Below are 46267 nucleotides of genomic sequence, written 5' to 3'. Positions count from 1 at the left end.
AAAGGTGGTAAAATTGGATTGTTTGGTGGTGCCGGTGTAGGTAAAACGGTATTGATTCAGGAATTGATCAACAATATAGCAAAAGGTCATGGTGGTCTTTCTGTATTCGCAGGTGTTGGTGAAAGAACCCGTGAAGGAAATGATTTACTTCGTGAGATGTTGGAATCTGGTATTATAAAATATGGTGATGACTTCATGCACTCTATGGAAGATGGAGGATGGGATCTTGCCAAAGTAGATAAAGAGGCATTGAAAGGTTCAAAAGCGACTTTCGTTTTTGGTCAAATGAACGAGCCACCTGGAGCACGTGCTAGAGTTGCACTTTCAGGTTTAACGATTGCAGAGTATTTCCGTGATGGGGCAGGTGAAGGTCAAGGTAAAGATGTTCTTTTCTTCGTAGATAACATTTTCCGTTTTACGCAAGCAGGTTCTGAGGTATCGGCATTATTAGGTCGTATGCCGTCAGCGGTAGGTTACCAACCAACTTTGGCAACGGAGATGGGTGCTATGCAAGAACGTATTACATCAACAAAAAGAGGTTCTATTACATCTGTACAGGCGGTTTACGTACCTGCGGATGATTTAACGGATCCGGCACCGGCAACAACGTTTGCCCACTTAGATGCAACAACGGTATTGTCTCGTAAAATTGCCGAGCTAGGTATTTACCCAGCGGTAGATCCTTTAGATTCTACATCAAGAATTTTAACTGCCGATATTTTAGGGGATGAGCATTATGCTTGTGCACAAAGGGTAAAAGAGCTATTACAACGTTATAAAGAACTTCAAGATATTATTGCCATTTTAGGTATGGAAGAATTATCTGAAGAAGATAAATCTGCTGTAGGTAGAGCAAGACGTGTACAACGTTTCTTATCTCAGCCTTTCCATGTTGCAGAGCAGTTTACAGGTATACCAGGTGTCTTGGTAGATATAAAAGAGACTATCAAAGGATTTAACATGATTATGGATGGTGAATTAGATCACTTGCCAGAATCTGCTTTTAACCTTAAAGGTACTATCGAAGAGGCTATAGAAGCTGGTGAAAAAATGTTGACGGAAGCTTAAATCTAGTAAACGGTTTTCGGTAGCAGTTTGCAGTTTTGCATTCGATTATTGAACACTGATTACTGAATACTGAAAAAATATGTATTTAGAAATTGTATCACCAGAAGCAACATTATTTGCAGGCGAAGTAACTTCGGTAACGGTACCAGGTATAAATGGCGAGTTTCAAATGTTAAAAGACCACGCCCCAATTGTATCCTTATTACAAGAAGGTAAAGTAAAGGTTGCAGGTAATATTACTTTAGATGAAGAATATGCCTCTAAGTTCACTAAAGATGCCAGTGGAAATACCGTCTTACAAATTTCTAGCGGTACTATTGAACTTAAGAATAACAGAGTAATTGTACTAGCAGATTAATTAGTACATTTTATTATAATTTAAAAAGGCTACACTTTTAAGTGTAGCTTTTTTTATTCCTTTTCGTAAGCAAGAATATCGGCAGGTTGGCAGTCTAATGCTTTACAAATAGCGTCAAGGGTAGAAAAACGAATGGCTTTAGCTTTGCCCGATTTTAGAATAGAAAGGTTGGCTTCCGTTATACCTATCATTTCAGCGAGTTCTTTGCTCTTTAGGTTACGGTCCGCTAATACGGTATTTAAGTTAACGACGATGCTCATAGTTATATGGTTAAGTCGTTTTCTTGTTTGAGTATTTCACCTTGGTTAAATAAGAAACTAATTATAATAATAGATAATCCCAGTATAAAGCCATATAAATTAAAATCTAAACGAGGTGTAATATTTACATAGAGACCCCGGTCGAAAAACTCGTTGTTTAATAGGCTATCTACTTTTATTACAGTAAAATATTTACTTAATACTAAAATTAAAAAAGTATTGACAAATTGATAGCTAAGAATTATAATTCCAATTGCTCTCGTTTCAATTGCAAGTCTTTTACTGAAATTTAAATCAATTCTCAATTTCCTAAATATTTTAATCATAATAAACAGAATAGGTAACAAAATAACCGCTAAATAAGTTCTTAAGGCTAATAGTAATTTTATCCATAAAATATTTGAATTCAATCTTACATAGCCATCAGAATTTACATTATTTGCAGTAATGGTAATTGGAAAGGAATTTTTTAATTCTTTGGTTACTAAATGAAAGTTTTCTTCAAGAGTGGGCCTTACTGATACTTCATTTGAAATTTTTTTTATCGATTCCTTATTCTCATAAGAAATAGGTTGGTCCTTTTGTAATTCTTTATAATAGCGATAACTACTTTGAGAATCCTTCGATAAATAGGTGATTACAGAGTCAGGGATAGAAGTCTGTAGGGTAATTGGAAAATTATATCCAACGGAGTGGTGATTGCTACTTGTAAAAGTACCAACCTGTGATGATTTAGAAAACAATTCAAAACTGATAATGAAAGAAAATATAGAACAAACTACTATAAATACAATTAGAGATAGGTAATATAAAAATGAAAGTAATGCTCTACTATGTTTCATATAATTATTGTTTAACGATAATAAAAATATAAAAATTATCGAAAAACAATAATTAAAATAAATTGTATTTCTTTTTTATTAATAAAACTAATGAGCGATTTAAGCTAAAATTAATTCTTTACTACGTATTTATAATGATAATGTTATAGATGTGAACGTCACGCTTGTCCTAGCGGCGAGAGTCAATATCTCATATCTCACACATTTTTATAATACGGGTAAAGATGCTCTATCGTGTTAAGGCGCTCTTTTAACTTATTGTAATATGGAATCCAATCTTTTAGTTGGGGCACCTTATAGAAAACCTCATCACGAGAGGCTACCTTTTCTTCAAAATTAGGGTCGGAACAAAGTTTGGAAATAATCAAGCCTCTAAATCTTCGATCTGCCAACCCTACTAAAATTTCATTCGTGTTTTTTCCTTCTGCCTCTAAGCGGTCCATTTCTTTGAGTACGTTGGGCAGGTAGGAGTAGGTGTCTATAAAAGCCTTGCCAGGGCCTTGTGCATAATCCACAATTGCATGGCCCCATTGGCGGAATGAATCTAACTTCTTGAAATTCAATTTTGTTATAGCATCCACATAATCTTTAGCATGTATATCATGAATTGTTAAAAGTATATTATCCCCTTTCTTTATGTGTTCAAATGAATTTGTGGGAATACCTATTTCAAGAATTATTTTTTCAACCTCCTTAAAAGAAATACGGAAAGGTCCGGATAAATGATTACCGAGTTTAATTGCGAACTGTAGGTACAATTGCACATAAAAATTTTCAAATTCTTTTCTATATAAAACAGGTCTTTTGGACTGAAACCTATATCCTTCCCCTTTAAAAAATGGATGAGTTACAGCAAATAATTCCTTTTTTCCTTCCGTTAGTTTTATTTCCATAGTTTATAACTTACTTGAATCTTTTATAAATTCAACATCTGATATCCCAACAGTACCCACATCATTAGTGCCATGATCATTGAATTTTATTACTTTGGATTGTTCTACATTAAAACTTGTATTTGAATTTAAACTAATTGGTCTACCATCAATTATTATTTCTTTATCAAACTTCACCTTGAACTCCACCGCACCGCCAGAGGCTTCTTTTACCTGTTTAAACTGGGCCGTTTGTGCGGGAGTAAAACGGGTACCGGGGCTTAGTTTGTTCTCGATTACGATGATGGCTGTAATAAACTGAGTTATTAAGTTAATATTTTTCGTTTTGATTAGGTAAGGATTTCAAGCTTCAATTTTCTTTTTTAACGATAACCTCATAATCCAAATCATAAAAGAAAACATCTGTCATGCCGGCTTCTTCTATAGCGTTTTTTAATCGTTCTACTGTAATATAGTTATAAGCCAAATTATGAAATCATGTACGATTTGAAAACTTAAAGATGAGAGGGTAAGCTTATTTTCTTGTTAATTTAATTGTAAGTATATAAGATGAAAAAAAAGCTAGAGGATGATAAGGTATACTTATTTCGCACTTTACTGTAATTAATTCATTTATAATCAAAGAATATATAAATACTCCTCGTAAAGTAAAGAATGTTAATATAAATTTTTCTAAAAAAATGCGGAAACAGCAAGGTGTGTTTCCGCATTAAATAAAATTTTATTAATTGTTTACCAAGCATATCCTAGTGCTAAACCTAACCTTGGTAGAATGCCTTCAATAGAAGTGCCGGTGATATCTCCGCTCGTGCTTGCAGAAATATACTGTGCACCTAAATTTAGGTCCAAAGCAAAGCCTGAATCTCCGCCGCCAAAAACCCATTGGTAACCAGCAACTCCTCCAACTCCTAGGTAACTAAGTTTACCGTCACTTGATCCTGAAGATGCTTTTGTACTTGAGTAGGTTGCTACTGGAGCTCCATACCAACCCCTAACAGCATCTTTGGTTGAAGAGAAGTAGAATTTGTATTTACCTTCTGCTCCAAACCCATTAGCTTTTGCATCACTATCAGAACCTATGGTAGCTGAAATACTTGAATAAGCTAAAGATACTTCAATGGCAGATTTATCGTTAAAGGCTTTTTCGTAACCAAACTGTGCAGAACCGAAAAGTAAACCTAATGGATTAACTTTAACTACGTTCTCTTGTGCTTGAACGACAAAACTGAATAAGGCAATTGTAACTAGTAAGCATACTTTTTTCATAATTATAAATATTTGGTTGTATTTAGGGCTAATGTAGTTTTAAGTTGAAAAGTATGACTTAAATAGTTGTAAAAACGTTAAAAGTGGTTGTGTACTTCATTGTTTTGTAAGTTTATTAATACTAAATAAGTAGATAAGTTGTATTAATGCATAATTAGATTGTTTATTATACATCGTAACGATACAAGTCAATTGCTTTTAAATATTTAAAATTAGGCAGTATTATCTATTAAGGGATATAGCTTGTTTATCTTATTAAAAAAATTTATGAGCTGTATGGTCTTTAACGCAATCAATTCCCAATCTTTACATAAAGAATTGTAAGTGAAAATTTTCTGAAATCCTAAAACGTAATGTGTCCAGGATTGTTATGCCTATATTTTTCCGTTCGATTTGGCAGGGATTTCAAGCTTCAATTTTCTTTTTTAACGATAACCTCATAATCCAAATCATAAAAGAAAACATCTGACATGTCAGCTTCTTCTATAGCGTTTTTTAATCGTTCTGATACTATGTAGTTATAGCGGTCAAAGAAAAAGTCAAAAGGTTCGTTTATGCACCAAATATGCGGTTTGAATTCATGAGTCATCATATATGGCTCTGATTTATCAAAATATTCTTCCAAATTATTATACACTACAATTTCTACATCTGATTTGTCTTTGATTCCAATTTTTTTAAATTCAGATTTTTTAATTTCTATAAATCTGTAGTTAACTATTGGATAGAATAACCAATAGTTATGCGTTGTTTGTTTTTGATAATTCTTAATCTCTAATTCTAAAAACTGTTCGTTAGTTAAATTGAAATTCTTAAATATTTTATATAGTTCATCACTAATACACATTCCTGTAATAAATGGTATAAAAGCAGCTTTATGCCATTTCTGACTTCCACCACCGCTAGACCATAACATGGCATTACGCAAAATGGGTTCATTAAAGTCTAATTGTTCATGATCTGGTACATTAGTGTCTGCATACAATTGAATAGGTTTAGGGTTTTCCCATCTTTCTCTATTTCTTAATAAATGTACATCTAATTGCAAACGAGCAGTTTCTTTTTCGCTACAGTAAAGTTGCCAACCTAACGAACCTTCTCCTATTCCAAAATACTTCATTATACATCTTAATTTAAGAATCTGTTAATAGCGTCAATTGCATTTTGCTTTTCCAAGTCATTTGCATTTGCATTAATTTTTACACCAAACAAATCATTTACATTGGAATTACCTTTTACAGATTAATCTAACAATGCATTAAGTTATTAATTTACATTATAAATTATAAGTCATAGCCTTAAACTTATATTGATCAACCAGTTTTCAAAGAAATCAATTCCCAATCTTGGCCCAAGGAATGATAAGTACAAATTTTCTCAAAACCAACGGCGTAATGAGCTCCTAGTGATCGGCTATTAGTGGCATCTACTTCGGTAATTATGGCATCGTATTTAGGGTAAGAGGCTATTTTCATAGCGCTATAAAGTCCGCGAAAAATACCCATTTTTCTATGGGTCTTGGCTACACAGATTTGCCCCATGGTAATGAAATTTTGAATGTTTACGTTTTCTAATTCGGTAAACATGGGTCTTAGAACAGAGATTTCATCTTTAAAATCTTCGGTCATTGACAGCGCATAACCTACAACCTTATCACCATCTTTCGCAATGATATGTGGGCAGGCGTTGTTCATTCTTGTAAGAACATCTAATGTATGGTGAACGGTAACGAAACCTTCTTGTTTCATTTCTAGATCGGAAACAGAAGATTTTAAGTTCATCTGCTGTAAAGAAAGAATCTGTATTAATTCTTCATTTGTTGTGGCGGTGGTATATATCAAATTCATTACTCAACATTTAACCAAGCTTGGCGGGCTTTTAGTATTTTTTTAGAGGGAGCTTTTTCATTTTTCTCAACTAAGTTGATAGCATAGTTTGGGTCAGAAGTTAAAGTGACTTCTGTTTTTCTTTCTAAACCATCCCTTAAAAAGGTTATTGTAAGAACATCATTTGGTTGAAATCCTTCTTTAATAAACGTATTAAATTGAATTCCGTTAGGGAATGGTTCGCTATTTATTGAAGTAATGATATCGTCTTTATCTAAGCCGGCGATGTAAGCGGGACTACCAATTTTAGTATTGCTTTTAATTTTACCATTTAAATCGTCTGTTATAGATACAGCAGCGCCAAAATAAGCCGCTTCTGTGTCTTGAGACAAACTAACACCTACTGTTTTAAATAGTTCGTTATATAGCGGCATTTCACTTTTGTGAATAAAGCTGTTAAAGAAGTTATTACCGAATGCTTCGCCAGCATACGTGTTCAACGTTTCGTTCAAATTTTCAATGGTGTATGGGATTTCCTTTTTACCGTAGGTAGTCCAGACCAGCTTCATAAAATCATCTAGATTAAGACCTTCATTACGTAGTTGTAGATCCAAAGCTAGACCAATAACACTGCCGTAAGAGTAATATGAAATAAAGGTGTTTTCTCTGTTAACGGGGTCTACGGAAGTTGCCGCATCTACAAAAGGAGCTTGGTAACTCATTTCTATAGGGTTAAAGAATTGTCTTGCAGGTGAATTCCATACATAGTTAAACGTACCGGTTAATCCTTCTACATATTTTTTAGCTGTAATCAATCCTGCTCTGCAAAGTATTAAATTGGTGTAGTAGCTGGTAAAACCTTCTGCAAACCAAAGTTCACCACTCATGTTCGCTTCTTCAAAATTAAACGGTTCCAAAGATTTTGGTCTAATACGTTCCACATTCCAACTATGAAAAAACTCATGTGAAACGGTGCCAATATTACCCTCCATGCCACCATTTGCCAAAGTTCTGGTACTGGTTAAAATGGTGGAGTTTCTATGTTCCATACCATCACTGGACACATTTGGCATATAGCAAGCTAAAAAGGTATAAGAATCATAGTCAAACTTTGGCAATTCTCCGAAAACCTCTTTTTCGGCAAGAACAACTTTCTTTACTTTTTCAAAGTAGGCATCGGCTTCTTCTTCGGTACCAGGATCATGTAAGGCTAATTTTATGGTTTGCCCGTCTAAACTGAATTCGCGCACTTTATGGTTGCTCAACTCCGTTGGACTATCCATAAAATAGTAAAGATTAGGGGCACTGTAGGTATTGTCTTTTACATGAAGTAGTTGCGTGGCTATCTTCCAATTAAGATCATCTCTTGTTTTGAAATCAACTTCAATTTCTCTCTCACTAAGAGAAGGTGCATACATAAATGTTGCCGGAATATTTAAATGCGCATGTGTTTCATCTATTTGAGAATAGGTACCATCACCTCTGTTGGCAAAAAGGGTGTATGAAATGTTTACCGTACCATCATGACCAAATATTTTCCATTCATATGGGTTGGTTCTTAAGACGTGTAGAGAGTTTCCTGTACTATCAACTGCATTAAAATTATAGACATTTTTAGCAAATTCATGAAGTGCGTACCTTCCCGGAGATGTCCTGCTCATTCTTAGGGATAAGGTATCTGATATGACCTTTGGAAATGTTACCGAAACATGGGCCTCATGATGCGCGGCATTTTCAAAAGAGATAGTGTAAGAATTTGTTTGAGCTTGAAGCCGAACGGATTGTAGACCAAAAAATAAAATTAGTAAAAGGTAGCGCATACGTGGAATTTTAGCTAAAGATAATGAAGCTAATTCTTGTATGTACTCAAAATAATAACAGAAAAAGTGTTTTTATATGGTTTGATTTTGTTCAAACTTAGCTTCTATACTGTCTTTTATTCCTTTTAATAGAAACTCGGTAATTGGTTTGGTAACAAAATCGGCAACTAAAGGTTTTTTCTTAAGTCTATCTATATCTTGTTGGTATGCTGAGGAAGTGAGAACAAAAACCATACAATTGTTTGTAGAGGCAAACGTTTCTAGTTGATCCATAAATTCCCAACCGTTCATTACAGGCATATTAAGGTCTAGAAAAATAATGTAGTTTTTGTCATTGGAATATTCATTGTTCAAATACTCTATAGCAGGTTTTCCATTGGTGAAATTAATGGTCTCCCCTTTTAACTGGGCATGCTTAATGCCTTTTTCAAGTAAAAAAGTAAATATGGGGTCGTCCTCAATTAGTAATATTTGGTAATTCATTTTATATCTTCTATATCAATCGCATTAATAGTATTTTCAACAATATCTTTTATAACATGATCAATTTCATCTGCCGAAGTGATTATAAAGTTAAGAATTTGTTCTCTTTCTTCGGGTTTTAATTTCTCTTTATCATCTCTTAATAAATCTACCAAGCCCATTAATCTAGCAACAGGTGCCCTTACAATATGAGACTGGGTCCAAGCAATTTTTTTGAGTTGGGCATTTTGTTCTTCTATGGCATTTAAGTGTTGCACCTTTGTAGTAACGTCTTTAGAATTAATTACGATACCTTTTATGGTAGGTTCATCGAACTTGTTCGTAATGGCGGTTTCTAGCCAAACGTAGTGACCGGCGCCATGTCTAAATCTAAATGGTTTAATATTTACCTGTGATACCTCTAAGATTTTCATGAATTCATTGTAAACGGTATCATAATCATCTGGATGAATATAATCGAATGCACTAGTGCCAACAAACTCTTCTGGTGTAATCTCCAATACTCTTGTAGAAGTTGGGCTTGCATAGGAGAAAATAGCATTTTTATCAGCAATACAGATCATATCACTGCCTTCCTGTACTAAAGTTTTATATCTACGTTCACTTTGTATTAATTGCTCTTTCGCATTTTTAGTTTCATTGATATCTCTAGAGGTTATAATGACACCTTGTATTGAAGGTTCGTGTAATTGGTTGGATACATTGGCTACAAACCACCGCCATTCGCCAAATTTATTTTTAAATCTAAACGGTTCGATCTTTATAGAATCAATTTGGGTAATTTGGTAGAACTTTGATTTTACACGCTCTAAATCATCTGGATGTATGTAGTCTAAAGCGTTTTGTCCTTCAAATTCTTCAGGGCTTATTTGAATGACCTTCGTAGAACTTGGGCTTACATATTTAAAGTTGGCTTCTGCATCTAGTATACTAATGATATCACTACTCTCTTGTACCAGAGTTTTAAATCTGCGTTCACTGTTTTCTAATTGAAGTTCGGCTTTTTTCTTTTCGGTATTATCTCTAGAAATACAATAGTAAACACGATCTTTCTCGTCCCAATTAGATGACCACAACATGGGTACGGTATGACCGTCTTTATGAACGTATCTATTTTCAAAATTTACTACTTTGTTTCCTGACAATACAGATTCGGCATTTTTTTCTGTAGAAATTATGTCTTCTTCATAGATTAGTTCAGTATATCTGGTACCTATTATATCTTTTGGTGCATATCCCCAAATATCTTCAACGGCCTTGTTTATGCTTATAAAGTACCCTTCCTCATCAAGGGTGCAGATAATATCTAAAGAAGTATCCATAATTTTTTGCATCTCTTCCTTTGCACTTAACAGTACTTGTTGAGATAAAATTTCTGAAGTTATGTCTTTAGAAAAACAGGTTATACCAATTGCTTCACCATCTTTATTATACATTAGGTCAAAGGAAGTTAGGCCATATGTGGTCCAAAATTTACTTGGGTCTTGTATTTTCTGTTTTACGGAAAATCTTCCAGTGCTAAGTGCTCTTTTGTAATATTCTTTCCATTTATCGGTTACTTGTTGTGGCACGGCATCAGAAAATACAGGGTCGCCTTCCTTAAAGGGTTGTCCTTGAATTTTCTCAACTAAATCGTGAAAGGCAGTATTGGCGGTAATTAGATTAAAATCCAGATCAATGGACCACATTAAGTCGCGTGAACTATTGATCATTGCATCTAGATTGTTTTTTACCCTTTGAAGCTCTGTGGCAAAAGTTTTCTTTTCGGTAACATCTTGTATGGTTCCATACATTAACAAAGGTTGCTTGTCTTCACTCCATTCTAGTACCTTGCCCTCTTCATAAATCCATTTGTACTTGCCATTTTTAAGTAGTAATCTGTACTGTACATTACAACCATTTGAAGGGTAGTTTAGGCAATCATGCATTTTTTTCTTTACCTCGGGCAGATCATCTGGGTGAATACGGCTAAACCAATCTTCGGTCTTAAAACCTTTTAGCGCATTCTTGTCCAAATCAAAGATTTGCAGACCTTGTTCGTTCAAGGTAAGGCTGTCATTGGCAAGATTTCGTTCCCAAATACCAATACCGGTCGCAGAAACGATATTATCCAATAATTTACCTTTTCTTTCTAGGTCTAACTTTTGGTCTAATTCTAATTTTTTTGCTTTTCGTAATTCAAATAAATGTACCACTTGCTTGGCCAAAGTCTTAAGCCCATCAATTTGTGTGTCATCTAATTGTCTCACTTTTGTATCAAGAACACATAAGGTGCCTAGACGGTGACCGTCTGGAGAGGTTAGCGAAGCACCGGTATAAAATCTAATACCTGGATCATTTTTAACTATAGAGAAATTTTTAAATCGATCGTCATTTTCGGCATTTTCTACTGTTAAAAGGTCTACGTCATCATTAATGATATATTTACAAAAAGAATTACTTAACGGAGTTTCGTTATAGTCTACACCAAAATGAGATTTAAAAAATTGTCTTTTATCGTCAACCAAGGAAATTAGGCTAATAGGTACATTGCAGATGCTGGCCGCCAATGACGTAATTTCATCATAGATAGCCTCATGGTTAGTATCCATAACATCAAATGACATTAGTGCCTTTAATCTATTCGTATCTAAAATATTACTCCCTTTCATCTTATCCCTATAAAAAGATATTCACTTAATCTAATACTTTAATATTAAAGTAAGAAATTTCTTCAAAAAAAAGTGGCAAAAATAAGGTGTAAGTTTGAATTATACTTACAAAAACCTCTTTTTTTAATGCTTTTTAAGATATTTTTTGTTCTATAACTGCTTATTTTTCAGGTTAATAAATTATTATTTTTCATAAACTGTTAAGAATTTATGAAGTTACCATAATTTATACGGTAAACCGATAGCAAAAATTTTAGGAAATCGTTAAATAGATTAGAATCGTTTCATAGAAAAGCTATTTTTGTTCCATGAACCAATTCCCTGAAAAATTACAACGTGCTTTGGCTGCTCGTAAAAGAGAAAAGACCTTTCGTTCCCTACAAACTTTAGAAGGTTTAATTGATTTTCTTTCTAATGATTATTTAGGTTTTGCAACAAATGAAATTTTATTTTCAAAAACTTTTCAATTACTACTTACGGAGAATGTTGCATCAAACGGATCTGGGGGTTCAAGGCTTCTGTCCGGCAATCACAAATTGTATAATACGCTAGAGCCATTGTTGTGTGATTTTTATAAATCTGAAGCAGCTTTGGTCTTTAATTCCGGCTATGATGCCAACATGGGGTTGTTCAGTGCCTTGCCGCAAAGAGGAGACTTGGTATTTTATGATGAATATGTACATGCCAGTATAAGAGAGGGTATACGAATGAGTCATGCAAAGTCTTATAGTTTTTCTCATAACGATTTAGCAAGTTTAGAAAAGAAAGTAGCATTAAATGTATCTAGAAATGAACATGCTGAAAGTTCCGTATATATTGTAACTGAAAGTGTTTTTTCAATGGATGGCGATACGCCACCTTTAAAAGCTTTTGCAAAGTTTGCCAAAACTAACGGCTACCACCTAATTGTAGATGAAGCCCATGCCGTTGGTGTATTGGGAAAAAACGGCGCAGGATTAATACCGGAATTAAAACTAGAGAAAGAGGTTTTTGCAAGAACGGTAACTTTTGGGAAGGCATTTGGTTGCCATGGGGCGGCAGTACTTGGTTCCAAAAATTTAAAAGATTACTTGGTAAATTTTGCCAAGCCGTTAATTTATACTACCGCATTAACACCACATACACTGGCAACGATAATTACGGCCCATGAATATATTGGCGAACTAGGAAAAGAACCCAACGCGTCGTTAAAAAGAAACATAGATTTTTTTAAAAAACAATTGAGCATACATAAAATAAAAGAACATTTTATACCTAGCGATACGGCTATACAGGGTTGCATTATACCAGGTTCAAAAATGGCAAAAGAAGTTTCTAAAAAACTGATCGATAAAGGCTTTAATATTAAGGCTATTCTTTCGCCTACGGTACCGGATGGTCAAGAGCGCTTAAGGATATGTCTACATAGTTTTAATTCTACAGAAGAAATAGGATTATTGGTAAAATTATTAGCTAGTTTTATTTAAACAAGTATGGAAGATAAATTTTATCAGTTGGCTTCATTTGAATATGTTGCCGATGTACAGATCGTAAAAGGAAAATTGGAGTCTGAAGGCATACCAGTGTTTCTTAGGGATGAAAACACCCTAAACTCTGACCCTTTAATTAGTAATGCCATTGGCGGGGTAAAATTGCAGGTGTATACTAAAGATAAAGAAAGAGCCATTGCCATTTATAACGAGATCAGGGCTTATGCAGTAGATGATAATGGAAATGCCGTTGTTTGTCCTAATTGTAAGGCTCAAAAATCAGAGCCATATTATAACAGCACAGGATTATTTTATAAACTTTTTCCATTTTTTGAAAAAAGAAAATATAAGTGCCTAAATTGTGGTATGATCACTAATTCAAAGATAGAATAGCATGCAAAAGATATTTGTGACCGGAATTTCAACAGAGGTAGGTAAAACAATTGCCTCGGCAATTTTTACAGAAGCTTTACAAGCAGATTATTGGAAGCCTGTACAAGCGGGTGATTTGGATAATACCGATACCGATAAGGTAAAAAGGTTGATCTCTAATGATAAATCTAAATTTCACGACAGTAGTTATAATCTTAAAGCGGCTATGAGTCCGCATGCTGCGGCTGAAATAGAAGGTATTAAAATTGACAGATTTCATATCAATGAGCCACAAACAGATAATCATTTAATTATTGAAGGTTCCGGTGGTATTTTGGTTCCCTTAAACGATGAAGATACCATGTTCGATATTATTATGCCCGATTATAAAGTAGTTGTCGTTTCTAGAAATTATTTAGGGAGTATAAATCATTCACTTCTTACTATTAAATGGTTGTTGCAAAAGGGGTATGAAGTTTCGGTTTTGTTCAGTGGAGAGGCCAACCCGCATACCGAGAACATAATACTCCACAAAACGGGAGTATCCTTAATCGGGAGAATAGACGAAGAGAAAGAATTTACCAAAGAGGTGATTAAAAAATATGCCGATAAGTTTCAGGGAATATTGAAAACTTTATAGGCGTTGTAGAATATCGGCATTATCTACCGTAGTAATTACCTTGTAATATTTAGCTAAATAGGCGTCAATGTATTCATTTTCGTTAATTTCCTTTTTATCGAAAATTCGTTTTCCTTTTCTAATAACAACTGTTTGGGGCCGTAATTCATGCATGATATACTTAATTTCTTCAACAGAGTTTTTTCTAGGGTTGCCGTAGAAAGTAAATAGTTCATCTCTACAAATGTTACTTGGGTGTGTAGAAGCGGTAGTAGGTGGTAAGGTATCTAAATTCCAATACCCAATATGGTACTCAAAAAACACAATGTTTTTAGTGTCTAGCCCATGGTCCAATATATATTGCGGTACGGTAAAACCTTCACCATTGAAAAAGGTACCTTTTTTGTAGATGTTCTTTGCAACGTTTATATATTCCAAATAGCTTTCAGCAGGAATCAATACTACAATAAAAGCCAAGTACATAGGTAGTTTTGGTTTGTACTGTTGTATTATGCTATAGATGACTATACCAACAAGAATAAGTAACATTGGGTGTAATTGAATAAGGTAATGACCGTTTATTCTACCACCTTTTGCGAAAGAGAATAATACCCCAATTATAGCTGTTACCAACAATTGAACGGTTTTATTCTTAAAATCTAGCCTTTTGCTTTTATAGGCATATACCAGAAAGAGTGCCGTAATTACAAAAATAGGAGCTAACTTAAATATAGAATACCTTCTTGCTCCTGTATATTCCAGTGGTGCCAATACTACGGAATTCCACCAAATATAGGTTTGGTCGGTCAAGTAGTATGGTATAATGGTCGCTATAATTACTGCTATTACTCCTACGGCAAATACAGTAACATGAAGGAGTGATATGTTTTCTTTTTTAAAAATAGACGCATAGGTCAAGAACATGCCCATAAATAGAATTGGGAAGGCCATGTTCAATTTTACCATAACCGTAGCGCCCATTAAAAGTCCGGCCAATAAAAAGTAACCTAGAGAGTTTTTAGTTTGTAAAAGATAAATGGCCGGCACAAAAAGCGCAATACAAATATGTTCTGACATTACCCCTTGTAGGCTACCAAATAAGCTTAGTAGAAAAATACAGCATATGCCTACCGCAATAGAAGCATTTTTAGAAATTATGCTTACTGCAATCCTATAAGTAAAATATGCGGTAATGCCCACAAGTAAAACACCTGCAAATCTAATGGCGATAAAACTTTTACCGAAAATAGAGATGATAGAGGCAAAGAATGCAAAGGTCAACGGTGGTTTTAAGTCCCATAATTGTGTGTACGGTAGAAAACCATTTGCCCAAGATTGACCTAAAAGAATAAAGGTACTTTCATCGCGATCAATGTAGTCTCTAAAGAAAAATGGAAAACGTATAAAAAAGGTAAGCATCGATAAAACGATAAATACCGTAGTATTTTTCATTTCGGAGAAATTTAAAAATGCTTTTTCGTTTCTTTTTGGGGGCATCTAATTATTGAAGTTTATTTCCCGATCTTTGCAAGATAGATAAAATGAAGAATTATAAATTCTATGAAAGAGGAAAATCTATCTAGTCGCGATAAAAAATTTTTATGGCATCCATTGACCCAACATAAGTTGGGTAAGCCGCAGTTACCCATAACCAGGGCAAAAGGTGCTTTGTTGTTTGATGAGGAAGGAAAAGAATATATTGACGGTATAGCATCTTGGTATACCGTAATGTACGGTCATGCAAATGAAACCATTATTTCTGCATTGACCCAACAGATGCAAACCTTAGATTTCGTTATGTTCAGCGGTCTTACGCACAAACCTGCAATAGCGTTGTCAGAGAAATTAATGGAAATACTACCAAGTAACCAGGCTAAGATTTTCTTTAATGATAACGGTTCAACGGCTATAGAAGCGGCAATAAAAATGGCCTTACAGTATTTTCATAATAACGGAGAAAAGAGAAATACCTTAATAGCTTTTGAAGATGGTTTTCATGGCGATACCTTTGGGGCTATGAGTGCATCTGGCTTGTCATCTTACAATGGTCCGTTTGAAGATTTCTTGTTAAAGGTGGTGCGAATTCCTGTTCCACAAGAAGATAATTTAAAGGAGGTTAAAAGTAGGCTTTCTCAAATTTTGGATGAAAACGAGTGCGCAGCTTTTGTATTTGAACCTTTAGTACAAGGTGCTGCCGGAATGAAATTTCATTCTGCAAAAGGATTAGATGCTTTAATAGGTCTTTGTCAAGAACATGAGGTTTTATGTATTGCCGATGAAATAATGACAGGTTTTGGTAAAACAGGAAAGAATTTTGCTTCTGATAATTTAATGAACAAGCCAGACATAATGTGTTTGAGCAAGGCGTTGACGGCAGGTATGTTTCCTTTGAGCATTACCAGTTGTTCGCAAAAAATATATGATCGTTTTCTTAGTGATGAGATTCATAAAGGCTTTTTTCATGCCCATACGTTCAGCGCCCATCCTTTAGGTTGTGCTGCGGCTTTGACAGGTATTGAGTTATTGAATTCTCCGGAAATTTTAGAAAGAAGAGATTATATAGCAAAAGCTCATTGTTCATTTTTAGATAAAATCAAAAATCATGTAAAAGTGAAAGAGGCTAGAACAATTGGTGTCATTTTGGCCATTGATCTACAAATAGAAATGGAACGTTATGGTAGTTTACGTGATGAGCTTTATAATTTCTTTTTGCAAAGAGGAGTTTTGTTAAGGCCATTGGGCAATACGGTGTATGTATTACCGCCATACGTTATTTCAAATCAAGAATTACAAAAAGTTTACGACACCATTACAGAGGCGTTAAATACATTTTAGTCAAGAAATTGAAAAATAAAATATCAATAACATCCATAGCTTCACTTTCACCGCTAGGAAGTACATTAGAAGAAACCTGGAAAGCATATCAAGATAAAGATCATTACTTTTCCTTAAAAGAAATAAATGGTTCTGAAACTTGGATAGCACCCTTGTCTGTATCTGCAAAGGAATTGGTAGATAAACTTAGAAAATCTGATAGCAAGTACAAAAAACTAGATAATAGTGTACTATTCGCAATGGTTGCATCTAGAATGGCGGTAGCAAAATCTGGCTGGGAGAACTCTTCTGAATTCGGAATAAATATGGGGTCTTCTAGGGGGGCTACAAAATTGTTTGAAGAATACCATGCCGAATATTTAGAAACGGGAGTTTCTTCAACATTAAGTTCGCCAACTACTACATTAGGTAATATTTCGTCATGGGTATCTCATGATTTGGGCGCTTCAGGACCAGAAATATCGCATTCCATTACCTGTTCTACGGGTTTACATTCGGTATTGAACGGAGTAGCATGGCTTAATAGCGGAATGTCAAATAGGTTTTTGGTAGGAGCCAGTGAAGCTCCGCTGACCAATTTTACCATTGCCCAAATGAAGGCCTTGAAAATATATGCAAAAGCACCGGTGTCAAACTCGGGTTCTGTAGTCGATATCTCAACGGTAGTTGAGCGTAGCCGAAACTACCCGTGCCAGGCCTTGAACATGAAAAAGGAATACAATACCATGATATTGGGCGAAGCGGCATCAGTTGCGTGTTTAGAAACAGGGATTGTAAAAAATGCATTAGCAGTGATCGAAGGTGTAGGCTTTGCTACAGAAATTTTAAAGCATAATACTTCCATTTCAGCTAATGCCGTATGCTTTCAAAAATCCATGAAAATGGCTTTGGGAAATATGAATTCTGCTGAGGTAGATGCAATAGTTATGCATGCACCGGGAACTATAAAAGGTGATTCATCAGAATATAATGCCATAAAAGAAGTATTTGGTGATGTTATGCCTCAATTGACCACCAATAAATGGAAGATTGGTCACACATTTGCGACGTCAGGTATGCTAAATTTGGAACTGGCAATATTAATGTTGCAGAACAATAAGATGGTTTCGGTTCCTTTTTTAGAGAAGAAATCCAAAGAAAGAAACCTTAGAAAAATAATGGTAAATGCCGTTGGTTTTGGAGGTAATGCAGTAAGTATTTTGATAAGTAAAAGCGAATAGCCTATTTTAGATAACGATTGAATTGGACGGTAAGTCATTATTTTAAAAACATCCAATTATTTTTTCAATTTAAATTCCGTTATTTTTGAACTCTGGTAACAACCTAAGATTATATGAGCATAGCAAGACATAATTGGTCAAAAGAAGAAATCCTAGAAATATATAACAAGCCTTTAATGGAGCTACTTTATGAAGCTGCCACTGTACACAGGAAAAATCATGATCCTAATACGGTACAGGTTTCAACGCTGCTTTCAATTAAAACGGGCGGTTGTCCAGAAGATTGCGGTTATTGTCCGCAAGCTGCACGTTACCATACGGATATTGAAGGTAATGACCTTATGGCCGTTTCTCAAGTAAAAGCTCAAGCGCTAAGAGCAAAAGCATCCGGTAGTTCTCGAGTATGCATGGGTGCTGCGTGGAGAAATGTAAAAGATGGTCCAGAGTTTGATCAGGTATTAGAAATGGTGCGTACCATTAATAAGCTTGATATGGAGGTGTGTTGTACCTTGGGTATGATTACCGAGAATCAGGCAAAACGTTTGGCAGAAGCTGGCTTATACGCTTACAATCACAATTTAGATACTTCAGAAGATTACTATAAAGACGTTATTTCTACACGTGCCTTTGAGGATCGTTTAGATACTATTGAAAATGTACGTAAAAGTAATGTTACCGTTTGTAGCGGTGGTATTATTGGTATGGGTGAAGCGTTAGAAGATAGAGCAGGTATGCTGGTAGCTTTAACGTCATTAAATCCGCAACCAGAATCAGTTCCTATTAATGCATTGGTTGCCGTAGAAGGTACACCAATGGAAGATATAGAACCGGTTTCAATTTGGGATATGATTCGCATGGTAGCTACAACAAGAATTGTAATGCCAGAAACTCAAGTGCGTTTATCTGCAGGTCGTACAGAAATGAGTAGAGAAGGGCAGGCAATGTGTTTCTTTGCTGGTGCCAATTCTATTTTTGCAGGAGATAAGTTATTGACGACTCCAAATCCTGATGTAAATGAAGATATGGAAATGTTCAAGATGTTAGGTCTTAATCCGCAAAAACCGTTTACAAAAATATCTCAGCCCAAAACGGTAGAAGCAGAGGACTCTCAAATAGAAGCTTTAGGGGAGAAGCCGAAATGGTCTAGACCGGGTCACGCTATTGAGCGTAATGAAAAGGCAAAACAAAAGGCTAAAATTGTTGAATAATACTACATTAATACATTTTTAAGAAATTATTTTCTTAACGTTAATTACCTTTGGCATCCCTATAAAACCATTAGTAATTGAAGTTAACAGATATCCCCAGGGTAAAGCATATTGCCAAGGAAACTTTTCTTAACGACTACTTTAAGCCTCAAAAACCTGTTGTTTTAGAACAGGCAATTGAAGATTGGCCTGCTTTTAAAAAGTGGAATCTAGATTATATTAAGGAAATCGCTGGTGATATCACGGTGCCTTTATATGACGATAGACCAGTACAGCATAAAGATGGTTTCAATGAACCACATGCCAAAATGAAAATGGCGGCATATGTGGATTTATTGAAGAAAGAGCCTACCAAGTATAGAATATTTCTGTGGAATATTTTGAAGGAAGTGCCTGCGCTACAAAAAGACTATAAGTTCCCAGACTTCGGGTTAAGGCTTTTGAAAGGAGTGCCAATGATGTTTTTTGGTGGGCGTGATTCGTACACTTTTATGCATTATGACATTGATCTTGCCAATATTTTTCACTTTCATTTTGATGGAGAAAAAGAGGTGATACTTTTTCCACAGTCAGAAACAGAAAAACTTTATAAAGTCCCACATTCTCTAATTACGCATGAGAGCATAGATTTCTCTAATCCTGATTATGGCAAATGGCCAGCTTTGAAAAAGGCAAACGGATTTAAAACAACGCTCTCCCATGGTGAAGTACTTTATATGCCCGAAGGTTATTGGCATTATATGAAATACAATACACCTGGTTTTTCAATGAGTTTACGGGCATTGGCGCGTAATCCTAAAAATTTAGGTAAGGCATTTTATAATATATTGATCATGCGCCATTATGATGTATTAATGCGAAAAATTAAAGGTCAAGATTGGATAGACGCTAAAAATAAAAAGGCAATTGCCAACACCAATAAAAATGTTGAATCTTTAATTAAAAGCTAAAAAAAGATTTTAGGGAATAAGCTCTTGCAATTTTTCATACACCAAGTGACTTTCCCACCCCCTGTATAATAGGTAATCTGCAAGTTTTTTTCTGCGCTTTTGAATATTGGTTTCGGTAATCTGTTCTAGTCTTTTATGAGCTAAATCATCTAAGGTAGTCAAGTATGCTTCGGGTTCAATTTCTTTTAAGGCAGTAGTAATATTGTATTTAGAGATGTTTCTAAATTTCAGTTCTCTAACAATTCTATTTTTTCCCCATTTTTTAATATTGAATTTGCCACGGGCAAAGCTCTTTGCAAAACGCTCTTCGTTTAAGAATCGGTCTTCAATAAGTTGGGCAATAATAGTATCTATCGCTAATGGAATCATACCCATGTCTTTCAATTTCGCAACTACTTCTTTATGGCAGCGATCTTGGTAAGCACAGTAGCTTTCTATCTTTTTAGTAGCTTCTTGAACAGTGTAGCCTTTAGTTTTTTGGTTCAAATTAGAAATTTAGATAGTATTTGAAATTAAGACGATAATGCTGCAAGAATATATCCAAAAGCAATGGACAAAATAAAAAATATAATTAAAGTCCCTGCAAGAATAGACATAAATAGTAAAACTTTAAGAATTGATTCTGCAACGCTTAAATTGTAAAGTTTTCCATAAGCGTACGTATAATAAAAAACTAAAAAGAATACTGTTATAAGATAAACAGATGGCGATGTGAAAACTGAAATTGTAAAGATTATTGATGTAACTATAAAAGAAATGCTTTGTATGTAAGAGTTAATTATCAAATGTTCCGCATAATTATAGGGTTTTCGATAAACAAGAAAAGCCATATAGGTGTAAAGTGGCATTAATAAAATTACTAAGAAGTTGAAATACTTGAGCATGAATGAGCTTGCATTAGTATTAATTTCTAGAACTTCTTTTTCATATGCTACTTTGTCAAAATTTTCTCCTATTTGTTTCTCCATCATATTTGACATTATGGAAATTGATTGCTTACTTGATTCGAGGTTGAGAGCTAGGTATTGGTCCGCGAAAAAATTGAATAAAAATATTGCTATTGCAGTTGTTAATCCTAGAATGGTAAAAGGATTCATATAGCGCTTTCTTGTGCCGCCAAGATATTCTCTGAAGACAACATGAGGTCTTAATAATAAGTTTTTTATGGTAAAGAAAAATTTATTGTCCCAGCCAAGAAGATTATTCGATAGGTCGGTGGCTAGTCCTTTTATAGTTAATCTGTCATTGACAATTTTAGCACCACATTGATTACAAAATAAAGAATAGTTTGCTAGAGCAGAAGAACAATTTTTGCAGGACATTTACTTTGGTTGGTTAGGAAATTAATGGTTAAAATACATAAAAACCTACAACAAAAAAAGCGACTCTTTTGGGAGTCGCTTTTTTCGTTAATATATTGTTTTGCCGTCTTTATTCTTAAAACGGTATTCAAGATACGTATACGCATCGCGCGGTTGAATTTTAATCCATTTTTTATACTCTAAGAACCATTTTGTCCTCAAAGATGGAAAACCTTTTGTAATATAGGCTGCAATAAAAGGGTGTATATTTAAAGTTATACTGCTATCCTTTTTAGGGCCTTTAAGAAGTTTTTCAAGGTCCGCTGTAATTTTATCTATTAAAACAATAGGTGCTTCCACCTGTTTCCCTGCATTGTTAGGGTCCTCTTCAGTTGTTTTAATATTCATTTCAGGTCGTACCCTTTGTCGGGTAATCTGAATTAAACCAAATTTACTAGGAGGTAGTATTTTGTGTTTGGCACGATCGTCTTTCATCTCATCTCTAAGATGTTCAAAAAGCTTTTTTCTATGCTGAGGTTTTACCATATCGATAAAATCTACAACTATAATTCCGCCCATATCACGAAGGCGAAGTTGCCTTGCAATTTCTGATGCGGACAGGAGGTTTACCTCTAGGGCAGTATCTTCCTGGTTTTTAGCTTTGTTTGATCTGTTGCCACTGTTAACGTCTATAACATGAAGTGCTTCGGTATGCTCTATAATTAAATAGGCGCCTTTGCTCATAGCTGCAGTACGGCCAAAAGACGTTTTAATTTGTCTTTCAATACCAAACTTTTCAAAAATAGGTACGTTGGTGTTATAGTGCTTAACGATGCTCTCTTTTTCTGGAGCGATCTCTGCCACGTAATCCTTGATTTCATTAAATAAGGTGGCGTCATCTACATGTATACCTGTAAAACTATCATTAAATACATCTCTTAGAATAGAAGATGCCCTGTTTAGTTCTACGAATACTTTTGATGGTGTTTGAGCACGATGTAATTTTTTGCACATTGCTGTCCATTTGTTCAGCAAGTTTTCTAGATCTTTGTCCAGTTCTGCGACTTTTTGTCCTTCTGCGACCGTTCTTATAATAACACCAAACCCTTTAGGTTTAATACTTTTAACGAGTCTTTTTAACCTGTCTTTCTCTTCTTTGCTACCTATCTTTTGAGATACGGATACGCGATCGGAGAAAGGAACCATTACCAAGTAACGCCCGGCTATTGATAACTCAGAACTAATTCTTGGTCCTTTAGTAGATATAGGTTCTTTTACAATTTGAACCAATAATGATTGGTTCGCTTTAATGACATCGGTAATAACACCGTTTTTGTCAATATCGGTTTCAAACGGGAAATTTTCTAAAGTGTAATCCTTTAGTTTTCCGGTGCTCACTTGTTTAATGAACTTAAGCATTGAGGATAACTGCGGTCCAAGGTCATGGTAATGCAAGAATGCATCCTTTTCATAACCAACGTTTACGAACGCTGCGTTAAGACCGGTTACGGGCTTTCTTATTTTGGCAAGAAAAATATCGCCAACAGAAAAGTCGTTACTGTTCTCCTCTTTATGTAGTTCAGTGAGTTTTCCGTCCTTTAGCAAGGCAAAGTCAACAGATTGGGAACTAGATCTTACGATTAATTCTCTATTCACCTGAATATATTTTTAGTCGTTTACCTAAAAAAAAGGTAACGAACTGATTAAACAATACCATAGACAAATACAAATGTATCTGCCGAAATCCAAACTCTGGATCTCTATGTCAATGAACGTATTTTAAAAAGAAAAAGTAGTTATAAAACTACTTTTTCTTGTGTCGGTTAGCTCTTCTACGCTTCTTGCGCTTGTGTGTAGCTACCTTATGTCTCTTTCTTTTCTTACCACTTGGCATAAAGTTCTTTTTTTAAGTTAATTATTTTACGTGTACGTTGCTCTTAACCCCTTCAACAAAAACCTTTGCAGGCTTAAATGCTGGGATGTTGTGAGCGGGTATTTTAATAGTTGTGTTCTTGGAAATGTTTCTACCGGTTTTTTCGGCTCTAGTTTTAATGATAAAACTACCGAAACCTCTTAGGTAAACATTATCACCACTTTCTAATGATGTTTTTACCTCTTCCATAAAAGATTCAACAGTTGCCTGTACATCTCCTTTTTCAATTCCCAGCTTATCTGAGATCTTCGATACAATTTCCGCTTTCGTCATCTTTCAATATTAGATTTTCTGTATGTTTTTTCGGGTTGCAAATATATAAATTAAATTCAATCTTTCTTTCTAATGGGTTAATTTTAAGTGTATAAACTGCTACTTTTATGACTTAGTATTTAAGAGCATGTCATTTTCGGGTAAAATTTTAGATTGGTATCATAAAAATAAGCGCGTTTTACCATGGCGTAAAACCACTGATCCATACAAAATATGGCTATCGGAAATTATACTTCAGCAAACGCGGGTTGCCCAAGGAACCCCGTATTACCTTAGGTTTGTAGAAAATTTCCCCACTGTAAAAGATCTTGCAGATGCAGATGAGGAACAGGTTTTAAAACTTTGGCAAGGTTTGGGCTATTATTCTAGGGCAAGAAATCTGCACGCTTCCGCTAAAATGGTAGTAGAAATGTACAATGGTGAATTTCCTGACAATTATAAGGGTCTTTTAACTCTGAAAGGTGTAGGTGATTACACGGCAAGTGCCATTTCTTCTATATGTTTTAATGAACCTCAGGCCGTAGTAGATGGAAATGTATACAGGGTGCTTGCAAGATATTATGGTATAGATAAACCTATTAATAGTACTGAAGGTATCAAATATTTTAAGTCTCTGGCTGAAAAAGTCATGGATGAAAAAGAAATAAGAGACTATAATCAAGGTATTATGGAGTTTGGTGCCATACAGTGCTCACCTAAAAAGCCGCTTTGCTTACTTTGTCCTTTAAATGATAGTTGTGTGGCCTTGGAAAAAAACTTGGTAGATACTTTACCGGTAAAATTAAAGAAGACAAAAGTGCGTACCAGGTACTTCAATTATCTTATACCTATATATAAGGATATAAATGGTAAGCAGTTTACTAGGCTCGATCAGCGAAAAGGAAAGGGTATTTGGCAAAACCTCTGGGAGTTTCCACTTTTAGAGTCCAAAGATCATATGGAAATAGATAGCATTACTATAAGGTATAAAGAGGTGCTAAATAATATAAAGGCTGAAGAAATCCTTTCTTTCAATGAGAATGCAATAGTTCATAAATTATCTCATCAGCATTTAAACACCAAGTTTTGGCTGGTTTACGTAAATGAAGAATTTGATGATATGATTCCGGTTGAAAGAATAATCGATTTTCCCGTACCTGTTTTAGTCGCAGATTTTATCAAAGCATTTAAATTTTAGTACTTTTGATTTTTATATCTTTAAGTTATGAGCGGTACATTAAATAAGGTTATGTTAATTGGGCATTTAGGTGATGAAGTTAAAATGCATTATTTTGAGGGAGGCGGTAGTATTGGTAGATTTCCAATAGCTACAAATGAGACATATACCAATAAATCTACCGGAGAACGTGTTACAAATACAGATTGGCACAATGTAGTGGTTAGAAACAAAGCTGCCGAAATCTGTGAAAAATATTTGAGCAAGGGAGATAAGGTATATGTTGAGGGAAGATTGAAAAATCGTCAATGGCAAGGTGAAGATGGTAATACCAGATATTCTACCGAGGTGCATGTGCAAGAATTTACATTTTTGAATACAAAGAAAGAAGGTATGCAGAATAATAGTGGTTCTGCCCCCGTTGCCCAAAAACCCGCAAGTACTGAAAATAAAGCATCATCGTCTGCGCCTGCACCTGCAAGTTCAGAAGAGGATGATGATTTACCGTTCTAACAATAATTAAATAGTAACTATTGGACCCAGACCCCTTACCGTTATTGATGACAACGTTGGTTGTAAACGGTGTTTTTGCAATGAACATAGTTGTACTATTTGTACTGCTTATTTGCTCTGCACTCATTTCTGGTGCCGAAGTGGCTATGTTTGGCTTGTCCACGACCGAAATTAAAGAGTTGCAGGATGAGAAAACGGCCAAAAGCGCTATCCTTATTAAACTTCTAGAACGGCCTAAGAAATTGTTGGCTACTATATTGATAGCAAACAATGCTATAAATATTGGTGTAGTTTTATTGTTCAGTGTTATAGGCGATACTCTTTTTGAAAATATTGATCGAATATGGTTTGGTGTTCTGTCTGAGCGATTTTTGTTAGAAGTAGTAGTGGCAACCTTTCTGATTCTAATGTTCGGTGAAATTCTACCAAAGGTATATGCCAATAGAAATAGAATGAGTTTTGCGCATTTTATGGCTTATCCGTTAAGAGTGTTAGATTTCATTTTTTCACCATTAAGTTTACCAATGCGTTCAGGTACCTTGTTTTTATATAACAAGCTTGGCAAGCAAAAATCAAGTTTAAGTGTAGATCAGCTGTCACAGGCGCTAGATTTAACCTCTCAAGGCGATACTACCAAAGAGGAAAAGAAAATTTTGGAAGGTATTGTAACATTTGGTAATACCGATACCAAACAGGTAATGAGGCCTCGTATAGATATTTTTGCGCTAAATGACCAAATGAAATTTCCTGAAGTTTTAGGAGAGATCAAAAAGCATGGATATTCACGAATTCCTGTGTTTGGTGAGAATATAGATACGGTTAAAGGCGTACTTTATGTAAAAGATTTATTACCGTATTTAGACCGAAAGACTTTTAATTGGATGACCTTGATAAGGGAGCCTTATTTTGTTCCTGAGAATAAGAAGTTAGATGACCTATTGGGAGAGTTTCAAGAAAAGAAGAACCATCTGGCCATTGTGGTAGATGAATATGGCGGCACCTCTGGGTTGGTTTCTTTAGAGGATATTATTGAAGAAATCGTAGGTGATATCAGTGATGAGTTTGATGATGAAGATTTAATTTATTCCAAGTTAGATGACTTCAATTATGTTTTTGAAGGCAAAACTCCGCTTAAAGATTTTTATAGGGTCATTAAATTAGAGGATAATGAATTCTTTGAGGATAACAAAGGTGAGTCTGAAACCCTGGCTGGCTTTGTTCTGGAAAAAGCAGGCAGTTTTCCAAGGCGAGGAGAGAAAATAGTGTTTGGCTCTTATACCTTTGTTGTAGAGGCTATGGATAAGAAAAGATTAAAACAAATAAAAGTAACCTTACCACATGAAGAGTAAGTCATTCGTTAAGTTTTTAGCAGTTTTCCTTTTGGTAATAAGCTGTAAAAATGAGCAAGTGCTACCCAAGCCAAAAGCGAAAATGAGATTGGAATATCCGCAAGGGAAACTGGCAGATTTAGAAACAGAAAATTTTAAATTTAAGTATAACGAACTGGCAAGAGCAGAGCCAAATGGCGATCAGGCCTATACTATTTCATACCCAGAAATGAAAGGAGCTATTTTTTTAAGCTATAAGGAGATAGACGGTAATTTATCTCAGTTGATTAATGATTCAAAAAGATTAAGTTATGAGCATGCCGCAAAGGCAGATAATATTGTAGAGCAACCTTATGTAAATCCTGAGGAGAAAGTTTACGGCGCCCTATTTGAAGTTCAAGGTAATGCAGCTTCGCAATCTCAATTTTTTGTTACGGATAGTACTAAGCATTTTCTTACCGGGTCGGTTTATTTTTATACCAAACCTAATTATGATTCCATTCTTCCGGCGGCATCATATCTTCAGAATGATATCAGGGGAATTATTGAAACCTTACGTTGGAAAAAATAGCTGTGTATGTTGACAAAACAAGACCTATTAGATTGTCATAAACGAATAGCTCCATTTGTTCACAATACACCTGTATTAACATCTAGATTAATTGACGAAAAGGTCAATGCACAAGTTTTTTTCAAGTGCGAGAATTTTCAAAGGGCAGGAGCTTATAAAATTCGAGGTGCTACCAATGCTATTCTACAATTATCAGAAGAACAAAAGAAAAGCGGAGTAGTAACCCATTCATCAGGTAATTTTGCCCAAGCCTTATCTCTTGCCGCACAGAATGTAGGGGTAACGGCACATATTGTGATGCCGAATACCGCCCCTGAGGTTAAGAAAATAGCCGTTAGGGAATATGGTGGTAAGATATACGAGTGCGAACCAACAGTAGAAGCTAGACAGTCATTGGCAGATGATATCGCCGCTAGAACTGGTGCAACTTTTGTACACCCTTCAAATGATAATAATGTAATATTAGGTCAAGGTACTGCGGCTCTAGAGTTGTTGGAAAACCTACCCGACCTAGATTTTATATTCTGCCCGGTTGGTGGTGGCGGTCTAATTGCCGGTTCTGCATTGTCGGTAAAATATTTTACCCATAATTGTAAAGTTTATGGTGCCGAACCTTTTGAGGCAGATGATGCCTACCGTTCTTTGCAAAGCGGTGCAATAGAAAGTAATGAAAGCACTAATACTATTGCAGACGGATTAAAAACCATGTTGGGCGACAAGAATTTTCCAATAATATTAAAGTTGGTCAGTGGTATTGTTAGAATTACCGAAGACGAAATAGTGGCCGCTATGAAACTGGTTTGGGAACGTATGAAGATTATAATAGAACCTTCTAGTGCGGTAACGGTAGCTGCAGTTTTAAAATGCTCAAAAGCACAGCCAAGAGTTTTTCAGAATAAAAAAATTGGAATTATCATTTCAGGTGGTAATGTAGATCTGTCTAAATTACCCTTTTAGCAAAAATAATTATTGTTACTTGTCAAGAATAGCTTCTGCACGTTCAATGCTAGAATTAATATTTTCTTTTACTTGTTTAACTTTTGCTTCCTCCTCTTTTAGCCACTCTTTCTTTTCGTCAGAAAGTGCTTTGCCGTTCATAATCTCTTCGGAATCAAAACGGTCTCCAAAACCTTGCATCCAATCCATCATAGATTTATTGGCATCTTGAAGGTCTTTCATTGCCTTTGCTTCGACTGATTCTGCTCCAAGCGAATCTGCCATTGGTTTTAATTGACCTACTAATTTTCCTATAGTACCCATTTTTGGCATCACTTCATCATGAATGCTCATTACGTGCTCCATTTTAGAAGGTTCTTCTGTTTTCTTGGTTTCTTGGCAGGCTACAAAAACAAAAAAAGCTGCTATGGTAAGTATGTGAAGTATTTTTTTCATTCTAATTGCTTTGCGGGTTAATGGCCGTTATTGTTTTGGTAGACGTAATACTATAACTGTAATCTTTGACCTTGGTGTCCGTAATTATTTTTTTTACTTCTTCTGTAGTAATTATTGAAGGGTCAAAAGTTATTAATCCGCTTTTGTTTTTAAAATTAATATCAGAAGAAACCACACCTTCGGTTTCCATTAAATTTGATGAGATTTTATCCGCGCAACCTTCTTGACAGGCCATCCCTTCAATTGTAAGTAATATTGTAGTGCTATTGCCTACCAAAATTTCATTAGGTAAAGTTTCTCCCTCTTGGGCAAAAGATGCACTTGTAGATATCGTAAATATGGTAATAAAAAGAATTAATATTTTAAATTTCATATCTGTAGATTTAGCAGATGCCTTTTAAAAGCAATTATAGTTACAATGTAAAGATACCAAATATGTAAAACGCTTTGGTAATAGCGGTATAAAAATTACAGGAAATGAGGCTGGTTTATTTAGAAAAAAGCCCACTTTTGTTTTAAAATTATGAGCATTGAAGAATATAGATCAAAAATGGATTTACCTAATACTTCTATCATTTATATGGGGTTCTTCCTTTATATTGATTAAAAGGTCTTTGGTTGGCTATTCGCCTTTACAAGTTGGCGGATTACGAATTGTATTTGCTTCGGTATTATTATTTGTTTTGGGTTTTAGATCTTTGAAAACACTTTCTAAAACAGATTGGAAATGGGTAGCCATTGCGGGGTTGTGCAGTTCATTTTTTCCTCCCTTTTTCTTTGCCCTGGCACAAACGGAAATAAGTAGTGGTATTACTTCAATTTTAAATTCTGTAGCACCTTTGTTTACCACGTTGGTGGGGTTGGCGCTCTTTGGGCTATCCTTAAAGGGCAGGCAAGTTCTTGGGGTTTTAATTGGTTTGTTCGGTACTGTTGTGTTGATTGCGGCAGGCATGGAGAATAATGACGACCAGAATTATTGGTATTCGTTGTTCATTATCTTCTCGGCCTTGGGATACGCATTTAACATTAATATTATAAAAAAGTATTTAGCACATTTGACTCCCCTTGCAGTAACCACGGCAAGTTTTGGGGTTGCGGTTCTTCCGGCATTTGCGGTTTTGTTGTATACGGGGGTTTTTGTGCAATTTTTGGATAATAGTGCTATGCATGAAGCGGTTTGGTATATAATGGCATTGGCTTTTTTGGGTACGGCTTTGGCAAATATTCTATTCAACAAATTAATAAAATTGTCCAGCCCTGTATTTGCTGCTTCTGTTACCTATTTAATACCTCTGGTAGCGGTGTTGTGGGGCTTTTTAGATGGGGAGAATATAAGTGTTCTGCAATTGCTTGGCGGATTTATTATTTTGTTTGGAGTTTGGCTTGTAAATAAGAAGAAAAGGATTGTTCAGCAGAAATAGCAAATTGAGTGTAACAAAATTGATATTGGCTTGTCTTTGTATAGAACTAATCAAAAAAAACGAAAATCATGAAAAAAATACTATTTGTACTTCTTGCGGTAACTCTTGTTGTAGGCGTGACCAATGGGCAAGAAAAAACGTTTAACGTAAAATCTTTTGATAAGCTGATTGTAAGTCCCCATATAGCGGTAAATCTGGTAGAAGGGGAAGAAGAGGGTGTGGTCATAGAAAATGCCAAAGTGTCTTTAGATAAAATAAATGTAGAAGTAGAGGGCAGAACGCTGCGTTTGTATTTAGACGGTGCCAAAGTGGTAACAAAATCTGAACGCATTTCAACTGATCAATGGCGTGGTAGTAAGTCACTATATAATGGTACAATGGCAACTGCAACAGTTACTTATAGAAAATTAGAAAATTTATCCATAAGAGGAGAAGAGGTCGTTAGATGTAAAGATCTTTTTAATGCCGATGATTTTAAAATGTCCTTATACGGTGAGGCAAAAGTATATTTCGATTCGGTTTCTATAGATGAACTTACAGTTGCTATTTATGGTAGCAGCTATTTGGAAATTGGTGAAGGTGCTGTGGCTCGTCAGGTATTTAGGGCCTATGGCGAAAGCGAAGTAAATACGGTGGGTATGATGGCAGATGAGACAAAAATTACCGCTTACGGCGAAAGTAATTTTAGGGTCAATGTAAAAGACCGGTTGAAAGTTACATGTTACGGAGAAACAAATGTGAATTACACCGGCAGCCCGGAGGTGGATAAAGGATTAATTTTTGGAGAAGCAAGAATTAGAAAAATAGGTTAGGAGTTAAACTTAAAAATTAAAAAACAAAAAACCCGCTAATTAGCGGGTTTTCTTTATTTACATAAATATATGTTATTCAAAATCTGTAGGTGATACACCCTCATTTACTTTAATTTCAGAAACTATGAATTCAAATGATTGTGGACCTACGGTCTGTATAATTTTATAAGGGAACAATATGCCCGAGACTTCTTTGTAATCTTCAAAATTAGAAGTACTGGCAATTTTTTGGCCTTGCATTTCGGTTACGGTAACCTCCTGTAGTTTTAGTCCGGTTTCGGCGTCAAAGAATGCAGATTTGTTTTCTCCAACCTTTAATTTGTACGCATTTTTATCGCCAATCATTTCCATGCCCTCTATAACTACAGAGTCATCGTTCAGTAATTGAAGCTCAGTAAATGGAGCAGATTCTTTTTTAATGGCATCCAGTTCTTTTTCTTCTAGATCTTTACGTTGTCCTTGCATAATCATATAACCGGTATCTCCGTTAAGAACTTGTTTGCTTACAGAGTTACCCATCATTTGTACGTCTTGCATAAGTTGGCTGCTAGATGTTTTTTTAATGTTTAAGTCTAATTTCATTCCTTGCATTTCTGCTGCTGCCATCATGGCTAAGGTATTTACGCTCTCAAGTTTGTCTTTGCCGCCAATAGCTGTAATATACTTTTCAATTACGGATTTTGCGGAAATATCGGTTGGTACGGCAGCATTGTAATCTGGAGTTTCAACTCTGTCGGCAGTTTTGGAATATGCAAGTACCGGAAGTTTTTTGCCCTTATAGTCAATATTTTGGAGACCGGAAAGAATATCACTTCCTTTGCCTACGACGATTACCCTGGCATTGTTAACGTTAAAATATTTTTTTGCGGCAGCTTCTACCTCTTCTTTACTGACCTTGTCTAGCTTCTCTAGGAATGTTTTATAAAAATCTTTGGGCAGGTTTTCTTTTTCGATATTCAAGGCATATCGGGCAATTGTTTCTGGATCTTCTAGCGCCATAATAAAACTACCGGCATAAAGTGCTTTTGTATTATTTAATTCCTCATCGGTAACAGGTGCGGTGACAATGAGATCAAGTTCTTTTAACATTTCTACTACAGAACTGTCTGTCACCATATTTCTAACTTCTGCAGTTGCACTAAATCTAGATGGACCATATTTGTCGTTGCCAATAGAAGAATAGGCACCGTAAGTATAACCTTTGTCTTCTCTAAGATTTGAGTATAATCTGCTGTCCGCTCCCCCGCCCAAAATTTCATTGGCCAAAAGTGCGGCGATATAATCATTGTCTTTCATTTTAAGGTTCACGATATTCTGAACTGTAATTTCAGACTGTACCGCATTTGGCATATCAACAAAGTTGATTTGCGTATTTGGTACATTTTTAGGTTGAGAATAAGAGAAACTTGGTGGTACGGCTTTTGTCCAAGAGGTAAAGTATTTCTCGGTCAATGACTTTACTTCTTCAAGGTTCACATCACCAATAACAATTAGGTATGCATTAGCCGGTACAAAATAATCTCTGTAAAATTCTTCAACATCACTTAGAGTTACATTATTTACGGTTTCTTCTGTAGTGAATTCACCATAAGGGTGGTTTTTACCGTAAGCTAAAGCACGTTGTACTCTACTGGAAATTGAGGAAACTACTTTCTCTTCGGTTTTTAATCCAGTAATAAGTTTTTCCTTTTCTTTGTCAAATTCCTCTTGCGTAAAATTTGGATAAATAGCGGCATCGGCCATTAGCTCCATCATTCTAGAAAAATATTTGGAAAGAGATTGGGCATAAGCACCTTGAGCGCTAAAATAAAGTCTGGCCCCTAAAAAGTCGATTTCTTCATTGAATGCTTCTTTCGTTATGTTTTTAGATCCTAGTCCTAATAGACTGCCTGTTAAGCTCGCAACACCAGCTTTGTCGCCTTCTAATATTGGCGGGTTATCTATAGATAGTTGCATAGAAACTCTAGGTAATTTATGATTTTCTACTACAAGTACTTTTAAGCCATTGTTAAGGTTGAATGATTGTGGTACTCCTAGGTTAATTTCAGGTGCTGGACCTGGTTTAGGCATAACCGTACGGTCTACCTGTGCTTGTACGGCAATAAAGGAGAATAATGTTAGTAGTAATATATATGTATTTTTCATAGTCATTTTAGTTTGCGGTATTTTGTTCAGGTAAATATTCTAGAACCAATCTTTGGTTGGGCTTTAAATACTTGTTGGCGACCTCTTTAATTTCTTCTCTTGTAATAGACCTGTAAACTTCTATTTCCTTGTTTATTAAAGATGTATCGCCATAAAGTGCATAATATTTGGCAAGAGATGATGCAATACCTTCAACACTGGCATTACTGTTTACAAACTTATTTTCAAACTTGTTCTGTAGTTTTTGATAATCGTTTTCGGATATAAGCTCGTTCCTTAATTTTTCAACTTCTGTCTCAATAGAAGTATTAAGTGTATTTAAACCAGTTTCGCCTACCGGAAGTGCAAAAACAATGTACATACCGTAATCTTCTAATGTAACTGGTATTGCGCCAATTTGTAAGGCCTGCTTTTCTTCATCGACCATTTTCTTATAAAGTTTTGAAGAAGGGCCGTCAGACAAATAGGTAGAAATCATTTCTAACACCTGGCTATCTCTATCTTTAAGGCCGGGAGTTCTGTAGGCGATCATAGTAGCCGGTATTTGAATATTGGAATCGTAGGCCTTTGCGTTGATCTGTGATGTAATTGGAGCTTCTTTTGGAAAGTTTCTTTCAATTTCTGCTCCCTTGGGGATATCCTTAAAATAATCAGAAATTAGCTTTTTCGCATTTTCCTTTTCAAAATCGCCTGCTATGACCAAAACAGCATTGTTCGGAGAATAGAATTTTTTCTGGAATGCAATGAACTCATCTAACGTAGCGGCATCTAAGTCTGCCATTTTTCCAATAACCGTTTCTTTATATGGATGGTTTTTAAAAAGATTCTTCTTTATGTTTTCAAGGAATTTACCGTAAGGAGAGTTATCTACACGGAGTCTTTTTTCTTCTTTGACAACTTCGTTTTGAGTATCGACACCTTTCTGGTTAATTACCGGATGTAACATTCGTTCAGACTCTAACCAAAGGCCCAATTCCAAATTATTGGAAGGGAAAACTTCATAGTAATAAGTTCTGTCTTCATTGGTAGTGGCATTACCTGAGCCACCGTTGGCAGATACAATTTTGTCCCATTCACCTTTCTTAATGTTCTCTGTACCCTCAAATAACAAGTGTTCAAAAAAGTGTGCAAAGCCTGTTCTTTGTGGGTCTTCGTCCTTTGATCCTACGTGGTACAATACCGAGATGGAAATAATTGGGGCGGTGTTATCTTGATGTAGAATAACGTGCAAATCATTTTCAAGGTTGTACTCTTCGTAGGCAACCTCTTGGGCGAGTCCGGCAAATCCAAAAACGGACAGGGCCGAAACCAGTAGTGATTTCATTTTCATTGAAACATTTTTAAGTTAGTGATTATATGTTCTGTGTTATTAGTATCTGGTATATTCAATTTGTTACATAAATAGCGTTTTTTGTAAGAACAATCTTCAAAATAAGTATTCTTTAACAAAAATTATTTTAATATATTTTGTTTATTGATTATCTTAAAAGTCTAAACAAAAAAATATTCGTTATGAAAAATTATGCCTTGCCCATTAGATTTGGTGTTGCCGCCAGTGGATCGTTAATAGCTTATTTTCTAATACTATCGTTGCTTGGGCTGCACGTAAATGTATTCTATAGTTTGTTCAATGCGGTAATTACCGGTTTCGCGATTTTTGAGGCGATCAAATATTATAAGTTAAAAAAAGGAAGCGAATTTAATTATGCAGGAGGTTTTATGGCAGGTTTAATTACCGGTGGCGTTGCAACTTTGATCTTCACAATCTTTTTTGCCTTTTATTCTACAGAGCTACAGCCCGGTTTCTTAGAAGAGTTGTCTACAAAATGGGCTAATACGTATAGAAGTTTTGAAGCTATTGTTTTTTTGGTAGTTGCAACTATGGGTTTTACCAGTAGCATTGTTTTAACTCTTGCATTTATGCAACTCTTTAAAACTTCGAACACTACATTGGTAAAGAGTGTGCAAAATATATAAAAAAGACTTGTTATTTCAGGATTTAGATCTATATTTGCACCCGCCTATGGAAAAAATCCATCAGGTTTAATCATTACATTTAACAATATGTACGCAATTGTAGAGATGGCAGGGCAGCAATTTAAAGTTGCAAAAGACCAGAAAGTGTACGTTCACCGTTTACAGGCAGAAGAAGGTAAGAAAGTTACTTTTGACAATGTTCTTCTTTTAGCTGATGGATCGAACGTTACTATCGGCGCCCCGGCTATAGACGGAGCCGCAGTAGAGGCTAAAGTCGTTAAACACTTAAGAGGTGACAAAGTAATCGTTTTTCACAAGAAAAGACGTAAAGGTTACAAAAAGAAAAATGGACATCGTCAGTCTTTAACAGAGATTGTAATCGAATCTATTATTTCTAAAGGAGCGAAGAAATCTGAAACTAAGAAAGCTGAACCAAAGGCTAAAAAAGTTGAAGAAAAAGCAGTTCCGGTAGCAGCACCAAAAGCAAAAGCAAAAAAGGCTAGCGCTAAAGGTGATGATTTGAAAAAAATTGAAGGTATCGGTCCAAAAATTGCCGAGACTTTAAACAATGCAGGTATTTCTACTTTTGCTGAATTGGCAAAAACAGACGCAGCTAAAATTGCTGAAATTATAGCGGACGTTCGTGGAAATCACGTAACCGATACATGGCCAAAACAAGCGGAATTAGCTGCTGATGGTAAATGGGACGAGTTACAAAAATGGCAAGACGAATTAGACGGTGGTGTAGCTAAATAAGCTAGGTCATCAAAGTATAATAATATTTAAAACCTTAGACAATGGCACATAAGAAAGGTGTAGGTAGTTCGAAAAACGGTAGAGAATCAGAATCGAAACGATTAGGAGTTAAGATTTATGGTGGTCAAGCTGCTATCGCTGGTAACATTATCGTTAGACAGCGTGGAACAAGACACAATCCTGGTGAAAATGTTTACGCAGGAAAAGATCATACATTACACGCACGTGTAGATGGTCTAGTTAAGTTTGAAAAGAAAGCAGGTGGAAAATCATTTGTTTCCATTGAGCCTTTTGAAGCTTAAGCTTAAAAAAGTTATTTAAAAAAACCCCCTTCAGTAATGAAGGGGGGTTTTTATATCCTATCGTTTAAGATATAGTAATTATTGCAAAAGTTTCTCCCCAATCTCAAACCAAGTATTCACACGTTCAAAACCTTCGGTATTTACGTTATGTGGTGAGGTAAACTGTAAACTTCTACCATCAAAATTCTCTAAATTAAAACTTCTGTCGTCTATTAAAACATCTCCTTTTAGAATGTGTTTATGACCACAAAGTATACGGTTTTGCCAAGGTAAAAATGGAAAGTGTTCATCTAACCATTCACTTTTTTCTTCCAAGGAATTTGGAAATTGCATGGCAGCAGATGCTATGTAAACTTGGTGCTTATCGGCTAATTGTGCAAGTATTTCTTGACTGCCTGCTATAGGTTTCAGATTTCTAAAAAATCCTCTTCTAGTGGCATGTTTACGAACACTTTCTTGGTGCGCTTCCGGCACCATTCGCCATACTTCGGTGCCTGCACACAGATCCTTGGTCAATTCGCCATTAAATTCTTTATTGTATAGTTCAATATGGGCACCATAGGTATCTGCAATTACCTCGTCCATGTCAACAAATAGTATCATAGTGTTTTTTTAACGAAGTACGTAAAATCATTACTTGGATAAAAGGGATTCGCAAAAAGTAAATACACTATTGGCAAAATTTTTCAAAAACGTGGAACAAGATTTTTTTATTAATATTTTTAAGGGAACAAATTTTATAAATCTAATATATGCATACCAAGAAACTTCCAAATTCTTCTCTAATTTATATTTTATCAATGTTAAGTTGTTTTGTGTTTTGTTTAGGTGGTTTTGGTATCATTCCTGCAATTATATCCTACTATTTGGCATCTAAATCTGAGGGGATTTATAAAATGAATCCAGATGCCTACAGCAATTTTGGAAAAATTAAAAAAGGAAAGATTATTGCTGTCATAGGTATAGTCTTAAATATTATTGTAATTGGTATTGCCATTTGGACATTAAGCACAATTGGATGGGATGCATGGTCAGATGAATTTGTCAGAAAATGGAATGAGGGTATGCAAAATGGTAGAGGTTAATAGGATAAAAGTCATTTGCGAAGTTGTTATTTCTATAATTAATGGATATCGTTAATAATTAAGTTGTTTCAGTTTACAATTTTTTGAGTTTAAGACTAATTTGTACAACTAATTCTAAACGATAAAATCATGAAAAAATCAGTTATCTGCGTTGCAATGGCGAGTACGCTATTATTCTCTAGTTGCTTGGGGTCATTTAGTGCTTTTAATAATTTAAAGGACTGGAACCAAGGAGTCTCGGATAGTAAGTTTGTTAATAACCTGGTATTTTGGGGGTTGAACATAATTCCAGTTTATGGACTATTCTTTTTGGGTGATGCCGTAATTTTCAATGTTATTGAATTTTGGAGCGGATCCAACCCAATTGCTATGGAAGAAGGAGAGTCTGAAACTCAAATGGTCGAAAGAGACGGTAATACCTTTGAAATGACCGCTACTAAAAATAGGATGCAGGTAACTGTAGTCGATGGTCCTAAAAAGGGTAAGAAAATTGATTTGGTATATAAGCCAAGTGAAAAATCATGGAATGCGGTAAGACCTAATGGAGAGATTATAAAACTGTCATCTTTTGAAGAAGGTTTTTACATTGTTTACATGCCAAACGGTAAAGAGGTGAAAATTGATCCTTTAAGCTCTAAAGAGCAAGGGTTGGCTCAATTAAAGGAGCAAACAGATTGTTATTATTTAGAAGGTATGTTGGCAGAAAACAACTAACTGGAAAAGTATAGAACAAAAAAAGGTCTCGATAACATCGAGACCTTTTTTATTTATAGGACTATAATTTAGTATCTATAGTATTCCGGTTTAAAAGGACCTTCAACCGTAACACCGATATAATCGGCTTGGTCTTTCTTTAATTCGGTCAATTCTGCACCTAAACGAGACAAGTGTAATTTTGCAACCTTTTCATCTAAATGCTTTGGTAACATATATACTTCGTTCTTGTAGTTTTCACTATTCTTCCAAAGTTCAATTTGCGCCAACGTTTGGTTGGTAAATGAATTACTCATTACAAAACTAGGGTGTCCGGTAGCACAACCTAGGTTTACCAATCTACCTTCCGCCAATATAATAATATCTTTACCGTCAATTGTATATTTATCTACCTGAGGCTTAATTTCATCTTTAGTGTTTCCGTGGTTTTTGTTCAACCAAGCCATATCAATTTCATTGTCAAAATGCCCTATGTTACAAACAATGGCTTTATCCTTTAGAGCTTCAAAATGTTCGGCTCTAATAATATCCTTGTTACCGGTAGTAGTAATTACGATATCCGCATTACCAATAACGGTTTCCAGTTTTTTGACCTCAAACCCGTCCATGCAAGCTTGTAGTGCACAAATAGGGTCAATTTCCGTAACGGTAACAATAGAACCGGCACCCTTAAAAGAAGCTGCCGTACCTTTACCAACATCACCATAACCGGCAACGACAACGCGCTTACCTGCAAGCATGGTATCCGTAGCTCTACGTATAGCATCAACAGCACTTTCTCTACACCCGTATTTGTTATCAAATTTAGATTTGGTCACAGAATCGTTTACGTTAATAGCGGGCATAGGTAAAGTACCATTTTTAACACGCTCATATAAACGGTGAACACCTGTAGTGGTTTCTTCTGAAAGACCCTTAACATCAGACGCCAATTCTGGATACTTATCTAAAACCATGTTGGTAAGATCACCACCATCATCTAAGATCATATTCAATGGTTTTCTGTCCTCGCCAAAGAATAAGGTTTGCTCAATACACCAGTCAAACTCCTCTTCGTTCATACCTTTCCAGGCATAAACAGGTACACCTGCAGCAGCAATAGCGGCAGCGGCTTGATCTTGTGTAGAGAATATATTACATGAGCTCCAAGTAACATCTGCACCCAAAGCGGTTAACGTTTCAATTAAAACGGCAGTTTGTATGGTCATGTGAAGACAACCTGCAATACGTGCCCCTTTTAAAGGTTGCTCGTCTTTGTATTCTTCACGAAGGGCCATTAGGCCTGGCATTTCAGCTTCTGCCAATTCAATTTCTTTTCTTCCCCAATCGGCAAGGGTAATATCCTTAACCTTATAAGGCACATACGGAATAGTTTTCGTGCTCATATCTTTATTATTTTATACTTTCGTTTATCTGTGTACAGCAATTTTTAATTCGTGCAAAGGTACGAATAACACAAAGAAACCCATGCCGCTTTACAAAACTATAACAGTAAATGAAAAAACCTCTTTGGCCATTTGGAAGGTTGAAGAGACCGAAAATAAACTTTGGGAAGGTGTTGAGCTAACACCATATTGCCAGAATAGGTTCAATGGTATGAAATCTGAGCTTCATCGCAAAGCTTTCTTGAGTATAAGACACTTACTTGCCAAGTATGGCTATACAGATGGCGATTTGATCTATGATGAAAATGGAAAACCACATTTAAAGGATGGTAAGTTTATTTCCATAACACATTCTCATAATTTTACGGGCATCATCATAAGTTCTGTGGAACATGTAGGTATCGATATTGAAATGCAGCGTGATAAAATTTTGCGCATAGCACATAAATTTACACCCTTTGAAGAATACAGAACATTGGCAAATACCGCAGCCGTAGTTAGAAAGTTGACCATTGTATGGGGAGCAAAAGAATCACTCTATAAAATTTATGGGCATAGGGGAGTTAGTTTCTTGCATCACATAAATGTTCAGGATTTTAAGTTCGATGCCAATAATACTACGGCACAGATTATTTTTCAAGGGAACTTATCAAACTATAAAATTAGATTTATGGAGTTTGAACAGTTCACTTGCGTTTATGCAACAAGGAACAGAGAATAAATTAAAATATAAATAGCGCGTTATAAATGAATATATCGGTAGAATTAACATTTTCGCCATTGCAGGACGATTTTGAAAAACACATCATAAATTTTATAAAGAAACTTCGCGGTTGTGGTCTGGTCATTCTTGAGAATCCGTTAAGCACACAGGTATACGGACCATACGATGAAGTAATGAAAGTGCTGAATGCCGAGATAAAAACAGCGTTTGAACTTATGGATCGCGGGCTTTTATTCATGAAAATAGTGAAATCTGATAGAAGCGACTATGAGCCCCATTTTTGATTATCTCTTTGGTCAATATGCCGACTATGATACTTTAGATATTGTCCTTGAGGTCGTAGCGGTCGTTTTTGGACTGTTATCGGTGTGGTTTTCCAAACAAAACAACATTTTGGTATACCCCACGGGGTTAATAAGTACTTCAATATTTGTATACCTCCTTTTAAAATGGGGGTTGCTGGGCGATATGATGATCAACGCCTACTATTTTATAATGAGTTTATATGGATGGTATATATGGACAAGAAAAGTAGATGCAGAACATTACACACCAATTACCAGAGTAACCAAAAAGGAAAATAGTACCTCGGTCATCATATTTATAAGTACCATCATTTTTGTTTTTACCGTATACCAATTTTTTGATAAGTGGAATAGCTGGACGGCCTATGTTGATACCATAACAACAGCTATATTTTTTGTGGGTATGTGGCTGATGGCCAAAAGAAAAGTAGAAAATTGGATATATTGGATCATTGGAGATTTAATATCTATTCCATTATACTTTTATAAAGGATTTACGTTTACTAGTTTTCAATATCTCATTTTTACAATATTGGCCTTTTACGGGTATAATGCATGGAAGAAAAATATAAGCAAGAACCTTCAGATATCTTAAAAGTGGTTCTTTTTGGTCCGGAATCTACTGGAAAAACAACCTTGTCAGAGCAATTGGCAAGACATTACCATACCGTATGGGTACCGGAATACGCCAGGGAATATCTACAGGATAAATGGAACAACGAACGTAAAACTTGTGAACCTCATGACTTACTGCCAATTGCTGAAGGGCAAATGCGTTTAGAGAACAGTTTAACTAAAAAAGCTACGGATATTCTCATTTGCGATACAGATTTATTGGAAACCAAAGTATATTCGGAAGCTTATTACATAGGTAATTGTGATCCTATTTTAGAAAAATATGCATTGCAGAATACATATGACCTTTATTTATTGACCTATATTGATATTCCTTGGGAAGCAGATGATTTAAGGGACAAGCCAAATGAAAGGGAGCAAATGTTCAATTATTTTAAGGACACTTTAGAAAAATACGGTAAAAATTTTATTACCTTGAAAGGGAACAAAAAACAACGTTTAAATAAAGCCATTAACCATATAGATACCTTATTAGAGCAATGATAGAACTTACAGATAAAGACCAAAAGCAACTAGAGAGAAAAGGAATCTCTAAGGACACAATGCTGGGTCATATTAAAACATTTAAAGAGGGTATACCTTTTGTTAAATTAGAGAATGCCGCCGTAATAGGTAATGGTATTCTTAAATTTTCTGAATCTGAAGAAAAGGAACTCAGTGCATTTTATGATTCAAAATTAAAAGGACTTGATATTTTAAAATTTGTGCCCGCTTCTGGTGCGGCATCTAGAATGTTCAAAGCTTTGTTCAGCTTTTTAGGTGCGTATGATCCAGCAGAAGAGACTTTGGATGCATATTTATCAAGAACTAATGACAAGGATATAAAAAAGTTCTCTGAAGGATTGGAGCGCTTTCCGTTTTATCAAAAAGTAATGGATAGGATAGCTGTAAAATCTGATTCTCAAGGAGAAAAGGTTTATGGTTTCATTTCGGAACTTTTAGGTGAAAATGCCTTAAACTATGGTTTTTTTCCAAAGGGATTATTGCCATTTCATAAATACGGTAATTCTACTGCAACTCCTTTTGAAGAACATTTAAAAGAGGGGGCTCTATATGCCGGTTCTAACGGTAAAGCGAATCTGCATTTCACAATTTCAGAACAGCATGAAGAAATGTTCAAAGAAGAGTTTAAAGCGGCAGGACCAAAGGTAACGGGCGATACCGGTATTTCCTATAACGTAGACTATTCATTTCAAAAACCTTCTACAGACACCTTGGCGGTAGATATGGAAAATAAACCGTTTAGAAATGAGGATGGTTCTGTGTTGTTTAGACCAGGTGGTCATGGTGCCTTGATCCAAAATTTAAATGAACAGGACGCCGATGTAATTTTTATTAAGAATATAGACAACGTTGCTGTAATGAAAGATGCAAAAGCAGTTGCCGACAGTAAAAAGGTTTTGGCAGGTGTACTACTAAAAGAGCAGGAAAAAGCTTTTGAATATGCAGCGTTACTTGATAATGACAATGTAGATGATACGCAAATAGAAGAAATCAGAAACTTTTTGGTAACGAATTTAAATGTTCGTTTTACAGATGATTTTGATTCAAGGCCAAACACTGAAAAAGTAGCTGTTTTAAAAGACAAGCTCAATAGACCAATTCGTGTTTGCGGTATGGTTAAAAATGAAGGCGAGCCAGGTGGCGGTCCGTTTTGGGTAACCAATGGTAAAGGAGAAGTTTCTTTACAGATTATAGAATCTGCCCAAATAGACATGGATGATCAGCAGCAGGCAGACATATTAAAGAATGCTACACATTTTAATCCAGTAGATTTAGTCTGTGCTGTGCGTAACTATAAAGGTGAGAAATATGACCTGTTGAAGTTCGTAGATGAAAAGCAGGGTTTTATAACAGGTAAAACTAAAGATGGTAAAGAGTTAAAAGCTCTTGAGCTTCCAGGTTTGTGGAACGGGGCAATGGCGTTTTGGAACACCATATTTGTAGAAGTTCCATTAGTGACTTTTAATCCGGTAAAAAGTGTAGTAGATCTTTTAAAAGATTCGCATCAGGCATAATTATCAATGCTTACATAAGGTAAAAAAGTGTGTAGATTCTACACATTTTTTTTGTTTCTGCACAATTTTACACAGGGAAAGAAAGTGCAGTGAAAATCACAAGATATTGTAAATCAATAATTTATATATATAAAACTTGTAAGTTACAAGGTTGGCATAATTCTTCTAATATACCTATCAAGAATGTTTAATTTTAAAACGTAGAAAGATGAAAAAATTAGTTTTTGCCACAGCTTTAGCAATAGGTAGTTTAACAATAGGTACTGCAGCTACACCAATTATATTTCACGATGGTATCATGGAAGATGTATTCATTCAAGATTATACAGAGGTAGCAACTTCAGATTTACCTACACCAATTGTAAATGCCCTAGCATCAGATTACCAAGGTGCAATGTTGAATAAAGCATATATTGATGATGAAAATAACTATAAACTAGAAATTACTTCTCAAGATGGTTCTTCTGTAGTGTTGTATGCAGATGAAGAAGGTAACTGGTTAGAAATGTAGAAATTATAAGTTTGAGTTAGTTGTTTGTAAAAAGCTGCCTAGGCAGCTTTTTTCAGTTTAGCGCCTTTAAATTATGGCAATAGATAATCCATATGTCAGATTCTTCCGTAAATAATTATAGAAGTAGAGTTATTAACGATTAAAACATTGGCATGAAGAATTACGCATTATTGGTATTCTTGATTTTAGGAATAACATTGAACAGTTCAGCAATGACTGGTTCAAATTTTATAGAAGAAGAAATTACTATCATAACAGATGAGTACGTAAAAATAAAATCTAGCGAATTAACCCCTCCGGTTATTGAAGAAATATTAAAGCAATACCCAACATCTAAACTTGGGGGTGCTTTTAAAAATGATAAAGGAGAGTTCAAATTGATCATGGTACTTAAAAGCGGAACAAGAAAGACCGTATATATAGACCAGTACGGTAATTGGATCAACAAAAGATAGTCTGCATTACAGACGGAAATAAAAAAAACTGCTAAATGCGGTTTTTTTTTATTTAAAATGTGACCTATCAAAAAATGTTGTGTCTAAATAAGTGAAGCAAGTTATGAAACAATGGTCACATTAGTATTTATTTTAGTCTTAAGCACAGTTCTGATTTTTTCGTTAAGTATCATATCAAAACTATGTTTAGAGAAATAAATGATTAAAATATCACTTTCGCGTAAACACTAACCGTTAACTATGAAAGTGCCACCAAATAATTGTAATTGAAATAATCCCCCGGATTAGCATTGCCCAATTTTAGTTGTTGTTGAATTGATTGAGGTGTTGATTTAAAATTTTAAGACAAGAGTTTGATAGGTGGTTTGAGGGGGGGCTGCAATTTGCAGCTCCTTTTTTTTGTCCTCATTGCAGGAAAGCAATTTTATCTCAAGTAATAGATAAATTGAGTAAAAATTACACAGAAGAAATTATTAGATACAATTTTACCCAACTACACAAAAACTTAAATCACATAAATACCTGATAATCAATAATATTGTTATCTATTGGTTTTGTGGCATTCTTTTTTCTTAGTTAATAGTATTGAAAAGTAGTATTAACTTAAATATTAGAAAGATGAAGACTTTATTTTTATTAGGGGCATTGACATTAGGTGGTTTTACAATAAGCGCACAAGATGTATTAATGGCAGAAAACGGAATCCAACATAATCAAATAAATGAAACGTTGGTCGTGGCCGATGATTTTAAGGAAATTTCAGTAGCAGAAGTTCCTCAAGCAGTATCAGATGCAGTAGCTAAGAATTTCCCGACTGCTAGTCTAGATAAAGCATATACGAACAGTGAGAAACAGTATAAGTTGATATTGTCTCTTGAAGATGGAACACAAGGAACCGTATATGCGGATGAAAATGGGAATTGGATAGATATGTAATTATAGAGAAACTTGTTTGTTCAAGTTGGTTTGGTCAGGAAAGGATAGCTAAGTGCTATTCTTTCCTTTTTTTTTGCTCTATCGAATTGATTAAATAAGCTTTATGATAATTTTAAAATACAAATAGTCGTCTTATGGTATTTTTACGTAAATACTTAGAATACCAAACTTACTATGTCCAAAATTTTAATTTTAGAAGACGATACTTCTTTTGCTCAAATGCTAAAAAAGTTTTTGGAAAGAAATGGTTTTGATATTGTGGTAAGTCAGACCGGGTTAGATGGTGAAAAGCAACTCAAAGAGCAAAATTTTCAATTAGTAATTACAGATCTGCGTTTACCGGATTATGATGGCATTAAACTCGTTTCTCAACTAAAGGACAGTATTCCGGTAATAGTAATGACGGGTTATGCGGAAGTATCTACCGCAGTTAAAGCCATGAAAATGGGTGCGTATGATTATATTTCAAAACCATTTACGCCAGATCAAATGTTAGCTGTAATTGATGGTGCATTACACGCTAAACCAATTACTTCCAAAGAAACGGCTATTACAACAAAAAAAGACTCAAAATCAACTGTAGAAAATGAAGATAAGTCGTCAAGTTCTAATGACTTGGAGTTACTTAGTGAAGCTGCGCAAAAATTAGATGAACATATTGCCTTGGTGGCACCTACAGACATGTCTGTTTTAATTATTGGTGAGAGTGGTACTGGGAAAGAGGTTACGGCAAAAGCAATTCATCAAAAAAGCAATCGTAAAGAAAAACCGTTTATAGCGCTAGACTGTGGGGCAATACCAAAAGAACTTGCCGCTAGTGAATTTTTTGGTCATTTGAAAGGAAGTTTTACTGGGGCTATAGCCGATAAAATAGGAAGTTTTGAAGCGGCAAATGGGGGAACCTTGTTTTTAGATGAAGTTGGTAATCTTTCTTATGAGAATCAAATACAACTATTAAGAGCTTTACAAGAGCGTAAAATTAAAAGAATCGGTAGCAATACTGAAGTGGAGGTTAATGTCAGAATTTTATCGGCCACCAATGAAGATTTAAAAGCAGCAGTGGAAAAAGGTAATTTTAGAGAAGATCTATATCATAGGTTAAATGAGTTTTCTCTTCAAATACCTGCTTTAAAAGACAGGCAGGTGGATTTGGCTGTACTAGCATCTCATTTTTTGAAAAAGTTCAACCAAAAATTAAACAAGCAGATTCTTGATTTTTCAGATGAGGTGTGGAATGTTTTTAATACATACCACTGGCCAGGTAATATAAGGGAATTGCAGAATGTTATTCAACGTGCAGTGTTATTGACTACCACCAATCAGGTACAAGTGAATACTTTGCCAGAAGAGCTCATGGAGTCAAAGCCGGAAAAACTGGACTTAGGTAGTGTCTCTAAAGCAGATTTTGAAAAAGAACAAATTGTTAATGCTTTAAAACGTACTAATTACAACAAGTCTAAAGCGGCCAAGTTATTACA

50 protein-coding genes are annotated in these 46267 nt (G+C 35.2%); 30 read left to right on the top strand and 20 right to left on the bottom strand.

Annotated features, from left to right (window positions below):
- Both atpD and QZ657_RS00595 read left to right on the top strand, forming a co-directional pair.
- Positions 1-1068: F0F1 ATP synthase subunit beta (gene atpD / locus QZ657_RS00600; RefSeq protein WP_291964300.1), on the top strand; the 1068-nt coding region annotated here is incomplete at its 5' end.
- A gap of 79 nt (positions 1069-1147) precedes the next feature.
- Positions 1148-1426, top strand: a complete 279-nt coding sequence (locus QZ657_RS00595; protein ID WP_276470853.1) for a F0F1 ATP synthase subunit epsilon — start codon at positions 1148-1150, stop codon at positions 1424-1426.
- 53 nt (positions 1427-1479) lie between these two features.
- Here QZ657_RS00595 and QZ657_RS00590 read toward each other — a convergent pair whose 3' ends face one another.
- From QZ657_RS00590 to QZ657_RS00550, 9 genes are all read right to left on the bottom strand, one after another.
- Positions 1480-1686: a helix-turn-helix domain-containing protein gene (locus QZ657_RS00590; RefSeq protein ID WP_276470854.1), complete on the bottom strand. Its 207-nt coding sequence runs from the start codon at positions 1684-1686 to the stop codon at positions 1480-1482.
- 2 nt (positions 1687-1688) lie between these two features.
- Complete coding sequence (locus tag QZ657_RS00585) at positions 1689-2528, bottom strand: DUF2975 domain-containing protein (protein WP_291964298.1); 840 nt, start codon at positions 2526-2528, stop codon at positions 1689-1691.
- Between the two features lie 197 nt (positions 2529-2725).
- Entirely contained in the window at positions 2726-3421 is a 696-nt protein-coding gene (locus QZ657_RS00580; protein WP_291964296.1) for a hypothetical protein, read from the bottom strand.
- Between the two features lie 732 nt (positions 3422-4153).
- Positions 4154-4687 carry a DUF3575 domain-containing protein gene (locus QZ657_RS00575; protein ID WP_291964294.1) on the bottom strand — a complete coding sequence of 178 codons (534 nt, stop codon included), beginning with the start codon at positions 4685-4687 and terminating at the stop codon, positions 4154-4156.
- Positions 4688-5099: 412 nt separating this feature from the next.
- Positions 5100-5807 carry a hypothetical protein gene (locus QZ657_RS00570; protein WP_291964292.1) on the bottom strand — a complete coding sequence of 236 codons (708 nt, stop codon included), beginning with the start codon at positions 5805-5807 and terminating at the stop codon, positions 5100-5102.
- Positions 5808-6000: 193 nt separating this feature from the next.
- Positions 6001-6534, bottom strand: coding sequence for a GNAT family N-acetyltransferase (locus tag QZ657_RS00565; protein ID WP_215997031.1), 534 nt, complete (start codon positions 6532-6534; stop codon positions 6001-6003).
- Positions 6534-8333: a M61 family metallopeptidase gene (locus QZ657_RS00560; protein WP_291964289.1), complete on the bottom strand. Its 1800-nt coding sequence runs from the start codon at positions 8331-8333 to the stop codon at positions 6534-6536. The genes QZ657_RS00565 and QZ657_RS00560 overlap by 1 nt, the downstream gene beginning before the upstream one ends.
- A gap of 72 nt (positions 8334-8405) precedes the next feature.
- Positions 8406-8816, bottom strand: a complete 411-nt coding sequence (locus tag QZ657_RS00555) for a response regulator (protein ID WP_291962938.1) — start codon at positions 8814-8816, stop codon at positions 8406-8408.
- Positions 8813-11467, bottom strand: a complete 2655-nt coding sequence (locus QZ657_RS00550) for a PAS domain S-box protein (protein ID WP_291964287.1) — start codon at positions 11465-11467, stop codon at positions 8813-8815. The genes QZ657_RS00555 and QZ657_RS00550 overlap by 4 nt, the downstream gene beginning before the upstream one ends.
- Before the next feature lie 308 nt (positions 11468-11775).
- Here QZ657_RS00550 and QZ657_RS00545 point away from each other — a divergent pair, with 308 nt between their 5' ends.
- The 3 genes from QZ657_RS00545 to bioD are packed head-to-tail and all read left to right on the top strand — an operon-like array spanning position 11776 to position 13948.
- Positions 11776-12933 (top strand): aminotransferase class I/II-fold pyridoxal phosphate-dependent enzyme, encoded by a 1158-nt coding sequence (locus QZ657_RS00545; protein ID WP_291964285.1) that lies wholly within the window; start codon positions 11776-11778, stop codon positions 12931-12933.
- A gap of 6 nt (positions 12934-12939) precedes the next feature.
- Entirely contained in the window at positions 12940-13329 is a 390-nt protein-coding gene (locus tag QZ657_RS00540) for a DUF2007 domain-containing protein (protein ID WP_276470865.1), read from the top strand.
- A gap of 1 nt (position 13330) precedes the next feature.
- Positions 13331-13948 carry a dethiobiotin synthase gene (gene bioD / locus QZ657_RS00535; protein ID WP_291962946.1) on the top strand — a complete coding sequence of 206 codons (618 nt, stop codon included), beginning with the start codon at positions 13331-13333 and terminating at the stop codon, positions 13946-13948.
- On the opposite strand, the gene QZ657_RS00530 is transcribed toward bioD, so the two are convergent.
- Entirely contained in the window at positions 13943-15379 is a 1437-nt protein-coding gene (locus QZ657_RS00530; RefSeq protein ID WP_291964283.1) for a glycosyltransferase family 39 protein, read from the bottom strand. The two genes, bioD and QZ657_RS00530, sit on opposite strands and share 6 nt — an antisense overlap.
- A gap of 108 nt (positions 15380-15487) precedes the next feature.
- Between QZ657_RS00530 and bioA the strand changes: the two genes are divergently transcribed.
- The 4 genes from bioA (at position 15488) to QZ657_RS00510 (ending at position 20140) form a co-directional block, all read left to right on the top strand.
- On the top strand, positions 15488-16762 hold the full coding sequence (gene bioA, locus QZ657_RS00525) for an adenosylmethionine--8-amino-7-oxononanoate transaminase (RefSeq protein WP_291964281.1): 1275 nt from the start codon (positions 15488-15490) through the stop codon (positions 16760-16762).
- Between the two features lie 8 nt (positions 16763-16770).
- A complete protein-coding gene (locus QZ657_RS00520; protein ID WP_291964279.1) occupies positions 16771-17982 on the top strand; it encodes a beta-ketoacyl synthase N-terminal-like domain-containing protein in 1212 nt (403 codons plus the stop codon).
- Positions 17983-18095: 113 nt separating this feature from the next.
- Positions 18096-19190, top strand: a complete 1095-nt coding sequence (gene bioB, locus QZ657_RS00515; protein ID WP_291964275.1) for a biotin synthase BioB — start codon at positions 18096-18098, stop codon at positions 19188-19190.
- Between the two features lie 77 nt (positions 19191-19267).
- Positions 19268-20140, top strand: a complete 873-nt coding sequence (locus QZ657_RS00510) for a cupin-like domain-containing protein (RefSeq protein ID WP_291964273.1) — start codon at positions 19268-19270, stop codon at positions 20138-20140.
- A gap of 9 nt (positions 20141-20149) precedes the next feature.
- On the opposite strand, the gene QZ657_RS00505 is transcribed toward QZ657_RS00510, so the two are convergent.
- The 4 genes from QZ657_RS00505 to QZ657_RS00490 form a co-directional block, all read right to left on the bottom strand.
- Positions 20150-20626, bottom strand: a complete 477-nt coding sequence (locus QZ657_RS00505; RefSeq protein ID WP_291964271.1) for a regulatory protein RecX — start codon at positions 20624-20626, stop codon at positions 20150-20152.
- Between the two features lie 26 nt (positions 20627-20652).
- Positions 20653-21462, bottom strand: a complete 810-nt coding sequence (locus QZ657_RS00500) for a DUF3667 domain-containing protein (protein ID WP_291963798.1) — start codon at positions 21460-21462, stop codon at positions 20653-20655.
- An 87-nt stretch (positions 21463-21549) separates the two neighbouring features.
- Positions 21550-23097, bottom strand: a complete 1548-nt coding sequence (locus QZ657_RS00495; protein WP_276470873.1) for an Rne/Rng family ribonuclease — start codon at positions 23095-23097, stop codon at positions 21550-21552.
- Positions 23098-23356: 259 nt separating this feature from the next.
- Positions 23357-23647 (bottom strand): HU family DNA-binding protein, encoded by a 291-nt coding sequence (locus tag QZ657_RS00490; RefSeq protein ID WP_027065813.1) that lies wholly within the window; start codon positions 23645-23647, stop codon positions 23357-23359.
- Positions 23648-23774: 127 nt separating this feature from the next.
- Here QZ657_RS00490 and mutY point away from each other — a divergent pair, with 127 nt between their 5' ends.
- Genes mutY through QZ657_RS00465 form a run of 5 tightly spaced genes read left to right on the top strand, consistent with a single transcriptional unit; the run spans position 23775 to position 28172 of the window.
- Positions 23775-24824, top strand: coding sequence for an A/G-specific adenine glycosylase (gene mutY, locus QZ657_RS00485; RefSeq protein ID WP_291964269.1), 1050 nt, complete (start codon positions 23775-23777; stop codon positions 24822-24824).
- A 27-nt stretch (positions 24825-24851) separates the two neighbouring features.
- Complete coding sequence (locus QZ657_RS00480) at positions 24852-25316, top strand: single-stranded DNA-binding protein (protein ID WP_291964267.1); 465 nt, start codon at positions 24852-24854, stop codon at positions 25314-25316.
- Positions 25317-25336: 20 nt separating this feature from the next.
- Positions 25337-26665: a gliding motility-associated protein GldE gene (locus QZ657_RS00475; protein WP_412759661.1), complete on the top strand. Its 1329-nt coding sequence runs from the start codon at positions 25337-25339 to the stop codon at positions 26663-26665.
- A complete protein-coding gene (gldD, locus tag QZ657_RS00470; RefSeq protein WP_291964265.1) occupies positions 26655-27215 on the top strand; it encodes a gliding motility lipoprotein GldD in 561 nt (186 codons plus the stop codon). Before QZ657_RS00475 ends, gldD begins: the two co-directional genes overlap by 11 nt.
- Positions 27216-27221: 6 nt before the next feature.
- Entirely contained in the window at positions 27222-28172 is a 951-nt protein-coding gene (locus QZ657_RS00465; protein WP_291964263.1) for a pyridoxal-phosphate dependent enzyme, read from the top strand.
- A gap of 15 nt (positions 28173-28187) precedes the next feature.
- Here QZ657_RS00465 and QZ657_RS00460 read toward each other — a convergent pair whose 3' ends face one another.
- The gene (locus QZ657_RS00460; RefSeq protein WP_291964261.1) at positions 28188-28607 is read right to left on the bottom strand and encodes a hypothetical protein; all 420 of its coding nucleotides are present in this window, start codon (positions 28605-28607) and stop codon (positions 28188-28190) included.
- Position 28608: 1 nt separating this feature from the next.
- Entirely contained in the window at positions 28609-28980 is a 372-nt protein-coding gene (locus tag QZ657_RS00455; protein WP_291962308.1) for a heavy-metal-associated domain-containing protein, read from the bottom strand.
- A gap of 157 nt (positions 28981-29137) precedes the next feature.
- Between QZ657_RS00455 and QZ657_RS00450 the strand changes: the two genes are divergently transcribed.
- Both QZ657_RS00450 and QZ657_RS00445 read left to right on the top strand, forming a co-directional pair.
- Complete coding sequence (locus tag QZ657_RS00450; protein ID WP_276470881.1) at positions 29138-30028, top strand: DMT family transporter; 891 nt, start codon at positions 29138-29140, stop codon at positions 30026-30028.
- Between the two features lie 68 nt (positions 30029-30096).
- Positions 30097-30840, top strand: a complete 744-nt coding sequence (locus tag QZ657_RS00445; protein ID WP_291964260.1) for a GIN domain-containing protein — start codon at positions 30097-30099, stop codon at positions 30838-30840.
- 72 nt (positions 30841-30912) lie between these two features.
- Here the strand turns inward: QZ657_RS00445 and QZ657_RS00440 are convergent, their stop codons facing one another.
- Positions 30913-32985 carry a M16 family metallopeptidase gene (locus QZ657_RS00440; RefSeq protein ID WP_291964259.1) on the bottom strand — a complete coding sequence of 691 codons (2073 nt, stop codon included), beginning with the start codon at positions 32983-32985 and terminating at the stop codon, positions 30913-30915.
- 7 nt (positions 32986-32992) lie between these two features.
- On the bottom strand, positions 32993-34315 hold the full coding sequence (locus QZ657_RS00435) for a M16 family metallopeptidase (RefSeq protein ID WP_291964257.1): 1323 nt from the start codon (positions 34313-34315) through the stop codon (positions 32993-32995).
- Positions 34316-34497: 182 nt separating this feature from the next.
- Here QZ657_RS00435 and QZ657_RS00430 point away from each other — a divergent pair, with 182 nt between their 5' ends.
- From QZ657_RS00430 to rpmA, 3 genes are all read left to right on the top strand, one after another.
- A complete protein-coding gene (locus tag QZ657_RS00430; protein ID WP_276470885.1) occupies positions 34498-34962 on the top strand; it encodes a DUF4199 domain-containing protein in 465 nt (154 codons plus the stop codon).
- 87 nt (positions 34963-35049) lie between these two features.
- Positions 35050-35718, top strand: coding sequence for a 50S ribosomal protein L21 (gene rplU / locus QZ657_RS00425; protein WP_291964255.1), 669 nt, complete (start codon positions 35050-35052; stop codon positions 35716-35718).
- Between the two features lie 41 nt (positions 35719-35759).
- The gene (gene rpmA, locus QZ657_RS00420; RefSeq protein ID WP_276470887.1) at positions 35760-36020 is read left to right on the top strand and encodes a 50S ribosomal protein L27; all 261 of its coding nucleotides are present in this window, start codon (positions 35760-35762) and stop codon (positions 36018-36020) included.
- 78 nt (positions 36021-36098) lie between these two features.
- On the opposite strand, the gene QZ657_RS00415 is transcribed toward rpmA, so the two are convergent.
- Complete coding sequence (locus tag QZ657_RS00415) at positions 36099-36623, bottom strand: 5' nucleotidase, NT5C type (RefSeq protein WP_291962296.1); 525 nt, start codon at positions 36621-36623, stop codon at positions 36099-36101.
- Between the two features lie 149 nt (positions 36624-36772).
- On the opposite strand from QZ657_RS00415, the gene QZ657_RS00410 reads away from it, so the two are divergent.
- Together QZ657_RS00410 and QZ657_RS00405 are read left to right on the top strand one after the other, a co-directional pair.
- Positions 36773-37105: a CCC motif membrane protein gene (locus tag QZ657_RS00410; protein ID WP_291964253.1), complete on the top strand. Its 333-nt coding sequence runs from the start codon at positions 36773-36775 to the stop codon at positions 37103-37105.
- A gap of 129 nt (positions 37106-37234) precedes the next feature.
- On the top strand, positions 37235-37819 hold the full coding sequence (locus QZ657_RS00405) for a DUF3332 domain-containing protein (RefSeq protein ID WP_291962294.1): 585 nt from the start codon (positions 37235-37237) through the stop codon (positions 37817-37819).
- Positions 37820-37887: 68 nt separating this feature from the next.
- Here QZ657_RS00405 and ahcY read toward each other — a convergent pair whose 3' ends face one another.
- On the bottom strand, positions 37888-39204 hold the full coding sequence (gene ahcY / locus QZ657_RS00400) for an adenosylhomocysteinase (protein WP_291962292.1): 1317 nt from the start codon (positions 39202-39204) through the stop codon (positions 37888-37890).
- Between the two features lie 82 nt (positions 39205-39286).
- Here ahcY and QZ657_RS00395 point away from each other — a divergent pair, with 82 nt between their 5' ends.
- From QZ657_RS00395 to QZ657_RS00355, 9 genes are all read left to right on the top strand, one after another.
- Complete coding sequence (locus QZ657_RS00395) at positions 39287-39925, top strand: 4'-phosphopantetheinyl transferase family protein (protein WP_291964251.1); 639 nt, start codon at positions 39287-39289, stop codon at positions 39923-39925.
- A gap of 26 nt (positions 39926-39951) precedes the next feature.
- Entirely contained in the window at positions 39952-40212 is a 261-nt protein-coding gene (locus QZ657_RS00390) for a hypothetical protein (RefSeq protein ID WP_291964250.1), read from the top strand.
- The gene (pnuC, locus tag QZ657_RS00385) at positions 40196-40828 is read left to right on the top strand and encodes a nicotinamide riboside transporter PnuC (protein WP_291962287.1); all 633 of its coding nucleotides are present in this window, start codon (positions 40196-40198) and stop codon (positions 40826-40828) included. Before QZ657_RS00390 ends, pnuC begins: the two co-directional genes overlap by 17 nt.
- Positions 40789-41352: an ATP-binding protein gene (locus QZ657_RS00380; RefSeq protein ID WP_276470895.1), complete on the top strand. Its 564-nt coding sequence runs from the start codon at positions 40789-40791 to the stop codon at positions 41350-41352. Before pnuC ends, QZ657_RS00380 begins: the two co-directional genes overlap by 40 nt.
- Positions 41349-42887 (top strand): DUF4301 family protein, encoded by a 1539-nt coding sequence (locus QZ657_RS00375; protein ID WP_291964247.1) that lies wholly within the window; start codon positions 41349-41351, stop codon positions 42885-42887. The genes QZ657_RS00380 and QZ657_RS00375 overlap by 4 nt, the downstream gene beginning before the upstream one ends.
- A gap of 208 nt (positions 42888-43095) precedes the next feature.
- The gene (locus QZ657_RS00370) at positions 43096-43398 is read left to right on the top strand and encodes a hypothetical protein (RefSeq protein ID WP_291964245.1); all 303 of its coding nucleotides are present in this window, start codon (positions 43096-43098) and stop codon (positions 43396-43398) included.
- A 152-nt stretch (positions 43399-43550) separates the two neighbouring features.
- On the top strand, positions 43551-43853 hold the full coding sequence (locus QZ657_RS00365) for a hypothetical protein (RefSeq protein ID WP_276470898.1): 303 nt from the start codon (positions 43551-43553) through the stop codon (positions 43851-43853).
- 618 nt (positions 43854-44471) lie between these two features.
- Positions 44472-44789: a hypothetical protein gene (locus QZ657_RS00360; protein ID WP_291964242.1), complete on the top strand. Its 318-nt coding sequence runs from the start codon at positions 44472-44474 to the stop codon at positions 44787-44789.
- A gap of 174 nt (positions 44790-44963) precedes the next feature.
- A partial coding sequence (locus QZ657_RS00355) for a sigma-54-dependent transcriptional regulator (RefSeq protein WP_291964240.1) occupies positions 44964-46267 on the top strand: 1304 nt, incomplete at its 3' end.

This window comes from Maribacter sp. (assembly GCA_020629415.1).
Taxonomy (GTDB): Bacteria; Bacteroidota; Bacteroidia; order Flavobacteriales; family Flavobacteriaceae; genus Maribacter; species Maribacter huludaoensis.
Note: the sequence above shows the minus strand (reverse complement) of the source record. Positions and strands in the feature narration are given on the sequence as shown.

What these genes read in the sequence shown, in the direction of transcription:
- QZ657_RS00585 (WP_291964298.1), bottom strand. Translation starts at nt 2,528, where the DNA reads ATGAAACATAGTAGAGCATTACTTTCATTTTTATATTACCTATCTCTA.
- QZ657_RS00435 (WP_291964257.1), bottom strand. Translation starts at nt 34,315, where the DNA reads ATGAAAATGAAATCACTACTGGTTTCGGCCCTGTCCGTTTTTGGATTT.
- QZ657_RS00540 (WP_276470865.1), top strand. Translation starts at nt 12,940, where the DNA reads ATGGAAGATAAATTTTATCAGTTGGCTTCATTTGAATATGTTGCCGAT.
- bioA (WP_291964281.1), top strand. Translation starts at nt 15,488, where the DNA reads ATGAAAGAGGAAAATCTATCTAGTCGCGATAAAAAATTTTTATGGCAT.
- QZ657_RS00415 (WP_291962296.1), bottom strand. Translation starts at nt 36,623, where the DNA reads ATGATACTATTTGTTGACATGGACGAGGTAATTGCAGATACCTATGGT.
- rplU (WP_291964255.1), top strand. Translation starts at nt 35,050, where the DNA reads ATGTACGCAATTGTAGAGATGGCAGGGCAGCAATTTAAAGTTGCAAAA.
- QZ657_RS00370 (WP_291964245.1), top strand. Translation starts at nt 43,096, where the DNA reads ATGAAAAAATTAGTTTTTGCCACAGCTTTAGCAATAGGTAGTTTAACA.
- QZ657_RS00555 (WP_291962938.1), bottom strand. Translation starts at nt 8,816, where the DNA reads ATGAATTACCAAATATTACTAATTGAGGACGACCCCATATTTACTTTT.
- QZ657_RS00490 (WP_027065813.1), bottom strand. Translation starts at nt 23,647, where the DNA reads ATGACGAAAGCGGAAATTGTATCGAAGATCTCAGATAAGCTGGGAATT.
- QZ657_RS00500 (WP_291963798.1), bottom strand. Translation starts at nt 21,462, where the DNA reads ATGTCCTGCAAAAATTGTTCTTCTGCTCTAGCAAACTATTCTTTATTT.
- mutY (WP_291964269.1), top strand. Translation starts at nt 23,775, where the DNA reads ATGTCATTTTCGGGTAAAATTTTAGATTGGTATCATAAAAATAAGCGC.
- QZ657_RS00410 (WP_291964253.1), top strand. Translation starts at nt 36,773, where the DNA reads ATGCATACCAAGAAACTTCCAAATTCTTCTCTAATTTATATTTTATCA.
- ahcY (WP_291962292.1), bottom strand. Translation starts at nt 39,204, where the DNA reads ATGAGCACGAAAACTATTCCGTATGTGCCTTATAAGGTTAAGGATATT.
- QZ657_RS00455 (WP_291962308.1), bottom strand. Translation starts at nt 28,980, where the DNA reads ATGAAATTTAAAATATTAATTCTTTTTATTACCATATTTACGATATCT.
- QZ657_RS00530 (WP_291964283.1), bottom strand. Translation starts at nt 15,379, where the DNA reads ATGAAAAATACTACGGTATTTATCGTTTTATCGATGCTTACCTTTTTT.
- QZ657_RS00360 (WP_291964242.1), top strand. Translation starts at nt 44,472, where the DNA reads ATGAAGACTTTATTTTTATTAGGGGCATTGACATTAGGTGGTTTTACA.
- QZ657_RS00375 (WP_291964247.1), top strand. Translation starts at nt 41,349, where the DNA reads ATGATAGAACTTACAGATAAAGACCAAAAGCAACTAGAGAGAAAAGGA.
- QZ657_RS00570 (WP_291964292.1), bottom strand. Translation starts at nt 5,807, where the DNA reads ATGAAGTATTTTGGAATAGGAGAAGGTTCGTTAGGTTGGCAACTTTAC.
- rpmA (WP_276470887.1), top strand. Translation starts at nt 35,760, where the DNA reads ATGGCACATAAGAAAGGTGTAGGTAGTTCGAAAAACGGTAGAGAATCA.
- bioB (WP_291964275.1), top strand. Translation starts at nt 18,096, where the DNA reads ATGAGCATAGCAAGACATAATTGGTCAAAAGAAGAAATCCTAGAAATA.
- QZ657_RS00395 (WP_291964251.1), top strand. Translation starts at nt 39,287, where the DNA reads ATGCCGCTTTACAAAACTATAACAGTAAATGAAAAAACCTCTTTGGCC.
- QZ657_RS00390 (WP_291964250.1), top strand. Translation starts at nt 39,952, where the DNA reads ATGAATATATCGGTAGAATTAACATTTTCGCCATTGCAGGACGATTTT.
- QZ657_RS00445 (WP_291964260.1), top strand. Translation starts at nt 30,097, where the DNA reads ATGAAAAAAATACTATTTGTACTTCTTGCGGTAACTCTTGTTGTAGGC.
- bioD (WP_291962946.1), top strand. Translation starts at nt 13,331, where the DNA reads ATGCAAAAGATATTTGTGACCGGAATTTCAACAGAGGTAGGTAAAACA.
- pnuC (WP_291962287.1), top strand. Translation starts at nt 40,196, where the DNA reads ATGAGCCCCATTTTTGATTATCTCTTTGGTCAATATGCCGACTATGAT.
- QZ657_RS00565 (WP_215997031.1), bottom strand. Translation starts at nt 6,534, where the DNA reads ATGAATTTGATATATACCACCGCCACAACAAATGAAGAATTAATACAG.
- QZ657_RS00595 (WP_276470853.1), top strand. Translation starts at nt 1,148, where the DNA reads ATGTATTTAGAAATTGTATCACCAGAAGCAACATTATTTGCAGGCGAA.
- QZ657_RS00480 (WP_291964267.1), top strand. Translation starts at nt 24,852, where the DNA reads ATGAGCGGTACATTAAATAAGGTTATGTTAATTGGGCATTTAGGTGAT.
- QZ657_RS00365 (WP_276470898.1), top strand. Translation starts at nt 43,551, where the DNA reads ATGAAGAATTACGCATTATTGGTATTCTTGATTTTAGGAATAACATTG.
- QZ657_RS00380 (WP_276470895.1), top strand. Translation starts at nt 40,789, where the DNA reads ATGGAAGAAAAATATAAGCAAGAACCTTCAGATATCTTAAAAGTGGTT.
- gldD (WP_291964265.1), top strand. Translation starts at nt 26,655, where the DNA reads ATGAAGAGTAAGTCATTCGTTAAGTTTTTAGCAGTTTTCCTTTTGGTA.
- QZ657_RS00590 (WP_276470854.1), bottom strand. Translation starts at nt 1,686, where the DNA reads ATGAGCATCGTCGTTAACTTAAATACCGTATTAGCGGACCGTAACCTA.
- QZ657_RS00405 (WP_291962294.1), top strand. Translation starts at nt 37,235, where the DNA reads ATGAAAAAATCAGTTATCTGCGTTGCAATGGCGAGTACGCTATTATTC.
- QZ657_RS00550 (WP_291964287.1), bottom strand. Translation starts at nt 11,467, where the DNA reads ATGAAAGGGAGTAATATTTTAGATACGAATAGATTAAAGGCACTAATG.
- QZ657_RS00560 (WP_291964289.1), bottom strand. Translation starts at nt 8,333, where the DNA reads ATGCGCTACCTTTTACTAATTTTATTTTTTGGTCTACAATCCGTTCGG.
- QZ657_RS00460 (WP_291964261.1), bottom strand. Translation starts at nt 28,607, where the DNA reads ATGAAAAAAATACTTCACATACTTACCATAGCAGCTTTTTTTGTTTTT.
- QZ657_RS00575 (WP_291964294.1), bottom strand. Translation starts at nt 4,687, where the DNA reads ATGAAAAAAGTATGCTTACTAGTTACAATTGCCTTATTCAGTTTTGTC.
- QZ657_RS00465 (WP_291964263.1), top strand. Translation starts at nt 27,222, where the DNA reads ATGTTGACAAAACAAGACCTATTAGATTGTCATAAACGAATAGCTCCA.
- QZ657_RS00430 (WP_276470885.1), top strand. Translation starts at nt 34,498, where the DNA reads ATGAAAAATTATGCCTTGCCCATTAGATTTGGTGTTGCCGCCAGTGGA.
- QZ657_RS00440 (WP_291964259.1), bottom strand. Translation starts at nt 32,985, where the DNA reads ATGAAAAATACATATATATTACTACTAACATTATTCTCCTTTATTGCC.
- QZ657_RS00580 (WP_291964296.1), bottom strand. Translation starts at nt 3,421, where the DNA reads ATGGAAATAAAACTAACGGAAGGAAAAAAGGAATTATTTGCTGTAACT.
- QZ657_RS00545 (WP_291964285.1), top strand. Translation starts at nt 11,776, where the DNA reads ATGAACCAATTCCCTGAAAAATTACAACGTGCTTTGGCTGCTCGTAAA.